Genomic DNA, 57,671 nt, shown 5'->3' with positions numbered 1-57,671 from the left:
ACTGATTTTGTTTTAAAATGCCTTTAGTCAAAAAGATTGATTATGATTATCCCAAATGGCTTTTCAATGGTCATTTGCAGACAATCATCCCCGGCCTTTTCAGAACTAGCTTGGCTTTACCATTTGAAAGAGAAAGAGTTATTACGCCAGATGGAGACTTCTTGGACCTCGATTGGCTCAAAAATGGTTCAAAAAGCCTGACCATTATCAGCCATGGCCTGGAGGGGAACAGCCGAAGGCCATACATGGTCGGGATGGCGAAACATTTCTTCCAAAATGGATTTGATGTACTCAACTGGAATTATAGGGGTTGTAGCGAAGAGCTGAATAAAAAGCCTATTTTTTATCATTCAGGGGCCACCTATGACCTGGATTTCATTATTAACCATGCCGCCCCGAATTATGATTCCTTATATTTAATAGGTTTTAGCCTTGGAGGAAACCTCACTTTAAAATATTTAGGAGAGAAAAGGGAAAGAAATCCCAAAATCCAAAAGGGAGTCGCCATCTCCGTTCCCCTGCATCTGGAGAGTTCTTGCGAGAAAATTTCTACAGGAGAAAATATTCTCTATTCCAAACGCTTTCTTAAAACATTGAAAGAAAAAGTTGTCAGGAAATCCATGCAATTCCCGGAAGAAATCCCTACTGGGATTTTAAGGAAAATAAAAACCTTACAGGATTTTGATGACTATTACACAGGCCCCTTGCATGGTTTCAGGGATGCACATGATTATTACGAACAAAATTCTTCTCTTTATTTCTTGAAAAACATCAACATATCAACCTTAATCCTTAATGCACAGAATGATCCTTTCTTAAGCGATAAGTGCTTCCCTATTTCTTTGGGAAGAAAATTGGATGCTGTATGGATGGATTTTCCCAAATATGGAGGTCATGTAGGTTTTAGTCCCAGAAAGAAAGAGGATATTTATTGGTCTGAGAAAAGGGCATTTGAATTTATCACGGGCAATCAGTAATTTTCCGAAAACAGTAACCCTTATGTGTGGCAGATATTCACTCAGCAAAAGTAAAATTGAATTAGAGGAAAGGTTCCAGGCAGAAATGCTCGGGGATTTCAAGCCAAGATACAATATCGCCCCAACCCAACTTGTTCCTGTAATTACTTCAGACAGCCCCAAAGGTTTTTCGTTTTTCTATTGGGGGATTACCCCTGACTTTGCCAAAAACAAACCAGTTTCACAAAAATTTATCAATGCCAGGGCTGAAAGTGTACATGAAAAGGTTTCTTTCAGGCAATCCTTTCAAAGAAGGCGCTGCCTTGTACCTGCAGATGGTTTTTTTGAATGGAAAAAGCTGGGAAAAAAAACTAAAATACCTTACCATTTCACCCTTGAAAATGGAGAAGCCTTTGCATTTGCAGGTATTTGGGAGGAATTTGAAAATGAATTTGGGGAAAACAACCATACTTTTTTGATCCTCACCACCAATCCCAATCCATTGGTATCAGAAATCCATGACCGGATGCCTGTCATTTTGAAAAGGGAAGATGAGAAAAAATGGATTGACAAATACAGCAATGAGGAAGAATTGAAAAAAATGTTGGGCACCTATTCTACGGATGAAATGCTGAGTTATACGGTATCTCCTTTGGTCAACAGTGTGATGAACGACAGTCCTGCGGTCATCAGAAAAACTTCCCCAATGGATCAGTTTGGTAATTACACCTTATTTGGATGATGGATAAAATCCATGTTATTGATCTAGAGTTTTTGAATACAGAAGAAGCCATTGCCAGCTTTTTGGTAGAAACTTCCATTGGGCCGATTTTAATTGAAACCGGACCTGAAAGCACTTTTGAACATTTAATTAAAGGAATCCAACAGATCGGTTATCAGGCAAAGGATATCCAACATGTTCTTCTGACCCACATCCATTTTGACCATGCAGGAGCTGCCTGGAAATTTGCCGAATTGGGTGCTTCCATATATGTACATCCCGTAGGACTACCCCATCTCGCTTCCCCTGAAAAGCTCTGGAATTCCGCCAAACAAATTTACGGGGAAGAGATGGATCGCCTTTGGGGCAAAATGAGTCCCATACCTGAATCACAGTTAATTGCTGTAGAACATGAACAAAATTTAATTTTTGGAGAAACCCAAATTAAGGCCCTCCATACCCCAGGGCATGCCAGTCACCATATTGCATGGAAATTGGGAAATGAAATATTTACCGGGGATGTTGCCGGGGTGAAAATCGAAAATGGTCCGGTGGTGCCCCCATGTCCACCCCCTGATATTGACATTCAAGCCTGGAAAACATCCTTGGCCATAATTAAGGCTGCAAATCCCCAATCCCTTTACCTTACCCATTTTGGAGTGGTGAATGACATCTCTGAACATTTAGATGCTCTTTCCTATATTTTGGATGATTGGGCCAATTGGATCAAACCATTTTATCAGGAAAATAAAGCCCAAAAAGAGGTAATTCCACTGTTCATGGATTATACCCAAAAACAATTGGCAAGGGAAGGTTGCGGGAAAGAACTTATCCAAATTTATGAATATGCCAATCCAAGTTGGATGTCAGTGGCAGGTCTGTACAGATATTGGAAACTGAAAGATCAGGGACGTCTTTAATCCTTTCAAAGATATTTCGGGCCAATATTTTCCGAAGATAGGACTTATTTGTTTTTGGAATCCAAAAGGAAATTGGATATTTGTATGCATAGCATACTATTACTTAACATACAGGTTAATCCCAATATAACTTTCAACTATATGAAAAAATCCAGAATAATCGGCGTGGGACATTATGTGCCGGATAGAATCATAACCAATGAATATCTTTCAACGATTATGGATACCAATAATGATTGGATTGTTGAAAGAACCGGAATCCATGAAAGGAGATGGTTTACTCCTGGAAAGGACACTGTCACCAGTATGTCAGCAGCGGCTTCGAGGAAAGCTATTGAAAGGGCCGGTCTAAGCCCTATGGATATTGACTTCATTATTTTTGCCACCATCACACCTGATTATTTCCTTCCCGGAAATGGGGTACTTTTACAAAGGGAATTGGGGGTAGGCAACATAGGAGCATTGGATATCAGAAATGCCTGCTCCGGTTTTATATATGCCCTTTCTGTCGCAGACCAGTTTATTAAAACAGGTATGTATAAAAACATCCTGGTGGTAGGTGCTGAAATCCAATCTTCCGCTCTTGACAAAAGTGATGAAGGAAGATCCAGTGCTGTCATTTTTGCAGATGGTGCCGGGGCAGCAGTGGTAAGTGTGGTAGAACCTGACCAACCAGGTATTTTGTCCACGCATTTACATTCGGAAGGCCAATATGCAGAGGAGTTGTATTGTCTGGCCCCAAGCAGTAGCACTGAAGTCAGAATCTCAAAAGAAATGATTGACCGGGGCGATTTTTTGTTGAAAATGAATGGAAATGCCGTGTTTAAACATGCAGTAGTGAGATTTTCAGAAGTAATACAGGAAGCTTTGGATGCAAATGGAAAAGATAAATCAGAAATTGACCTGCTTGTCCCCCATCAGGCCAATCTCAGGATCAGCAACTATATCCAGCATAAACTTGGGCTGCCTGATGAAAAAGTATTTAACAACATCATGTACCTGGGCAACACCACAGCGGGGACTATTCCAATTGCCTTAAGTGAGGCATGGGAACAGGGAAGACTGAAAGAAGGTGATCTGGTTTGTCTGGCAGCTTTTGGAAGTGGATTTGCATGGGCTTCGGCTTTACTCAATTGGTAAGACCTAAACAAATGGATCAAACCGCAAAACTGGATTTTCCATTTTGGGAAAATTCAAAATCTTTTTTTGAACATTTCAATCAACAAACTGAACTTATCCTTCAGCTCTTTACAGAGCTTTGCAATGCATTTCCCCAAACAACGCTTGAGTCATTTTTTGCAAATGCCAAGGGCTGTAAAGTGAGTAAAGGGAATCAATTAGAGGGCATGCCCTACCAAGTTTTGGATATAATTAGGGATTTTGATTTAAATCATGGTTTTAATATCCGGCTTTTAAACTGGTGGGGATATGGCTTATTTATTTTTATTACTTATGGTTCTGATACCGCTAAATCCTTTCAAAGAATAATACCTATCCATTTTGAAGGATATTCCCTTTCCAAATCAAGTACGCCATATGAATATAAAAAGGCAATAATTGAAAGTGAGACATTGGATTCAAAAAATTTAGGAATGGAATTAAGGAAATCCAAACACGTTCAAATCTGGAAAAAACTTCCCGTTTATGAGAACCCAACTGATACTTTGAATGCTTTAAAAGAAATGATCCAGTCGATTTTGGATATTCATACTTAATCTTTCTTTAATTCCATAAATTAAGCTAATTTAGAACCGGAGTTCAGTTATTTCGTATTCTATTTGTAACAATGAAAATTCAATTTATGAAATATATTTTTAGCTTTTTGCTGCTCTTGTCACTTGTTAATCCCATATGCGCACAGGTTACCCCTAATGTAGTTTCAATTTATAACTCAGACTCTACTTTGGTAGGAACAGGCATCCTGAACAACGGTTTAATGGAGGGACTGTGGAAGTTTGAAAACCCACAAACAAGAAGACTTATCCAAACCATCAATTTTGAAAATGGAAGAAGAGAAGGATTTGCTGTGAGCTTTTACTCTAACGGCAACAGGAATGTGGAAGCTGAGTATAGGGAAAACCGTCTCAATGGAATTTACAGACAGTATGACAGTTCTGGTATCCTTAAATTGGATATGGTATTTGCCGACAGTATTCCTGTGGGACCTTATAAAGAGTATTATGGCCGGGTAAACCAACCTGATTTTTTCAATCCAAGACAAGTCAAGGTTGAAGGTCAATATTTGAATGGTAAAAAGCATGGTAAATGGGTGACCTTTTATAATAATGGAGAAATAGCCATGATACAGGTCTTTGAAAATGGAATCCAGGAAGGTGCTTATCAGGAATATGCTATTGATGGAACATTATTGGTAGATGTCAAATATGTAAATGATAAACCTCATGGCCAATTTACAAGATTTTCTTTCGCCAATATGATTCAGGAAAGGGGGATGTATGATAATGGAAGGAAAGTAGGGCAATGGGTATCTTATTTCCCGGGAACTAAGACTTTAGAATCTGAAAAAACCTATGACCAAAATGGAAATAAAACAGGGGAATGGAATTTTTATTATGAAAATAAAAGATTGGCAAGAGTGGAAAAGTATGAAAATGACATTCCTGTCGGTACTTGGGAAGAGTATTTTCCAAACAAAACCCTGTCCAAAAAAATGACTTACGAGCTGGGATTGCCTGTGGGGGATTATATTGAAAACCATTCGAATGGAAAAGTGTCAGTTACAGGCCAATACAAAAACGGGATGAAGGACGGATTGTGGAGAAGCTATTTTCCTGAAGGCAACTTATATTCGATTGGAGAATATAGAAATGATGTGAAAACTGGACTTTGGAAATATTTCAATAAAATTGGAATCCTTATAGCAGAGGGTGAATACACTTTGGGATCGGAAAATGGACAGTGGTTTTACTACTATGACGGTGGTCAGCTGAAATCTGTGGGCAGTTATTTCCTTGGTTTTGAAGATGGGGTCTGGGGATTGTTTTATGACAATAAGCAATTGACGCAGGAAGAATTCTGGAATAATGGCAGGTTGATGAACGTGAGTGATTATAATTCTTTTGATGGAAGCAGCACATTGGAAAAAGGAACACTAAAGGATGGCAACGGTACCCGGATTACTTATTATACCTCCGGAAAAAAAGAATCAGAAGGAAATTACAAAGATGGCAAACCCGAAGGTTTATGGATTTATTATCATGAAAATGGAAATAAAGCCTCTGAAGGTAATATGATCGAAGGGAAAAAAGAAGGTTCATGGAGATACTATAACATCAATGGAAGGCTGGAGCAAATCATCAATTTCAAAAACGATGAAATGGTAACAGAAGATGATGAAATGAGAAGCGAGATTCCTTTCAAATTTGAAAATTGAAAAAACAAGTCTGGCTATAAATTGTTTTATTTAAAAAAATGCTATGCTTGGATTATTCAAAAAGAAAACAGAATCAGAAAAACTGCAGGAAAAATATAAATCACTCTTAGAGAAAGCCCATAAAATTTCCCACAGTAACCGAAGCGAATCAGATAAACTGATGGCCGAAGCCGAGGAAATTGCAAAAAAAATTGAATCACTTTTGAAAAAATAAAAGAAAAGCCTGAAATCAACTCAGGCTTTTTCTTTGCCCCTAAAAATATTTTCAAATAAGAAAATTGGAAATCCTCTGGCATCTGAAGTTTTATTTTTTCAAGTCGATATTTTATAAACCATTCTTTCAAACATGATTATTCTAATTTAACAGGATGATATTTTTTGGTACTTATTAATTATTTAAAGTATTTTTCCCCAATTGATAAAAAATAAAAATTTGCTAAAACGTTTTTTCTAATTTTTTATTCTAAAAATTTATTTTTAATCAAAACTAAATTTCATGAATTGCCGTAATAACTAACAAAAGCACTAAACCGTACTGTTATGAAAAAGGCAACTAAACATCTACTGAGCATCATACTTATGCTGGGCATGGGTATGGCCTCTTCCAATAAGGCACATGCTTCTCCCGCCAATTTTGGAGTTTCATTTCAAGTTTTCTATAATGAATTGAGCCCATACGGAGATTGGGTTATGGACCCGACTTATGGATATGTATGGGTTCCCTATGTTGAGCAGGGCTTTCAGCCCTATGTAACCAATGGATATTGGACAATGACCAACTTTGGAAATACCTGGGTTTCCCATTATGATTGGGGATGGGCCCCCTTCCATTATGGAAGATGGCATTGGAGCAATTACTATGGTTGGGCCTGGATTCCAGGTTATGAGTGGGGACCTGCTTGGGTCAGCTGGAGAACCGGAGGAGGATATTATGGATGGGCTCCATTAGGCCCAGGCATGAATATAGGTATCCATATCAACATCCCTGCCAGACATTGGGTATTTATCCCTCAAAGAAGATTCAGGGCCGGATATTATCACCGTTACATGGTCCCTTATTATAACGTGACTCATGTTTACAACAGAACCACATTCATTAACAATACCTACGTTTATAACAATACTACCTATTATACTGGTCCAAACCGAAGGGAAATTGAAAGGGTAACAAGAACATCAGTTCCTGTCTATCAAGTTAACAATTCCTCAAAACCTGGTAGGGCGATTGTACAAAACAATAGTGTGAATGTGTATAGACCACAAATTTCTAATGCTAGGGGCAATCAGGAAAATGTGAGGCCATCAAGGGCATTTACTGTAGAAGAATATAACCAAAGGTCTGCAGTTCAAAGGAGAAATGCACAACCGCAAGCGGGTAGATCATTTCAGGCAACTCCATCCAGAAATGAACAAGGCAGAAACAATGGACCTGTAGTTCAAAATAGAAATAATACAAGGGTAAATGCAAATCCCAATAATAACAGAAACAATGAAAATATAAACCGAACAGCACCTTCTGTCAATAAAAATAGCCAGGCAACCAGACCAAATAACAGTTCCAATCAAAAGGCAAATGCCGCATTGAGAGGAAGTTCTCAAAACAAGCAGAATTCCAATATGAAAAGTAACACTTCAGTGGGGAGAAGTCCAAATGCCACCCAACAAAAGAAAGATGCTGTTAGAAATTCAACTCCGGCGAGGCAAAACAATAATGCTATGAGGGGAAGTTCACCTACAAAACAGAATAATTCTTCAGTAAGGAGCAGTTCCGCATCAGGGAAAACCAGCCCTGCAGTGAGGTCTTCTTCAGGAACAAGTTCCAGAAATAATTCGGGAACGGTCAGCAGATCAAATTCTTCCTCCAGCTCGAGAGCAACAGCTTCCCAAAGAGGGGGAAGGAACAATTAAAGAAAGGCGGGTCAAAAGACCCGCTTTTTTTTAACCTGTTATTAGAATTCAATTATGGATTTTAAAAAACTTTTTTTAGAATGCCTTTATAAGGCAATAATTGTTGTCAATTTTAATTAAGTTGAATTTCTTCTTAAATTTTTTTGAATAAGCTCTTTTGTAATTCCTTAAAAATTTACGTAATTGAATTTTTAAAACTCCATCGATGAATTTAATCAACCCAAAAAAAGCCCTTGAAAAAATAGAAGGTGTAGTAGAAACGAAAAGCTACATCAATAAGCTCAAACTTATTAAAAATCTTTATACAAAAGGGAACAATACTGCGGGAGAAATGTGTGTTGAAGTGGGTATCAGTTTACCAACAGTCAATTCACTTTTGGGTGATCTAATGACTTCAGGGGAGGTAATAAAGCATGGTAGGGCAGAGTCTCAGGGGGGAAGGAAACCAGACCTATATAAGTTGGCAGATGACTCCTTTTATGTGATCTCGGTTGATATCAATAAGTTTAGGATCAGAACAGCCATTTATAATAGTTCAAATAAGGCTATTACAGAGGCAGAGACTTTGAAATTAACCCTGAACAATGAAAAAGAAACCTTCGAAAAAATCTGTGATTTTATTATTGAACATAAACAAAAGTCAGGATTGCCCGATCATAAAATAATTGCAGTTGGAATTTCAATGCCAGGATTAATTGATTCAGTCCATGGAATTAACCACACCTATTTGAAGTTTGGTAAAAAAAGTTTGGTAGAAAATTTTGAATCAAGACTTGAACGAAAAGTATTTCTTGAGAATGACGCCAGGGCAATGACACTTGCCGAATTTAAATTCGGTCACAATGATCAATATAAGAATGTTTTGGGAATTTTCATTGGTTGGGGGATCGGGCTTGGGATTCTAATTGATGGGAAAATTTATCAGGGGGCATCCGGATTTGCGGGAGAGTTTAGTCACTCTCCGATATTTGAATCCAGGGATATCACCTGTAGTTGTGGAAAAAAAGGGTGCTTGGAATCTGTTTCTTCCGGTACCGCAATCGTCAGGATGGCCAAGGAAGCTATAGAAAATGATCAAGAATCCATTCTTGCCAGATTAGCCAAAGAAAACAATGGAGAGGTAGAACCCTACTTGGTGGTGGATGCCGCACTCGCAGGAGATCAAAGAGCAATCACCATTCTCTCAGAAGCAGGATTGGATTTAGGTAGGGGTATATCCATACTTATACAACTTCTAAATCCAGAACTTATTATTATAGGTGGATCGGTAGCAGAGGCAAAACAATACCTGATCACTCCTATACAGCAGGCTCTGAATATTTACAGTATGGCCAAAGCCAGGGAAAACACAGAATTGGCTTTATATAAACTCGGAAAAGAGGTTGGTTTGTTAGGTGGTGTGGCTGTAGTGAATGAGAAAATTTTCGAAGACGTTCTCCAATAAAAAGGATGAAAGTCCTTGGGATTGAAACACCATTAACTCTATTTTAGAGCTAAATATTTTGTCATGAATCTCAGGTGACTTCAAATTAAAAGATATCAGCAATTATGAAGTAGTAAAAGGTAAAATACCTAGAATACCGAGTTCCAACATAAGTGGACAAAAATGGAAATGAGCTGTTGTATATTTATGTTTGTAATTCCGGAAATGATAACTTCACCTCTATCCCCCAAGTGGAATCCGGATTAAAGTTATTGACCGAAGTGAAATCAATTTTACAAATCCCCTCCCAATCAGGATATTTGCATTTCGCAAATTATCCATTCCGAAATAAAGTCCTAAAAAAATAATAAAAATGAAGTGGTCCAATTTTATATTGAATTCAAAAGTGCTTTCTCAAAAGAGTTGGGGTATTTCAGTCTTGTTTTTACTTTTTGGTAATGTTCTATTTGCCCAAAAGCAAAAACCGGAAACAGATATTTTTATTGACAACCTATTCTTTATCACGGAAGTCATGGTAACTGATGTGGCTTCTCCTCCTGCAGCGGCAAGGTTTTACGCTTACAGCACCCTGGCAGCACAAACAGCATGGATTTTTGCAACTAAAAGTCCAATTGAAGAAAGTTTGATTTCAAAATCAAACCATTTTCTTCCTGAAGTACAAATTGATTCTGAAAATATTGAACCCCATTTTGTATCAATTTATGCCATGTTGGAAGTTGGTAAGCAAATCATGCCTTCAGGAAATGTACTTTCCAGTAAGCAAGAAAAATTAGTGGATCTCTTTGTTAAGTCAAAGTGGATTTCTAAAAAACAAATAGATCAGAACTTGAATTTTGCAAAATATGTGGCAGAGAAGATCCTTAACATTGCAAAAAATGATAACTATAACAGATTAAGTACGCTAACAAGATACTCCCCAAAAAATAAAGAAGGTCATTGGTATCCAACACCCCCTGCTTATATGGCGGCAATTGAACCAGAGTGGAGAACGATTTCGCCTTTTTTTATACAGAATCTTTCCCTCTACAAACCAAAAGCCCCTGCCCCTTTTTCCTTGGAGCCCGGAAGTTCATTCTACAACCAATTGCAGGAAGTGTATCAGGTGACTTCAAATCTTGATGAGGAGTCGAAACTTATAGCCAATTTTTGGGATTGCAATCCATTTATGGTCCAATATTCTGGCCACATGGCAATCGGAATCAAAAAAATTTCTCCCGGAGGACACTGGGTGGGAATAACAGGGATAGCCAGTAAAAAAGCAAACCTGAACTGGAAGGAAACACTATTTATTCATGGACTGTTGTCGATGGGCCTACATGATGCCTTTATTAGTTGCTGGGAAGAAAAATACGATTCAGATAGAATACGACCAGAATCTGCAATCAACAAATATGTAGACCAAGACTGGAGACCATTGCTGCAAACTCCTCCTTTTCCTGAATATACCAGTGGCCATAGTGTGGTGTCTTCAATGAGTGCCACCTTGCTCACAGATTTCTTTGGAGAAAATTTTGATTTCATTGATACTTCCGAAGTGTATTTTGGCCTTCCTGAAAGACATTTTTCTTCATTTTATCAAGCAGCTGAAGAGGCAGCCATCTCAAGATTGTATGGTGGAATCCATTTCAGGGATGCCATCGAGGAAGGAACCAAGCAGGGCAAAATAATAGGACAAGATATTTTAAAAAGAATCAATCCATGAACCGATACCCTTTCAGACAATTTATAAAAACCATGCTTAGTTGATTTTGTGTTAACTATTACTATATGTATTTGGGGTTGGCTCTAAGATCAAAGAAGCAGCTCCATACAAAGCACTTTTCTCTCCAAGTCTTGAAACCTCAATAGGAATATCCACTCCTCTTTGATGTAGATCCCTAATGGTTTTATTCAAAAATAGTCCGGATGAAAGTGAAATATTTCCTCCTATAATCACCTTGTCCATTTGAAATACTGCATATTGATTTTGGATAAATTCAGCCAAGTGGGAGGAGTAAATATCAAAGACTTCATCTATCCTTCCTTTTAAAATTGGATGGGAAATAAACTCCTTAACCCCCTCAATAGCAAGTTCAAATTCATCTTTTGCCCATTTTACAAACCATGGAGTGCCAAGATAATTTTCTGCAATATCATCTTTGAAAGGAACACTCCAAAGTTCGGCATCCTTTACCACAGATCCTGATTTTAAAGCTGAACCAAGACCGGAACCCAATGTAATTCCCAAAATAGAATCGGACCCAACTCCTATTCCATAAGATGACTCTCCCATTAAAAATGCGTGGGCATCATTTATGAATCTAATAGAAGTTTCCGGAATACCCAGCCTTTGGCTCAATTCCTTTTTAACATTCACCCCATAAAGACTTCTATATTTTCCCTGCTCCTTAATCAAACATATACCTTCCATGTAATCGAAAGGTGCAGGTATAGCAAGGGAAACAACAACTGGATCCTTTGGAGTCAAACTTTTTTTAATGAGTGATGCCCAGTGATCCAGTATGGTAGCTTTATCAGCAAAAGAATCAATATTCTCCCTTTCAATTCCTAGCAATTGAAGTCCTGTGGTATCTTCTTCAAAAAGAGCTATTGTGATATGGGAACCTCCAATATCTCCGGCGACAATTCTTCTTCTGGTCATTTTTGGGTCCTAGGTTTTGGAGATAATCACTTTTGAATTCAACTTTAGATCTGTAAAAGCCCTGAAATTGATGCTAAAAGGATTTATCTAAAATAATTATTTTCAAAGTAAATCAATAATTTTCAAAAATTTATTTGATAAATACATTACCTGGAAGATTGCCTTACATGAAGCTCATTAGGTAAAGTGATTTTCTGAAACTTTCTTCCAAGGCTATTTTCATCAAGTTGAAGTAAAATTGATTCCATCAATTTATCAGCTATCGATTCCAAAGGTTGTTCAATAGCCGAAATCTGAGGCTGATAAAGGTTAAAAAAATAATGGTCATCAAAGGATACAACTTTTACATCTTTGGGAATCTGTTTATGGAGACGGGCCAAAGATTGAAGTCCTTCGAAAGCCAGGTAATTGGTAGAAAAAAAGAGTCCATCCAAATCAGCATGATTCTTTAAAAATTCCAGTATTTTTTCTGAGGCTTCCTGTTCTGCAATAGCATGAAATTTAACTTCTAAAATTGAGTGTTTAGTGTTTGATTCCTTCACTGCATGCTGAAATCCTTTCAGGCGATCCACCATTTGTGTTTGGGAGGACTCAACCGTAACGAAACCAACATTATTACATCCTCCTTGAATTAAATGCTTTGTAGCCTCATAAGCACTGATTTCATTCTCCACAACCACATAACTACAGTCGATTCCAGGGATCCATCTATCAAAAAGCACCACAGCCAGGCCTTCATCCAATAATTCCAAAATGGCATTATCCAAGTTCGGGGTAGGTGTAATGATAAACCCGTCCACGTTCCTCATTTTAAAAGTGGTGATTAGCTCTTTAGCCTTTTCCGAATCATTATCTGTACTACAGTAAATTATCTTATAGCCATTTTTATATGCTTTTTCTTCAATAAGCCTGGCAATTGAAGCAAAAAAGCTGTTGGAAATATCTTCCACCATAAAAACAATCACTTTGGATTTGCCCAAACGCAAACTTTGGGCTAGGTGACTTGGCTTATATCCTATTTCCTGAATATAATCCTGCACCTTTCTGGTCAATTCTTCACTGATCCTTTTTTCCCTGGCTTTTCCGTTCAAAATAAATGAAACAGTGGTAATGGAAATTCCCAGCGCTTTAGCAATATCTTTTATGGAGGTTTTCTTTTTGGCCATTTTTTACAATTGCTTCAAACAATAAAAACCAAGATGCCTGTTTTTTTGTTTCTTTAATAGATATTTATCCATGATTATGGATTATTAATCTCATCATGAATAGCATTCAATAAGGTCCGTGAATCTGAATCTTCATGATATTCCCAAAACATCACTCCGCCCATACCTTTATTTTTTATAAACGCTATTTTTTCATGAATTGATGCAGGGCTTTCATAGGTCACAAAAATGGAATCTCTTTCATTCCAAAGATATGATGCATTGGAAAGGGAATCCCATTTTTTGGCATAGTTATCATCTTCCAAAAAAAGCTCAATCTCTCTGTAAGGAAAATTTCTCCATCCGGTTGCAGGTTGAGATAAACCATTATCCTTGGGATTAACTGATTTCCATGCCTTTCCATAAAAAGCTATGCCCATCACCAATTTTTCAACAGGTACTCCAGCAGCTACATGATCAATTACTGCATTTTCGGCAGATCTACCACCCACCTCAGAAGTTGATAAATTGGTATGATGACCGGTCATGGGTTTAAATACCCCTGTAAAATCATAGGTCATGATATTGATGAAATCCAAGTATTTCTGTGCTTCTCCCAAATCATTAACATCAACATACTCTTTAAATCCCCCAGTAGCTATGGTACTTAGATAATAGGTGTTATTCACTTTTCCTAAACTATCCAAGGCTTCTCTGACAGATTTTAGCATCAATACAAAATTTTCCCTGTCCTCCACTCTGTAGGGGTTATCATCACCAGGATATCCTGGATATTCCCAGTCAAAATCCAGTCCGTCCAATTGATGCCGGATCAAATAATCAATTGCCGATTCAGTGAATTTCTTTCTCGACTCTTCTGTCAGCACTGCATCGGAAAAACCTTTGGACCAGGTCCATCCGCCTATGGAAATCAATATTTTCAGATCTGGATTGATAGATTTCAAAGACCTTAATTTAGTAATATTCTCTTTGTCCTGTTCGGCCCTTCCCTCTCCCTCAATGACCACCCCATCGATAACATTGGCAAAGGCATAATTGATATGGGTCAATTTATCCGCTTGAATTCTTTCAGGATCAACTCCTTTCCATCCGGCTATATAACCAATTACTTTATATTCTTTGGAAGCTGGAATAACTGAATCTTTCTTTTCTTTACCACAAGAAAAAAATATGAGAACTATTATCAGGAAAAGGGATATGCTTTGTTTCATTTTATCAGGCTGATTGAGTCATAAATAGAAAAAGGAGGATGTTCAGTATAAAACTGATCAATCCTCCTTTAAATATAACAATTATGGGAAATTAATTTCCTCCGTCCCACCAAACTTTGGTCATGAGCAGGTCACCGCCAATTCTGGCCCGGGCTTGCTCATAGTTATCAGGATTGGCACCAATTTCAGCCTCCCAATATCTCAATCTTCTTGGGATCTCATTAGCTTCAAACCTGTTAGGATCTTGGGTTGGGGTCAATTCAGGATAACCTGTTCTTCTCCAATTGGACCAGGATTCGATGTCATTCAACCAGGTAGCTGCCCAGTATTCTTCTCCAATCAACCTTAATTTATCTTCTGTGGATGCAGCAGCAAAACCCCTTCCGGTAATATAAGCATCAACTTCAGCAGGGCTTCTGGCAAAATCTGCATCAAATTCCACCCAGGCATTGATTGCTCCACGGACCCCGTTTGTAAAGTGAACATTTGCATCAGAGGTAATCCAACCCAAAACGGCTGCTTCAGCTCTCATCAGCTCCACTTCCGAATAAGTAATCAGGTAATAAGGATCTTCCCAATCCAAATACTTCAGGTTAAGCATAGAATACATTCTATTACCGATCACATCAAATTCAGCTAATTCATCAGGGGTAAGGATAGTCCTCAAAGTGGAAGAATTGTATCCGTTAGGCATTCCTCTTTGGGCAGCTGGGTCAGTATTCCAGGTGGAAGGATTCTCCGGGTCACCCAAGCCACCGGATACAATCATCAATCTTGGATCATTGTTGGCTTTCATCCAATCAATAAAGGTCTCACTTATTTTACAATCCCTAGAGTATTTGTAAGTATTCCAGTAGCCATCATTCAAACCGTTACGGTTCACCCCAATTGGTCCAGTGGTAAAGTTGATAATACCATTGTCCAAATTTGATGTAAAGGTTCCGTTATTGCTTGCTTCAACAAATACCTCTCTTGCTTTGGCTGCATCTACTTTACTCATCCTCATGGCTATCCTCATCAGCAAGGCATTGGTGAATTTCCTCCACTGATCAAGATCACCTGCATATAAAAAGTCCTGAGCACCTAATCCCCTTGCAGAAGGAGTGAATTTATCCCTGGCAGCTTTTAACTGATCTACCATATCATAGTAAATATCCCTTTGATTGTCGTATTTGGGAAACCAAAACTCCTCACCTTCAAGACCTCTTCCTGCTTCAAAATACGGGACATCACCATACAAGTCTGTCATTCTATGCAAATCAAATATCCTCAAGACTGTAGCTGCAGCATTAACATTCGCATCTGCAGGATTGTCTTTAGTTTTATCGATCACATGAGAAAATAACCTGATTACTCCGGTATAATGTGTTTCCATATAAGCACCGCTGTATTGGGCGTTATAGAAATATTTATCACCGCTAAAATAACCTGCTAAAGAAGAGGAGTGTTGTATCATCGTTGCAGCATAAAGCATATTTGCTCTTGTATTTTCATACTCACCTGCGATCCTAAGCGTAGCCAAGGAAAACAGGTATTGCATGTCCATATCAGATACTGCATTGGGGTCAGTATTCAGGTCCAAAAGCGCATCTTCATTACAAGAAGTGAATGTAAGAGTTGCTGCTAACAAAAGACCTGTGATTTTATATATCGCTTTCATTTTTCTTTCATTTAATTTTATCAGATCCCTTAGAAGCTCAAATTAATATTGAATCCAAAGTTCCTAGTCACAGGCATAGCAAAGAATTCCAAACCCTGGGCGTTACCGCTGACTGTATAAGCGGATTCGGGATGGATATTTGGAACATTTGACCATAAAAGGGCCAAATTTCTGCCCACCAAGGAAATAGATGCATTTTCAAACGGCGTTTTAGCCAGGAGGCTGTTAGGGAAAGTGTACCCTAAGGAGAACTCCCTTAATTGAACAAATGAAGCATCATACACAATGTTTTCAGTAACATTTGCATACTGTGCAAAATAATTGTCAATCAAGTAACTATTGGGATCCCCAGGGGTTGCAGGAATGTTCCAGGTTCTTGCTTCTCCATTGGTGTCCACACCACTGATGGTCAAGCCATTTTCCCTCGCTGCCACAGTTTCTTTATGGAGACCGTTAGCATAAGCAAAGTAGTTGGTACCGGATACCAGACTTCCACCCATACGCATATCCAGCAAGATCATCAACCTGAAGTTTTTATAAGAAAGGTTGTTGGCAAGACCTCCTGAAATAGGATGTCTACCTTCAGCAATAGTTTCCAATCCATCTGTCCAAACTGGCAGACCATCTGCGTTATATACTTTTTGACCATTGATTTCTTTATGTTTGAAACCTGCAATCATTCCCAAAGGCTGACCTACAATATGCCTGATTCTTTCTCTTCTTAACCTGGACTCATCTAAGTTGATAAAATCAATAGGATCTCCTGCTGCGTTTGTTCCCAAACTCAATACTTTACTCTGGTTATTGGCATAATTCAATGAAAAATCCCACCTGAAGTTTCTGTTTTCAACAGCAACCACATTCAACAAGATTTCTACACCATGGTTTCTCAATTCACCAATATTTATAATGGTAGATCCAAAACCAGAGGTTGCAGAAATTCCAGTAGCCAAAATGTCGTTTGTCGTATTTCTGTTATAGTAGGCTACATCCAATCCCAATTTGTTTTCCAAAAACCTCAAATCTGCACCAAATTCATATTCGGTGGAAAGGTATGGTTTCAGGTTGGCATTTGGAATTGAACCATTATTGATCTGTCCCAAAAATCCTCCCAGGTGGCCATTTCCAACCAATCCATAAGTTAGGTTTAGAACATAAGGATTTGGAGCACCTCCACCTGTTTGACCCCATGAAGCCCTGAACTTAGTAAATGTAATGGCTTTAGGCATTTCAATAACATCACTCAGGACAAAGCTTGTACCAAAGGATGGATAAAACAGTTTACTGTTTTCAGGGGAAAGTGTCGAAAACTGATCTTGCCTAGCACTGACATTTAAGAAAAGGAAATTTTTATATCCAAAATTCGCTGAACCGAAAATAGAATTGATTCCCCACTCATTGAATCCATAGGAAACCTGCGGAGCTGCTACGTTCCTAATACTCATAAAGAATGGCACAACGAGGTCATTTCCTCCTCCACCAACGGACTCAAAGGATCTTCTCATCCTGTTACCACCTATCATTGCATCTACAGAAAAATCTCCAAATTGCTTGTTCATTCCGATAAACAAATCCAGGTTATCTTCTCTGATTGTTCTTTTAGAAACATTGTAATCACCTCTGGGTTTATAGGCAGTTCCATAAGGTTCAGTAGAATCATCTGTTCTTGCCTGGTAATCGGTACCTGCCCTACCCATGATATACAACCAATCAGTGATATCATACCTTAAAGACACTTTTCCCAATACCCTGTCTGTGACATCCTGTCTGAAGAACTGGTAAGCAGCCCAGTATGGGTTGGTTTGAAATACGTTCTGCTGATATCTTAATTCAGTCAAATTTTCCTGAGCTCCAAATTTATCCGGATTTCCTTTGATTACAGAAAAAGGTAAGTTTCCAGGCCTGTTTAAAACAGAGAAATTGGCATTACCTGGGGAATCAGAAAGTCTAGGCCTGTTTTTAGCATTTTGCTTGGAATACTGACCACTGAAATCCAAAGTTAATTTTTTACCTAACTTACTGTTGATGTTCACATTGACTACCTGCCTTTTAAATCCTGCATTAGGCATGATGTCCTTGTTTTCAAGATTCGAATAAGCAAATCGGTAAGTAGCTGATTCATTACCGCCGCTTAATGCGACAGAATTGTTCAAAGTATGACCTGTCCTGTAAAAATCATTGATTCCTTCTCCTGTATGGGAATAGGGTCTTGAAACCCCGTCAAACTGAACTGAATTTGCTCCGGTATATCTTCCACCCCAATGTGACATACCAACTTCTAAAGCTTCACCCGCAGTAGCTGGAATAACTCCATCACGTCCAGGACCAAAAGTTCTTTGGTAATCTGTTAAATCCCAAGCTCTGTCAAAGGTAATATTACTGTTTAGCGCAACACCAATACCTTTCCTTGCTTTGCCGGATTTGGTAGTGATCAAGACTACACCGTTAGCAGCCCTTGCACCATAAAGAGCAGCTGCAGCATTACCTTTAAGAACAGAAATACTTTCGATATCATCAGGGTTAATAGAAGCAAGTCCATCTCCTCCGTCATTACCTCCCCACATACCTGCACTACCCAAATTACCGGTTTCAATCGGCATACCATTTACCACATAAAGCGGTTGGTCATTACCTGTAAGAGAAGACCCGCCACGGATTACTACCCTCGTGGAACCACCAGCACCAGTTGCCGGAGGGCTAACATTCACACCTGCAATTTTTCCAGTGAGAGCATTCCCCAAATTTACTGCTCTTGATTCCGTGAATTTATCACCACCTATCTGAGTTACAGAATAACCCAAAGCCTTCTTATCCTTTTCCATCCCGAAAGAAACCACTACGACTTCTTCAAGATCTGAAAGATCCTCAACTAAGGTGATATCCAATGCGCTTCTGTTACCAACCAAGATTTCCTGGGCAGTAAATCCTATAAAAGAAAATACCAACACTGAGTTGTTGGTTACCGAAATACTGTATCTACCATCAAGATCGGTGGTAGTACCTGTGTTTGCCTGTTTATCCAGAACGTTTACGCCCGGAATAGGCTCTCCTGAAGAATCTACTACTCTACCGGAGAGAATCCGCGACTGTGCCATTACTTCCACCTGGAAAGCAAAAGTCATGACCACCGCGAACATAATTAGTACTAGTTTGTTCATAGGGATTAATTAAAAGGTTTACTTTATTTTTGTTTGTTTGGGGTTCCAAGGAAATAAAAGGTCAATATTATTTCGATTAACCTAATTCTTTATATCAATTACAATTAATAATTCTAAAATCATCCAAAAACTCAAATTTTTATACTACAAAATAGATTTTTTATAATAGGCTTGATATCTGTAAATTTATCAAAAAAAAATTATCTTAAAAATAATTCTTAATATTTTTTTAAAAAAGTATCAGCCCTTTTATTAAATATTTTGGTTATTAAAACGATTTAGTAAATATTTTTTAAAAAAATGCCATACTTTCTTAAACTTATTAATATTTTAATTAAAGTACTGTTATCTTCTTCTCAAAAATCAAAAAAGTCATTCGGATTTCAGCCTCCAATCTATAGAGAAGGTTGCCATTTTTGGTTTTAGCGGGAAAATTTCAAAAATCATTTCATTACTTCCTTGAAAAATTCGGAAATAAAAAACCCAAACTTTAACAGCTTGGGTTTTAATACAGTTAAAATTTAAATTAATTATTTAATAAATAACATTTCCCTATATTTAACCAAAGGCCAAAACTCATCATCAACCAAAAGTTCAAGTTTATCAACAGCATAACGGATTTTATCAAAATAAGCTTCCTTGACGTCTAGGCAATATCCTTTTGCCCTTTTGGCTACATCCTCTTCCTTATTGAGTTTCCTTCTTGCGTCAATCATCGCATTTACACTCAATTTTAAAGATTCAAGATGCTTGCTCACTTCCTTGATGGTTTCTACTGCTGCTGTATTATCTAAATTTAAACCTTTGAGACCATTGGCATTTTCAATCAGTTTGTTCTGATACTGAATTGCAGTTGGAATTACATGATTCAAAGCCAAATCACCCATTACCCTGGATTCAATTTGAACTTTCTTGATATAATTTTCTAACATAATTTCATGTCTGGCATGCAATTCAACAGGAGACAATACATTGTGCTTTCCAAAAATCTCAATTATCTTTTTATCATGGTAAACATCCAAAGCAAAAGGCGTACTCTTTAAATTGGACAAACCTCGCTTTTCAGCCTCTTTTGCCCATTCATCGGAATATCCATCACCTTCAAAACGGATTTTCTTACTGTCCTTGATATACTTTCTCAGCACATTGACAATTGCGATTTTCTTTTCCTTACCCGCAGCAATTTCCTTATCAATTTCTTTGGCAAGGTTTCTTAACACCTCTGCAACAATCACATTCAACACAGTCATTGGGCCGGCTGAGTTTGCACTTGAACCTACCGCTCTAAATTCGAATTTGTTACCAGTAAATGCGAAAGGTGAAGTCCTGTTTCTGTCGGTATTATCTAATATGATCTCCGGGATCTTAGAGATACCCAACTTCATATACATATTGTCCCCCTTCTCAATTTTAACATTACCGTTTTTCTCCAACTCATCCAATACACTGGTAAGGGTAGATCCTAGGAAAACAGACATGATGGCCGGAGGAGCTTCATTGGCACCTAATCTGAAATCATTGCTTGCAGAAGCAATACTTGCCCTGAGAAGATCCGCATAATCATAAACGGCTTTCACGGTGGCCACCACAAATGTTAAAAACTGAAGATTCTCCCTTGCAGAATTACTTGGTTGGAACAGGTTGATGCCTGTATCGGTGATTAATGACCAGTTATTGTGTTTACCACTACCGTTAACTCCTGCAAAAGGCTTTTCATGCAAAAGAACTTTAAGGTTATGTTTCTCCGCAACCTTGTCCATCAGATCCATCAACAATTGATTATGGTCAATCGCCTTGTTGATTTCTTCGAATACCGGTGCAACCTCAAATTGACTTGGGGCAACTTCATTATGCCTTGTGGAAACAGGAATTCCCAATTTGTGGGCCTCCACTTCAAAATCCATCATGAAATCCTTCACCCGGGTAGGAATGGAACCAAAATAATGATCTTCCAATTGTTGGCCTCTGGCAGGGTTGTGACCAAATACAGTTCTACCAGACATCACTAGGTCAGGTCTTGTAGCAAACAAAGCTTTGTCAATGACAAAATATTCTTGCTCTACCCCTAAGGATGGGGTCACTTTCCTAACATTTCTATCAAACAATTGGCAGATGGCCACTGCGGCATCATTAATTGCTTCCATGGATTTAAGAAGCGGTGTTTTATAATCCAATGCCTCTCCTGTATAGGAAACAAATATCGTAGGAATACAAAGCGTTTTATCGAAAATAAAAATCGGAGAAGATGGATCCCAGGCAGTATATCCCCTGGCCTCGAAGGTTGACCTAATCCCCCCATGTGGGAAAGATGATGCATCAGGCTCTTGCTGTACTAAGGCCGAACCTTTGAATTTTTCAATACCTGCATGTGCATCAAAAAATGCATCATGCTTTTCGGCAGTTGAACCTGTCAATGGCTGAAACCAGTGGGTATAATGGGTCACCCCTTTGGACATTGCCCAAACTTTTACAGCCGAAGCTATTTCCTCAGCGGTTGCAGGATCAATTTTAGATCCTCTATCAATCGCTTCCATAACCTTTTTAAATACAGAAGGAGCCAAAGATTCCCTCATTTGCTTCAGGCCGAAAACATAGGTGCCGAAATAATCAGATACCTTGTTTGAAGGTGGAGTTACCGCTACCCGGTTTCTTCCTTGCGCCATTAGAAGTGCTTTTTGTCTTAAAGTTGCCATTTTCTACAATATGTGGTTTAATATTACAGCAACAAAAATATGAAATAATATCAGATTAAAAGAAAATGCCTGATTTTTAAGCCTATTTTCGGAAATATTTACAGTTTTTTTAAAAAATAAGGGTTATTTTTAGCATAAACCTTTAAAAAAAACATAGTTTGGGAATAAAAAATAGAAAATTGAAAACTTAAGGATAATAATTAACTTTGTGGGCTGAAATAAAGGAGCTTCGCGTGAAAAAAGTTGCATTTTATACATTAGGCTGTAAGTTAAACTATTCGGAAACATCTACTATCAGTAGGATGTTTGAGGCGAAAGGTTATGAAAAAGTGGAATTTGAACAGCATCCGGATATTTTTATTATCAATACCTGTTCGGTAACTGATAACGCAGACAAAAAATGTAAAAAAATTGTAAAGGAAGCCAAAAAAATCTCTCCCAATTCTTATGTTACCATTATTGGCTGTTATGCTCAGCTAAAACCTAGGGAAATTGCTGAAATAGAAGGTGTGGATGCTGTGCTGGGGGCAGCCGAAAAATTCAGATTGATTGAATTGTTGGACGGTTTTACGAAAGAACAGGAAACCAAAGTTCTTGCTTCCGAGATCCAACATGCAAATACTTTTAATAATGCCTATTCCATCAATGACCGTACAAGGACTTTTTTGAAAGTTCAGGATGGCTGTAATTATGGCTGCGCTTTTTGCACCATTCCTTTGGCACGGGGAAAAAGCAGGAGTGACAGTATGGAAAACATCGTCCGGTCCGCAAGAGAAATCGCCGAAACTGAAGTAAAAGAAGTGGTATTAACCGGTGTGAATATTGGAGATTATGGCATTCAGGAGGGAAGGAGGAAAGAGAAATTCTCTGACTTGGTGATGGCTTTGGATCAGGTGGAAGGGATTGACAGATTTAGAATCTCCTCCATAGAGCCCAATTTACTTACCAATGAAATCATTGAATTCGTCTCTACTTCAAAAAGATTTGTTCCCCATTTCCACATTCCTCTACAGTCTGGAAGCAATACCATTTTAAGGAGTATGGGAAGAAGGTATCTAAGGGAACTTTATGAAGACAGAGTCAATAAAATAAAAAATCTGATGCCTCATTGCTGTATCGGGGCAGATGTTATTGTTGGATTCCCCGGTGAAACCGATGAACTCTTCCTTGAAACCTATAATTTTCTCAATGAACTGGACATTTCTTATTTACACGTGTTCACTTATTCTGAAAGAGCCAACACCCGTGCAGTTGAAATGGAAGGTGCAGTTCCTATGAAAAAAAGGAATGAAAGATCCAAAATGCTCAGGATTTTATCTGAAAAAAAGAGGAGAAAGTTCTACCAAGAGAATCTTGGCAAAACTTTCACTGTTTTATTTGAAGAGGACATTGAAAATGGACAGATGCATGGTTTCACTGAAAACTATATCAGGGTAGCAGCTAAATACGACCCTCTTTTGATCAATGAACTGAAGACGGTTTCTTTGAGTGAAATAAATGAAAAGGGTGCTGTTGAAGTGGTTGAACCTGAATTTGTTTATGAAAAACATTAATCCAATCTGTTCATGAATCGAATCCCGGGCATTTTAAAAATACCCATTACCACTCTACCTGAGGTTGCCCTTCTTCATCTCTTTGACAGCATAATCCACGGCCCTTGCCGTTAGTGCCATATAGGTAATGGAAGGATTTTGGGATCCTGTCGAGGTCATACAGGCTCCATCAGTCACAAACACATTCGGGCAAAGATGCATTTGGTTCCATCCATTTAGCAAAGAGGTTTTCGGATCTCTTCCCATCCTGATGCCGCCCATTTCGTGAATATCCAGGCCAGGGGCTTGTTTGGTGTCCGTCTTCCTGATGTTGTAACATCCCGCCTTTTCCAACATTTCAGTTCCCTGATCAAAAAAATCCTGAATTACTTTTTCGTCATTTTCATCATAATCAACGTTCACATTCAATAAGGGCATTCCCCATTCATCTGTTTTTTCACTGCTTAATGACACATAATTACTTTCCTTAGGAATGGTCTCACCTTGCATCATCATAAATACATGCCAAGGACCTGGTAGTGAATTTTGCTCTTTGAAGTCTTTTCCAAAAGGCACATTCGGTTTACCTCCCCAACCTCCTCTTCCGGCACTGTAAAAAGTCATATAGCCTCTTAAAAATTCCATTTCCTGTTTTTTAACATTCCTGAAATTGGGCATCATCACTGCACAGGGCCTCCTCCCAAAATAATATTTATCCTCATATCCATCAAAGGAGGCAAAAATATTCCCCCTGTAATTATGAAAGGCTACAAATTTCCCCAGTATACCTGAATCATTCCCTAATCCATTGGGAAAGCGTTTGGATGTACTGTTCAGTAAAATAAGATTTGAATTGAGTGCTGATGCGTTCACAAAAACAACCTTTGCAAAATATTCTGTTGGCTCTTTGGTCACCCTATCTATAACCCTTACCCCTGTAACTTTTCCCTTATCATCATCAAATATGATGGAATGTACAATTGAATCGGGTCGAATGGTCAGGTTGCCGGTAGCTGCAGCTGCTGGCAATGTAGAAGAATTAGAACTGAAATAAGCCCCAAATGGACACCCTCTTTGACATTGGTTCCTTGCCATACACTTGCCTCTTCCCTGTTGTAAATGATGGGGCTGAGGTTCTGTCAAATGGGCGCAGCGACCAATCATGACATACCTGTCTTTATACGACTCCAATATCCTGTCCCTTATCACTTTTTCAACACAATTCATCTCCCAAGGAGGAAGAAATTCACCATCTGGCAAAGTTTCAACTCCATCCTTATTCCCACTAATTCCCACAAATTTTTCAACATAGCTATACCAAGGTGCTATATCTTCATATCTTATTGGCCAATCAACGGCAAAACCGTCTCTTCCAGGTGCTTCAAAATCATACTTGCTCCATCTTTGTGTCTGTCTTGCCCAAAGTAATGACTTTCCCCCAACCTGGTATCCCCTGACCCAATCAAATGGTTTTTTCTGTATATACGGATGTTCGGTATCTTTTACAAAAAAATGTTCTGTATCCTCCTGATAAGCATAACACCTGTTTACAACAGGGTTTTCCAATTTATCTATCAAAGGCATTTTATTTCTATGGGGCATGTCCCAAGGAGCAGAGGACATGGTAGGATAATCCTTGAGATGCTCCACATTTCTCCCTCTTTCTAAGACCAAAGTTTTAAGGCCTTTTTCACAAAATTCCTTGGCTGCCCATCCTCCACTGATTCCTGAACCTATTACAATTGCATCAAAACTATGATCTGCCATTTCCTTATTCGTAACGTAGTGATTCAATCGGATCCAGTTTACTGGCCTTGTATGCAGGAAAATAACCTGAAGCCAATCCGACTATCACGCATATTATAAATGCCACTAATATCCATAACCAGGGAATCAGAAACCCGCCGGGACCTATAGCATTAGCTACAATATTACCGATTCCAATACCTAAAAAGACACCTAAAATACCTCCTAAAATACAAATTACAATCGCCTCAATCAGAAATTGTTGCCTAATTCTAAGAGGTGTGGCCCCTAATGCTTTACGGATTCCGATTTCTCTGGTCCTTTCGGTTACCGACACCATCATGATGTTCATAAGCCCAATAGCTGCCCCCAATAGGGTAATGAAACCAATGGTAAAACCACCAATTCTAAGGTATCCTGCAACTTGCTCCAAACTTTCGCCAATAGACCTACTTTTCGCAATTTCAAAAGAATCTTCTTCACCTATCCTGTCCTTACGGATCTTTCTCATGACACCGGTGGCCTGGCCCATTTCATACTCCAATTTCAAGGGATCTGTTCCACTTGCTGTTATCGTATACCTAAAAGTCCCATTGCTATCCAATCTGCTTGCATTTTCTACCGGGATAAAAATTGCCCTATCAGGCCCTGAATCTCCACCTACACTTCCTTGTTTTTCCAGAATTCCAACAATGGTGTACCTCTTCCCATAAAAGGAAATATAGTCATTGAGCGGGTTTTCATCCTTCCCAAATAATGTTTCTACCACATCAATACCTACAATGCAGACATTATTTCCATAAGTCACTTCGGTATTGGAGAAATTCCTTCCCTTTTCGATTTTAATCCCCTTTATATTAAAATAAAAGTCATCAACACCTGTAACCCTAACATTTGGATTTGTCTTTTTTGATCCCCTCTTCACTTCCACAGCCCCGGAAACAGTTGAAAATACAGTTGAAACTCCGGAGTTCCTGAACTCACTTTGAAAAGCAAGGGCTTCTTTATATTTGACAAGGGGAAATATTTTTTCAGATTTACCCTCTTGTACCATCGTCCCTCCAACCTTTGACTTGATGTCAAAATTATTGGCACCAAGACCGGAAAAGCTTTCCTCAATCTGAGATTTAATCCCATCTATGGCGGTGAGCATACCAACCAAAGAAGTGATTCCAATGGCTATAATTGTTCCTGTCAAAATAGTCCTAAGTAAATTAACTTTGACAGAATTAAGTGCTTCTTTGATATTTTCGAGCAGATTCATAAATCGTCCGTATTGGAACAGTTGTTGGTTTAATTTCTATTTCTATACCTTAATATTAATTATTCTTGTGGATAAAAACGGAAATAATAGAATATTTCTGATTCAAAAGAATTTTAGTATTGGCTCAATGCATCCTATCTCCCCTAAGATCCAGATTTTTTAAAACTTCGGCTTCATAGTCCAACCATTCCTTCCATCTTAAGTTGACTTTTTCCTTATCGTAAATCTCTCTTGCCAACTCAATGAAATTGACATAATGCCCAGCTTCTGAAATCATAAGTTCATAATAGAACTTTTTGAGTTCTTCATCATTTATATGCTTTGACAACAGTTTAAACCTTTCACAACTTCTTGCTTCAATCAGGGCATTCATCAATAAATATTCGGTCAACTGCTGTTCACGGCTTCCTCCTTTTCGGACAAACTCAGTTAGTTTTATGACGTATTCATCTTTTCTGGGTTTCCCAAATGCATAACCTCTTCGGTTGAGATGCTCCATTACCCTTTCAAAGTGCGCCCATTCTTCTGCCACTACCGGAGTAAGAACGTCCACTACTTTTTTGAAATCATAAAAATTTACAATCAGAGAAATACATGATGAAGCTGCTTTTTGCTCGCAATAAGCATGGTCAACCAAAATATCCTCAATATTCATTTCTGCAATATTGACCCATCTTGGATCGGTCGGCAACTTCAAGTGAAGCATTTTTTGTTTGGTGCTTTCTTCCCAGCTCATTTTTAATCGAATAATGGCCAACTTACCCCTAAATCTAATACGCGTTTCAGCCCAGTATAATATGGAGTTACGAAATAGCCTGGTTCACTCATGGAATTAATGTTTAAATGATTGAATCTTAGTAATATCCTTGTCCTTTTGATCCTGGCATTCAAAAAAAGATCAAATACCGGATAAGCATAAACATTGAAATCATTTTGTATAAAATACTGCTGCATTGCAGGGTTATAATTGTACGCAAAATTATCACTTCGGAACCTTCCCTCAATACCTATTTGTATATAGAGGTTTTCCCTAAACATGGGGCTGTCATAATATATCCTTGAATTGGCCACCAGTTCCGGAATTCTGAAATTATCTGCACCTTCTCCTGTGATGGTGGTATAGAAAAACTCGCCTTCCCAAAAGAATTTTTTTCTGATATGAAATGAAAAATTTATGCCCGGAATGACCATAAAAGCCTCCCCTGAGGCTTGGGTAGCCTGTTGGTTTTCATTAAAAAACACATAATTGTTTACCCTATTTGCGGTTAGATTGGGCCTAAAACTCCAACTGGGAAAATCTACTTTCAGGACACCTTTGATCTGATCTACTCCTATATTACTGAAATCATTCTCCCATTGGTGATGGTTTCCAAAATACATCATCTGTATCGAAGTGGGCTTATAAAGTGCTTTGGTATAGGAAGCCTCTAGCCAAGGAGAGGTAAACAGCCCATTAACCCGGAATGCCTCTGGCAACAAATACTCCCCCTCTGCCTCAAAACTCCACTTTTCACTGATCTCTCCTCTTAATGCACCCCCTATAAATAATTCATTGAAATTATTGTCGGATGGAAAATAAGGGCTTTTCATCTTTCCAGATCTGAATTTTACAAAGGCATTATAATATAAAGGACCAATGTCACCCTTAAAACCAACCTCATTTCTCCATTCAGTAAAACGGTTATAATTATTTGTAGTGTCCTGATTATTGAATCTTTCAGGATTATATAGGTTGAAAAAAGTGGAATCCTCTGAGTTAAGGTTTACAAAAAAGGACATTCCCTGTTTTCTTCTATCAAGTACATGGTAGACTTGCCATCCTTTTGCCAATTCATATTGATGATATAAATGGTACTCCTGCCTCAAATCAGTAGCCTTGGAATTTCTTAGCCAGACTTTGGCATCTTCATATGCAAATAAGATGGAATTTTCATCGATCTCGGGTGGAATGATTCCCCCTTGTTCATTCACCACATGGTTCATTCTTGAAAAATTACCAAGCAATAGGTATTTCCCGTTTTCTGAACTGTAATTCGTATGCATGGAATAAGAATTCTGAACAGTCAAATTATCATCCCTTGCACTTGGATTCAAGGTTTTTCTTGCCCTGATAGTACTAAAGTTAAATCCTATATTCCACCTCGGATTTACATTCCTTGCAAAGGCAAGGTCAAGCATATTTCTATTACCTCCGCCAAAAAATGCATTCATCTGGGTGTATGGGGACTTGGTATCATAATATTTCATGCTGTCCGGAGAATTGTAATACAGATCGTAAACATGAAATCCTGAAGTGGTCCCTATCATTTTTGGAACATCATAAAAAATCGGTTTGGCTGCACTTCCTATATTACCCAGATCCTGATACATCCAGCCAGACTTGGCAACAGGTTCATAATAATGGAAATTAATCAATGAAGTATCTATTTCCACTTTCCTTTCCCGGTTCCGTTTAATATCCCTTTCTAAAAAGTATAAGGTGGTTTTAGGCCCAAAAACCATTTTTGTGGAATCATCAATCAATTTCTTACGCCCTCCGGATTCTTCCTGTCCTTCCTGATCCTGATCAAATACCTGTCTTTCCCCGCCAGCCGGAGGAAATTGCCCCTGTCCCTGAGGCGGACGGGTAGGTTTTTGAATTTGAGCATTGGCCTCAAAAATCAGCAACAAAAAAAGAAATAAACCTAAATTAAACCTCACCGAAATACGCTTTTTCCTTGATTACACTTTTTATTCTTTGTTTCAAATGGTGGCTGTCTTCTTTATCCATGTGGATTTTTATAGGCAACGCAAAAATGGGAATTTCTGACAAATATAAACGGAATGCTTTATTTTTAAGTTTGACTGAATCTTTTTCGGTCGTCAATACCATACAGTCCTGATGCTTCTTTACACTTTCGCTTATTTTTTCTATATCCTTTACTGTATAATTATGATGATCTCCAAAACTGAATATTTCCAAAACCTGAAAATAACGTTGGGCTTCTTCAATAAATAACTTGTCATTTGCAATTCCGGATACCAAAACAACTTTTGAGAAGGAGTGCACTTGGTTTGGATTGATAGGATATGGCTCTCCATACCTTATTCCTGCAAAAATCACCTTTGTGTCTGTAATTTTTTTGATGCTGTTCCGAAATTCCTTTTTGATCTCCTCTCCAGCATTCACGGGAGTCTTGGTCACAATTATTACATCTGCCCTTATCGCCCCTTTCGCATTCTCTCTTAAGGTGCCTAGAGGTAATACCTTATCCGTAAAAAAAGGTTTCTGAAAGGTGGTTAATAAGATGTAAAAATCTCCTTTAACATACCTGTGCTGAAAAGCATCATCCAGAATAATTAGATCAGTTTTAGGTTTCTCCAAAAGTATCTTTGGAATTGCCAAAACCCTCTTCTCCCCAACTGCAACCGTGACTTTATTTCCAAATTTGAAATAAATCTGGTAAGGTTCATCCCCCATTTCACTTGGACCCAATTCTGGTTTGGCAAGTAGAAACCCCTTAGTCTTCCTACCATAACCCCTGCTTAAAGTTGCTACATCATGCTCATCCTGAAACATGTCTATTAAAAACTCCACCATCGGTGTCTTTCCCGAGCCCCCTAAATTCAGGTTACCAACTACAATTGTTGGAACAGTAAAGGAAACGCTTTTCTTTTGGCCTGTATCAAATTTTTTGTTACGGATTTTGGTAACCTCATCATAAATTAGTGCAAATGGATAAAGCAAAGGATCATACCAAGGCATTGGCTTATTTTATTTAATTTTGAACAAATTAATATAAAAATTATGGTTTATTCGATTAGGGATGTTGTTTCTTATTTGGACAGAATCGCCCCTCCGGCCTACCAAGAGTCTTATGATAATGCACAACTCATCACTGGCAATCCTAAGGAAAATGTCAGGGGAGTGTTATGTGCATTGGATGTCACGGAAGCGGTAATAGATGAAGCCATTTCTTTGGGATGTAATTTGATTGTAGCCCACCATCCTATTGTATTCAAAGGGTTAAAAAGCCTTACTGGAAAAAATTATGTGGAAAGAACGGTGATAAAAGCCATCAAGAATGATATCGCCATCTATGCCATCCATACCAATTTAGATCATGTATCCAATGGGGTCAACAAAAAAATTTGCGACAGGTTGGGATTGGTCAATACTTCAATTCTCCAACCTAAGAAGGAAATTTTATCCAAGTTGGTCACTTTTACCCCAAAGGAAGCTACTGAAAAAGTATTAAAAGCCTTATTTGATGCTGGAGCAGGAGAAATAGGTGAATATTCTGGGTGCAGCTTTATGACTGAAGGAACGGGTACTTATACCCCATCAGATCAATCAAATCCTTTTAAAGGAAAAAAAGGTAGACCACACCGGGAACCAGAAACCAGGATAGAAGTTCTTGTCCCTTCATTTTTGGAAAAAAGAATTCTAAATGCCTTGAAATCTGCACACCCCTATGAGGAGGTGGCATATTTCATACAAAAACTGGAAAATGAAAACCAATATGTAGGATCGGGAATGCTTGGACATTTGGATTATCCCATGAACGAAACTGAGTTTCTTCACCATTTAAAAAAAACCATGGACCTTCAAGTGATCAAACATACAGGCTTATTAAATAAGCCAATTCAAAAAATTGCTGTCTGTGGAGGAGCAGGAATTTTCCTCTTAAACCAGGCAAAGAATTCAGGAGCTCAAATATTCATTACCTCAGACGTCAAATACCATGAATTCTTTGATGCTGAAAATCAAATAGTTATTTGTGATATAGGACATTACGAGAGTGAAATTTATACAAAAGAATTATTGGTAGAGTTATTGTCGCAAAATTTTACTAATATTGCACTCTATTTGACAAAAGTAGTTACGAATCCCATAACTTATCTATAGTACATGGAAAGTACAGTTGCACAAAAACTTGAAGCACTTCTAAACCTTCAGAAAATAGATTCCAGACTCGATGCGATTTTTAAAATAAGAGGAGCCCTTCCGGAAGAAGTACAAGACCTTGAAGATGAAATAGCAGGATACGAGACCAGATTGGAAAAATTCAATCAGGACATTGTTTCACTTGAAGAAGACATTAAAAAATTCAAGGAAAACATTAAGGAATCCGAAAAGCTGATCAAAAAATACCAAGAACAGCAGATGAACGTCAGAAACAACAGGGAGTACGACGCGATCACAAAAGAACTCGAACTGCAGGATTTAGAGATACAGGTATCCAAAAAGAAAATCGGTGAAGCCCAAGCTAAAATCGAAAGCAAAAATAAGGATGTCGAGGAACTTAGAGACTACTTGAAAGAACGTCAAAAAGACCTTTCCAACAAGCAAGACGAACTTACCACGATTGTTTCAGAAAGTGAAAATGAGGAATCTAAATTAAAGGCAGACAGGGAAAAAGCTGTAAAGAAAATTGAGGACCGTCTTTATAAATCCTATGCTAAAATACGTTCTAACGCAAAGAATGGCTTAGCTGTAGTGATGGTAAAAAGAGGTGCTTGCGGTGGCTGTTTCAATGTTGTACCTCCTCAAAGACAAGCCGATATCAGAGAGAAGAAAAAACTCATTGTATGTGAGCATTGCGGAAGAATCTTCGCTGGCGTTGAAGACGAAATTGAAGAAGAAGCAACCAAAAAGAAAAGAAGCAGAGTTTAAAATACTTAAAAAAAGCCCGATAAATTCGGGCTTTTTTGTTTTTATTATATAATATTTTGATTTTTAAACAATATTTTGCGTTATGTGTTACTTTTTTATACATTAACGTTGTGAAAAATTTTATAACTACTTTCCTTCTGTTTTTAATCTCAATTTTAGTTTTTGCAAAAGAAACTGAAGAGAAAACCTTTTTGGTTCTTTTTGACAGAGCAGAACTGAAAGAATATAAAACAAGTCCCAACTACATTGAATTAAGTCTTACAAATATTTTCAAAACCAAATCTTATTCTGGAAATTCGGACGCGGCAATTATCGTAAAAGTCCCTTACAGTAATATAGATGAGTGCCAATTAGGCTACATTTTTGTAAGGGTTAATAATAAGACAATACTACCTTTACAGGATATCGCACTGAAGATCATTGATTTGGATTATTCCAAAACCACCTATGATCAACTTTTAACCTCTTTTGAGGATAAGGCACAGAAAAACAAAAAAAATAATAAGACTGTCAAAACAATTCCAAGTCTTTAAGGTGCTCCCCGGCATTATTTTTTTCTACACTGAACAAACCCAGGCTATTTTGACTCAAAATATATAATCCGAGATTTTGATGTTTAAATACATCCATAAACCTTAGGTCATATCCCAACAAAAGACTCAAGAGGATCCTCATTGCCCTTCCATGCATGCAGATAAGAATAGTTTCCCCCGGTTGGGAAAGGATATGGCCGATTCCTCTTCTCAATCGCTCTGCCACTAGGACAGGACTTTCCCCTCCCTCAATTGCATAATCCAGATCTCCAGAAGACCATCTTTCCAACATATGTTCATAGTATTTATTTTCCTCAGGGGTCATGGGCACTCCCTCATATCTTCCCCAGGAAATTTCATTTAAGTCTGGCACTGCCTCATGAGGAAGACCCAAATTCAAAAATTCCTGTACGGATTGTTTGGTCCTTTTGAGCCCTGTATAATAGACTTTGTCGAATGGAACATTTTTGTAGTATTCGAAAAATGCCTTTGCCTGCAATTGCCCATTTCTGTTCAAAGGGGCATCTATGCCACTCCCCTGGACCACACCTCTTAAATTATAATCGGTTTGTCCATGACGGACAATGTAGATTTTTTTAGTAAACAAGTTTCTTTATTTTTGTTTCAGGTATCAAAGAAAAAACTTTTATTCCAAATTACATGATATTTCCTCCAAACCTTAGCCTTGAAGAAATCAACAGCTGGGGAAAAAACACCATGACTGATTTTTTGGAAATCCGATTTACCCATATTGGAGATGACTATTTGGAGGCAACCATGCCAGTAAGTCCCAAAACCAAACAGCCCCTTGGCCTGTTACATGGAGGAGCAAATATTGTATTGGCTGAAACCCTGGGAAGTGTAGCTGCTACTTTGACTGTAAACCAGAAAAATCAATTCTGTGTGGGACTGGAAATCAATGCCAATCACCTCAAATCGGTCAAGGAAGGTTTGGTAAGGGGTATAACAAAACCTATACATCTGGGAAAAAAAACGCAGGTATGGGAAATTAAAATTTATACTGAAAATGGAGACCTTAGCTGCATTAGCAGGATCACCATGGCAATAATGGATAAAAAACAACATGCATAAAGCACTGGATCTAAAAATAGAAAGTTTAGAGCATTACTTAGGTTGCTTATTGTCCTGGCACCTAAAAGAAGGTCACCATGTAGCAGTTTGGAGACTGCCTAAATCAAATTTTTTACAGGTATTGATTGATAAAAGTGGCAAAACGAAGCGGGTTGATCCAATTTTGGAGGAATTGCCTTCAGGATTTATTGTTCACCCTTTTGAGGATCAACAAGATCAAAAGGCATTTTTCCTTGAGGCAGATAGCTATTTCAAAATTGATTTGAACATTCCTCTTGCAGAACAAGCTGATCAAATTGATTCCATTAAGGAAATAAAATCTTTGGAAGAAAATGCCGGGATTTTAAGAAAATCATTTGTTAATCCAAAAGAACAACATACTCTAGGTTATTACAAAGCCTGCACAAAAAAGGATTTTGTAAGCTTAGTTCAAAAAGGAATTGAAGCCATCAAATCAGGCCAGCTCAATAAAATCGTTCCAGCAAGATTGAAGAAAAAAACCTTAAGTGAAGAGTTTGATCTTGTTCAATCTATTAAGAGTCTTGTCTATACCTATCCGAATGCCTTCATCAATTTTTTCCATATTCCTGGTGTAGGAACATGGTTGGGCGCCTCACCTGAAATTTTGATACAAACAAGGGGTGATGCCTTTTATACCATGTCCCTGGCGGGAACCCAAAAAGCAAGAGGGGACAACCCCCTGAAAAATGCAGCTTGGACACAAAAAGAAATCGAAGAACAGGCATTGGTAAGCCGTTATATCGTGGACTGCTTTAAAAAAATCAGACTCCGGGAATATGATGAACAAGGGCCAAAAACAGTGCTCGCAGGTAATTTACTGCACTTACGGTCTGACTTTAAGGTTGATATGAAGGCCACAAATTTCCCTCAATTAGGCTCGGTAATGTTGAAACTTCTGCATCCAACTTCAGCAGTCTGCGGCATGCCGAGAAACAAGGCTTTTGAATTTCTCAGGGAATTTGAAAAACTTAACAGGTCCCTTTTTGCAGGATATATAGGACCAGCCAATGTAGAGGGGGAGACCTCCATTTTTGTAAATCTGCGTACTGCTATGTTGACTGAAAAAGAAGCATTCCTTTTTGCGGGTGCTGGGGTAACTGAGGATTCCAATCCGGAAAAAGAATGGGAAGAAACAGAAATGAAGTGTGAAATCATAGGAAAACATCTAAAATAGACCCCATTGATCATCCAGCCTATCATCGATCTTGTTTCTCTTTGTGCCCAAAAAGGCATTAAAAATGCCATATTATCACCGGGTTCAAGATGTGCCCCGATTTCATTGGCATTTGCCAGGCACCCTGATATTCATGCACGGACTATACCGGACGAAAGGTCAGCTGCCTTTATCGCAATGGGAATGGCCCAACAAATAGAAAAACCTGTTGTATTGGTTTGCACCTCAGGATCAGCGGCTTACAATTATGCCCCCGCTATCGCAGAGGCTTTTTTCCAACAAATTCCTTTAGTAGTGATCACTGCTGATAGACCTCCCGAGTGGATTGACCAATGGGATGGTCAGACCATCAGGCAAACAGAAATCTTCGGAAAACACGTTAAGGGTTCTTTCACTTTCCCCGATAGTTTTGATCATCGGGATAAAGTTTGGCATGCCAATAGGATAACCAATGAAGCTATTAATTTGGCCTCGCAATTCCCAGCAGGTCCTGTTCATCTCAATATTCCTTTAAGAGAACCCTTTTATCCAGAGAAAGAGGAAATATTTGACTTTAACAGGGAAGTTAGGTCAATGGAACCCCTAAAGGGTACATTGCAACTTTTGGAAGATGTCAAGCAAAAACTCTCTTCGATCATTTCAAGCTATAGAAGAATACTCATAGTTCCTGGTCAACAGCGACCAAATTCAAAAATCCTGCAAATCCTAAATGAAATCTCATGTGAAGGAATTGCGGTAGTAGTTGCCGATTCTATTTCAAATTTACAATCTGAGTACACCATAAATTACCATGATCATTTTATTGGAAATGATCAATGGGTTGAAAATTTAAAACCGGATTTAATCCTTTCCTTTGGTAAATCTATCATTTCAAAAAATCTGAAACTTTTTCTAAGGAAATCCAAGACTGAACACTGGCATATTCAACCCGGAGGTTATACTCCTGATACTTTTCAGTCTTTAGAGAAAAACATAGAATGTCATCCTCTTTCTTTTCTCCAATTTTTGAAAGAAAATGCAAAAAGCAACTTTGCCTATGTACAAAAATGGATGGAATTGGAAAGCCGTGTGAAAAGCAGAATCACCCAAATATTAGAGGAAGCAGCATTTGGAGAATATAAAGCACTTCACAATTGTTTCGCCAAAATCCCTATCCAATCCAAAGTCCATGTAGCAAACAGTATGGCAGTCCGCTATGTCAATTTTCTAGGAGAAAGACCCCAGGAAATAATCTGCAATAGAGGCACCAGTGGCATTGACGGAAGTAACAGTACTGCTGTAGGATGCAACTTTACAACCAAGGATCCTGTCACATTGATTACAGGGGACATGGCGTTTTTTTATGACAGGAATGCATTTTGGCACAATTACCCGATGAATAATTTACGGATAATTCTGTTAAACAACCATGCAGGTGGAATTTTCCGGTTGATCGAGGGGCCAGCCAAACAGCCTGAATTGGAAGAGTTTTTTGAAACCCGACAAAGGTTGAGTGCAGGTTATCTTGCCATGGATTTTGGTTTTGAATACCATTTGGCTAATGACGAAAGAAGTCTGGAAATGGGCCTGAAAGATTTTTATAACAAATCCATACATCCTAAAATCCTTGAAATCGAAACTGTCAGTAAAAACAATGCTCAGGTGCTACAATGGGTTAAACAGAAAATATCAGAAGTATTGAATTCATAATTTGGTCTGAATCGTTTGGCAATTGGCCACTTAAAATTGCTCAGGCTACCCCAAAACATTTCATCTAATGCCCATCCCTAATATCCATCCTATTTTTTTATCAAAATGCCCTCGAGTTCTTCCAAAGATTTATTTTTAGTTTCAGGCACCACAAACCAAACAAAGAACAGGCCTACAGCTGCAAAAAGCCCATAAATAAGAAAAGTATTGCTACTGCCCAGCGTATCCAACTGCCATGGAAAAAATTGCTGTACTAGATAACTTATCAATGAATTAATAAAGCCTACAAATGAAATGGCAGCACCTTTGATTTTGATAGGGAAAAGCTCTGAGAACAGTACCCACATTACAGGGCCTATGGAAATGGCAAAAGATGCCACAAAGCCTAAAATCCCAACTAAAATAAGTGTTGGGTTCATCTTGATTGCAGAAGTGATCAATTCAGACTCATAAGTAATTGCTTTCTTTTCACCTAAATTATCCCTTATTGCCTGCTTGAATCTGACATCATTTTCATACAGCACATCCATCATGGGAGCTATTTCGCTTTGGCTGATTTCTGAAGGAAGATCGAGATTTGATGCCCTTGATAATTGATAAGTTGCCTGTCCAAAACCATAGGCCAGAAGTCCCATACACAGGGCAATGCCGGCCAAGCCTCCAAGTAACAATGGTTTTCTCCCCAACTTATCAATAAACAAGATGGCAAAAACTGTAAAAACCAAATTGGTCAGACCCACCAAAATAGCTTGTATAAATGAAGCATCTGTCCCAATCCCTGACTGTTCAAAAATCATGGGTGCATAGAAAAAAACAGAATTTATTCCTGTAATTTGTTGCAGAATGGCAATAATAACCCCAATTACCAATACGAGCCGGTAGGCAGGTTTGAAGAACTCTGTAAGTTTAGCTTTTTCTTTTCCCTGTTCTTCATGGATACTTTTGATGGCGTCATTGATTTGCTTTTTGGCATCCTCCACATCCGTAAACTGCTTCATTATAAACAAAGCTTGATCGGTTTGACCCTTCATCACCAACCACCTGGGACTTTTAGGCACGAAAAACAGACCCACATAAAATAAAACTGCAGGAAATAATTCAATTCCCAGCATCCATCTCCAATTCCATTTATCAAACCCTAAAGTATTGGCCCAATTTGAATCTAATGCACCAAGTTTCAAAATCAGGTAATTCGTAAAAAAAGCTATAGATATACCAATGACAATATTGAGCTGATTAAAGGAAACCAATCTTCCCCTCATAGCAGGTGGTGCAATTTCTGCTATATACATGGGAGCAAGAATCAAAGCCGCACCCACCCCAAATCCACCTACCATCCTGGCAATTACCAAAGATAGAAAATTAGGGGCAATGGCAGAACCCAGGGCGCTTACTGCAAACAAAATGGCTGCTACCTGTAGAATTTTCCTTCTTCCATACCGATCACTTAAAGGTCCGGAAACCATCATTGCAAGGGTCGCTGTCAGAGTGAGAGATGCAACAGACCAGCCCAGTTCCAATTTGGTCAAATTGAACTCACTTTCGATAAATTTGACTACTCCTGAAATAACAGATGCATCAAAACCCATCAAAAAACCGCCCAATGCCACGATGAGAGAAATTCTGATGGTGTAAGATTGATTTTTTGTCAACTTATTATGAGTTAGATATCATTAATTTTTTTGAAAAACCCTCACATAATCCACTGCCATTTGTTGAGGAAATTCGGTAGTTCCGTCGGGACTTCCAGGCCAATTACCCCCCACCGCAACATTGAATAGAAAGAAAAAGGATTCCCTAAATTCATTTAAATCTTGAGGAGTGGTGTCTATTTCATGAAAAGCCACATTATCTAATAGCCATACAATCTTTCCTTCATCCCAAACAATGGAAAACACATGGAATTTATCGTTTAAAATACCCTGATCCAAGCGCTTACTACCTCCATAATTAGCCCAATTTCCGTTGCTTGCCCAATGAACGGTTCCATGGACCGTATTGTCTTTTCCATCCTGACTTCCACCAACCATTTCCATGATATCAATTTCTCCACAGAAAGGCCAACCAACTTCTGTTATATTATCTCCTAGCATCCACAAAGCAGGCCATAGCCCTTGTCCTTTTGGTAATGCAGCACGGATATCAATCCTACCATACTTAAATGACTTTTTACCTTGAGTTTTGATTCTTGAAGAAGTAAAATTTTTACCTCCAAAATTTTCCTGGAGAGCTTTAATGATGAGATAACCGTCTCTTACCTCAGTATTTTCCCTCCTATAATACTGGAGTTCGTTATTCCCCCATCCACATAATGCCGGACAGCCATCACCGATTTCAAAAACCCAATCCTCAGATAAGGTGTTTCCTTCAAACTCGTCATTCCATACCATTTGATAGCCCTCATATTCCAAAGGGCTTTCAAAACCACTCTGTGGAAATTCAAATCCCAAGTCGGAATTGGACATGGTTATGATAGAGAATGCAGTGATAAATTTAGATTCGGAAGAATGAGCCTGTACGGCAATATTATACCTTCCAGGATCTGTATAGGAATAGGTCACCTCATTTCCATTGACCCTAATCCAATCACTGTTTGGAATTCCAAAATTCACCATAAAATAATTCGTATTGGCTGCTTGCAAAGTAAGCCTTACCAATCCGTTTGCTTCTTTGCTTATTAAAACCTCTAAACCAGAAGGAAGTGGTTCTACAACAGTATCTTCTCCCTCACCACAGGAATAAAAAAAGAAAGAGAAAATTATTAAATAGTGTAAAAACTTAATTTTGTTCATATTTAAATTTAATGAATTTCTATTCTAAAAATACAAGAATTCTCAAAAGAAAACCCCTTATACAAACTAAAAAAGTTTTAGAAAGGGCTTCTAAACCACAGTTTTTCGAAATTTATTATAAAGATTGCCCTTGTGAAATAAATGAAATGGAATTGTCCGAAGTCCTTTTCCTATATTCTTGATGCAGTAAAAAAATCAAAGCCCCTTCAAACAATGTCAGGAAAAAAAGACCAGGAACAGCAAATACTACAGTCATGAAACTGATTCCTGTAACTATCCCTAGTGCACCAACTATGATATAGGTTGTGCCTTTTGTATTGGACAGATGAATAAAACCGGTAGCAAATAACACATAAAGAATTCCGGAAATCAAAGATCTCAATAGTATTCCGGAATATATTTCTGTTCCCATCCAATAAGTCAGGACATCTTCCAAAATAAATGCACCGGTCAAAATCATGAGAAAGATGGAAGTCACTTTCAAAAGTAGGTTGGAAAATTCTTCTCCCAACCGATAAAAAGCGCTGGTAAATAGCAGAAAAGAAAAAAGCACTGCCGTTTTTAATAAAGTATACAAATATCCAAATCCATGGGTATAGCTCGACTTTTCGACAAATATCTGTAAATCCAAAATTGACTCAACCATGGCCAAAATCAAATAGATGATCCCAGCTATAAATGAAAATTTAAGCCAAGTTGCCAAGTTATTTGTTTGGGTATTCTTTGCATCCTCTATATTGAAATGCTTGATTTCTGAGGGGTTTACCTCTAAAACTTCCAAAATTGCCTTGACGGTATATGACCTTGGGGTCACCTCCCCTGCCTCAATGCGTTGGATCGTGCGTACATTGATATTGCATCGCTCTACCAGTTCTTCCTGGGTCAATCCTTTGGCCTTTCTCCATTCCTGGATCTTCTGCCCTAACAGTGGTTGTTTCATGTTGTGAATGTTTTGTTTGACCATGGCAAGTTGGAAGGATTCTTACAAATATAACCCGAAAAAAGGGAGGATTTCACCCGACATTTGGACGACATTTGAGGGAGAAGCGAGAAATTAAAGGTGAGAGTAAGATACAAGAAACAAGACTACTTTTAGAAATTAATAGGGATTGGTATATACTTTGCGATATAATGGTAGATATTTGCCTACTTCGACAAGCTCAGCACAAGTTCGGCTATATTTTGATGGCGTTTTGAGATGAAGATTATCCTTATAAAAGGATAAATGAAAATAATGACTTTCCAAAATCAGGAAAGCTCTGGTTTGAACAACCGATCATATCCGATGACTTTCCTGAGTTTTTTGTCCAAAGTCCAAAGCTTCAACTCATTTTTGTTTACCGCATGAAAAATAACAGCATCAATCAACCCCACTCCTTGTTTCACCAAGTTTTCTCTTTGCGACAAAAATCCTGCTTCAATGATATGATAAGGCTCATCCAAACTTGGAATGATATTGACCAACTGTATAATCGTCTCCACCTCTCTTTTCCCTTTGGCTCCTTGAAGTAATTCCGCAAAGATCAACTCCATGCCATAAACTCTATTGTCTTCCAAGAGTTCTTGGCATACTAAAAAGACATCTGGATTACCTCTCAGGTATTCAATCCAAATAGAGGTATCAAAAAAGACACCTCTCACCGGCGATTCAAATCTCTTAATTCTTGAGCAGAATACTTAAATTCTAAAGGCTCACTGACAATAGTAGCTCCGATTTGTTTGATTTTTTGAGATCGGATATAAGAAACCAAGGCTACCTTCAATGCCTCCGTGATCGTATCAGCCTTAGAAAGCTCCATCGCCTCATCTATTAATTCCTTGGAAATAATTGCTGTAACTTTCATTATTTCAGTTTTTTACAAAAATACGATAACATATCGTATAAGTAGAAAAATAGAAAGATTTTTTAAGAAAAGTTTACTTAACCTAAATCAACCCTAACACTTTAGCAAGACAAACCTTGACTTCTGCCAATTCAGATTCTGTAAGTAGTCCTATTTTCTTAACAATTCTTTTCTCCTACAGACTTTTGACTTGAAAACAATCTGCAAAAGAAACTTTTGTTAATCCATTTAATTGATTAGGTGAAAAGCTAACCGTCCAAACCTTTCGTTCTTTGAACCCATATGTAAGCAGAACAACAATTTTTAAAGGCAATATTTCAATATCCATCCATATCGCAACGTTAATATCTATTAATATCACCTTTAATTTATATCAACCCTAGTACCTTACCCAAAGCCGGATTCCTATTTCCCTTTTTCCAAACAACATACAGCTCCGTTTTTTGCTTGATCTTGTCCAGCTCAATAAACTTCACCTTCAAATCGTAACCTTGGCGAAGTGATGTCGGAACAATGGCCACACCCAAACCTGCCTCCACCAATTTGAAAATAGTCAGGGCATGGACAGACTTATGGGTGATGCGGGGAGAAAAACCCCTATCCTCACAGATAGACATGATCTTATCATAGTAAATGGAGGAATAATCATGGGAAAAAAGGATAAAGTTTTCTTCCTTCAATTGGCCTACATGCTTGAAATCACTCTCAGCCAGAGGATGGTTCAAAGGCAAAACCACCGAGAAAGTATCCTGATGCACCATTTTCATCTGAAGCACTTCAGGAACCCGTGCCAACCGCACAAAACCCAAATCCAATTTGTCCTTTTCCAGCATTTCTACCTGCAAAGTATTGCTGAGTTCCTCCATGGTCGTTTGGATGCCGGGGAATTGTTGCGAGATTTTTACCAGAAGTTCGGGCAGGACAGTATGGGCCGCTGAACCTAAGAAGCCAATCCTCAGTTCACCAATATTTCCCAAGGAAATTTCCTTGAGTTGGGTTTTCGTGAGTTCAAGGTGATTGAAGATATAGTCTACTTCAGATTTGAGATAATGCCCCGCAGCCGTCAGTTCCACCCGCCGCTTGGTCCGTTCAAACAACTGCACCTCCAGGATTTCTTCCATCTGCTTGATCTGACGGCTGAGACCCGGCTGAGAAATAAATAATCGCTCCGCTGCCCGCCCAAAGTTCAGTTCTTCGGCGACTGCGCGGAAATATTCGAGGTGGCGAAGTTCTATGTTCATATTTGTGTACCCATATATCTGTGAAGGATATTAGGTTTGAAATGATATTGATAGATATTTACACCTAATTAGACTAAGATTTCTTAAAACCGATTGCATTGCGTTCTGTAAAGGTTGGCCTTACCAACTCTTCAATAATCTGGTAAATATTTCTGATATGCTCATTATGTTCACTTTGGTTTTGACTGAGCTCATCAATTTTTTTGATCAAGTCTTGATAATTAGCTGCCCATTCACGCATTTTTACAAAAACCCTCATAATGGAGATATTTACCTGAATGGCAGTTTTACTTTTGAGTACAGAAGATAGCATAGCTACTCCTTGCTCAGTGAATACATACGGAAGGTATTTTCTGTGTCTTCCACGTTCATTCTTTAAGGTCACAATTTGTGACCTTAAAGAATGAACCTCATTTTGTTCTTCTATCCTTACTTGTAAATCCCCCCACTCTTGATAGGAAAGCTGAAACATAAAGTCCTCCGGAAATCTGTCCACATTCCTTTTAACTGCCTGATTGAGTATCTTAGTTTCCACTCCGTACATTTCAGCTAAATCGCTGTCCATCATTACTTTTTGATTTCTAACTAAATAAATGGATCTAGTGATACGCTCTTGTATGATTAAATCTGATGGATTTTGCATATTATCTCTGTTAAAAAACTAACCCCTATTCTATTATAAAAATCAAATCCAATTTAAACATAGTATAGCGGATAATCAAATTCAAGTAGTAAAATAAACGTTTAATTTTTATAACTGTAAGTAATTAATAATTGCCCAATTTGATATTTATAATTATCAGATATCATGACTAATTTTGAAAAAGCAAAAATATGATGTTCTACCGTTGCGATCGTTGCGTTTAAAATCATTGCGTCCGTTTCGAGAACTTTCTTTTTGTTTCACGCAAAGGACGTAAATAAGGTCCGCAACAAGCACATTGTATGTGTTTAAATAAATTCATCAACAGGAACAAAATCTTATGATCAAGAAATTTGAATATGGACAAAATCACCTTACCACATCCATTGCACTCGGCATCGCCCGAGGTGAAATAAAAGGAATCCTTACTCATGAAACCAGAGAAAAAGTGAGCGTTAGCGCTAAAGCTGTAGAGCAAATCGTCTCCAAAGGACAGCCTGTATATGGCATCAATACCGGATTTGGGCCGCTTTGTACCACTCTGATATCTCCCGACCAGACACGCAAACTTCAAGAGAACTTGCTCAAAAGTCACGCAGTAGGTGTAGGTGAACCCATTCCAACTGAAATATCCAAATTGATGCTTATCCTTAAGCTTCATGCACTTGCAAAGGGCTATTCTGGTATTCAGGAAAAGACCTTGGACAGGATCCTGTGGCATATAGAAAATGACGTAATACCAGTAGTGCCTAAGCAAGGTTCGGTCGGTGCCTCAGGCGACCTTGCTCCCCTCTCGCATCTTTTCCTACCATTGATTGGTTTGGGAAAAGTGCATTATCAGGGCACGATTCTTCCCGCAATCGAAGCTCTCAAAAAACAAAACATAGAACCCATCCACCTAGGTCCTAAAGAAGGCTTAGGCCTCATTAATGGCACCCAATTTATTGCAGCCTTTGGCCTCAAAGTAGTGGAAAGATTCTACAATATCCTCGCCCATGCAGACATCGCTGGGGCCATGATGCTGGAAGGTTTGCTGGGTTCGATCAAACCCTTTTCCGCAGAACTCCATCAACTACGCCCCTATGCAGGCAACCAACATGTAGCAATGACCATCCTCAACCTCTTAAACGAATCCGAAATCGTGCATTCCCATGCCACCTGTGCAAGGGTTCAGGATCCTTATTCCCTACGTTGCATGCCTCAGGTGCATGGCGCTTCCAGAAATGCCTGGCTACACCTGAAAAAAAGTCTTGAAACAGAAATCAATTCGGTCACAGACAATCCTGTTGTCTTTGATGAAAACCATACCGTTAGCGGAGGAAATTTCCACGGGCAACCTATTGCCCTTCCTTTGGATTATGCCTGTCTGGCCGCTTCTGAAATTGGCAATATCTCTGACCGTAGGATCTATCTTTCATTAGAAGGAGATACCCCTGGAGTTCCTAAACTTCTCCTCAAAGAAACAGGATTGAATTCAGGATTTATGATTCCCCAATACACTACAGCGGCCTTGGCAAGTGAAAATAAAGGGCTTTGCTTCCCTTCCTCGGCTGACAGCATCCCTACTTCTTTAGGGCAGGAGGACCATGTCAGCATGGGTTCCATCGGGGCTAGAAAAGCATTTCAAGTCATCGAAAACGTTGAAAAAATACTTGGCGTGGAACTATTCTGCGCAGCCCAAGCTGTAGATTTCCATGCACCCTTAAAGTCAGGAAAAATTATGACGGCTTTATATGAACATGTACGCGCAAAAATAAATCATGTCACGGAAGACCAAATCATGTATGAGGACATGGAAACGGCCATTGCAATTATCCAAAGCGGGGAATTGCTTAAATTGGCAAGAGAAGTTGCTGAAAAAGAAGGATTGCAGTTTGAGACCCCTTGGTCTAAGGAGTTTGATAGGTACTAATAACCTTTGAGTGCGCCACGGCGTACTCGAAGGTTTTAGCCCGATTTAAAAAATAGAAATTAGTATTTGTAAATCAGATCTTAGAGGTAATTTACTTAAAAGATAAATAGACTAAAAACCATAAAGACCTTCGAGTACGCTGCGGCGTACTCGAAGGTCAAACCAAAAGCCCATGTCAACCATCAAACATACCCTTATTGGCCCATTTCGTCAAGTAGTTACCATGGCAAGGTTGCCTTTAAAAGGAGCATTGAATGACGAGCAGTTGGAAATTATTTCTGAGGCTGGTATTCTGATTAAAAATGACAGAATTCACCAAATAGGTAACTATTGGGATTTGTACCCAGAGGCACAATCTATCGGGGCGGAAATTGTGAATTTAAAAGGAGACTTTGTGGCCCTTCCCGGCTTGATCGATTGCCACACCCATATCTGTTTTGCTGGCTCACGTGCCAAGGACTATGCCATGCGCAATGCAGGGAAACCATATTTAGAGATTGCGAAGGCTGGAGGAGGTATTTGGGATACCGTTACCCAAACCAGAAAAGCCGAAATGGAAAAACTGGTTCAATTGACTGTCAAGCGGTCCAACAGACACCTCAAAGACGGAATCACCACGATTGAGGTAAAAAGCGGTTATGGACTCTCCGTAGAGGAGGAACTAAAAATGCTCCGTGCCATAAAAGTGGCCAATGAAAGCACCTTTGCAGATCTCATCCCAACTTGCCTGGCTGCCCATATTCCCCCCAAAGACTTTCAAGGAACCCAACGGGACTATCTGAAAGCCATTGTTGAAGATGTTTTCCCCATACTACAAGCAGAACGTCTAGCCAATCGTATCGATGCCTTTATCGAGGACACAGCCTTTACTCCTGAAGATATCCAATCCTATTTCCTGCAAGCCAAGGAAATGGGTTTCGACATCACCGTACATGCTGATCAGTTTCACACGGGCGGTTCGCAGGTAGCCGTTAACTTCGGGGCCATCTCTGCGGACCACCTGGAAGCCAGCACTGATAAAGAAATCGAGTTACTTGCCCAATCTGGCACTATTGCCGTGGCCTTGCCAGGGGCATCTATGGGTTTGGGTGTAGCTTATACCCCTGCCAGAAAACTACTTGATAAAGGCGCTTCTTTAGCTATTGGCTCTGACTGGAATCCCGGTTCAGCCCCTATGGGTGATCTTTTGATGCAGGCATCGGTCTTAGGCACTTTTGAAAAACTCAGCAATGCTGAAGTATTGGCTGGTATTACTTTAAGGGCAGCCGCCGCCCTTGGACTGAATGACCGAGGCCAACTCGCACCCGGTCTTTTGGCTGACATAGCACTTTTCCCAACAGATGATTATCGGGAAATCACCTATCAACAGGGGAGGTTAAAACCTTTGAAAGTCTTAAAAAATGGGGTTGAGGTCTAAAAAATTTGATATTGATGGATATTGGATGTTGATAGATATTGAATTTCATCTACAGATTTAAAATTCAGTTAAATAAAAGTAGCATAGAATATCTACAGAATAATATCAATTAATATCATCCAATATCCAAAAATATCCCAAAGCTAATATCAATCAATGTCTTTGATCAAAAGATTATCTTTCCATGGAATCAAAAAAACATAATAGATAAATAATGACCTTCCAAGACCAAATCCTTCAAGGAATCCCCTCAACCCTACCCCCTAAAAAGCTACCAAATCCTGATTTTTCACATGCGCCTAAGCGCAAGGATATTCTGAACACGGAAGAGAAAAAGTTGGCGGTGAGGAATGCGTTGCGCTATTTCCCTAAAGACTGGCATGCGGAACTGGCGAAGGAGTTCTATTCCGAATTACAGGAATATGGCAGGATTTACATGTACCGCTTCAGGCCGGATTATGCAATGTATGCCAGACCGATTTCAGAATACCCAGCAAAAAGCAAACAGGCAGCAGCCATCATGTTGATGATCCAAAACAACTTAGACCCGGCAGTGGCACAACACCCTCAGGAATTGATTACCTATGGAGGAAATGGAGCGGTTTTCCAAAACTGGGCGCAGTACCTTTTGACCATGCAATACCTGGCAGAAATGACCAACGAACAAACCCTCCACATGTACTCTGGCCATCCAATGGGTATTTTCCCTTCCTCGAAGGATGCGCCCAGGGTCGTGGTCACCAATGGCATGATGATCCCCAACTATTCCAAACCGGATGATTGGGAAAAATACAATGCACTCGGAGTTACACAATATGGCCAAATGACTGCCGGTTCTTATATGTATATTGGCTCTCAGGGCATCGTCCATGGCACCACCATCACAGTCATGAATGCTTTTAGGAAAAAACTTGGAGCGGACATTAATCCAAAGGGAAAAGTTTTCCTGACCGCAGGTTTAGGGGGAATGTCAGGCGCTCAACCAAAGGCCGGGAACATCGCAGGCTGTATCACTATCTGTGCCGAAGTCAACCCCAAGGCTGCTTACAAAAGGCATCAACAGGGTTGGGTAGATGAACTGCTGGATGATTTGGATGGATTGGTGAACCGGATAAGGATCGCCCAAAAAAATCAAGAAGTAGTATCTATAGCTTATTTGGGCAATGTGGTGGATGTTTGGGAGAAGTTTGACGAAGAAAATATCCCCGTGGAACTCGGTTCGGATCAGACATCTCTGCACAATCCTTGGGCTGGTGGTTATTATCCCGTGGGATTGAATTTCGAGGAGGCTAATGACTTGATGGCCAATGATCCTGAAACCTTCAAAACCAAGGTCCAGGAATCCCTGCGCCGACATGCCGCTGCAGTCAACCGCCATGCGGCCAAAGGCATGTATTTCTTTGATTATGGTAACGCTTTTTTGTTGGAAGCTTCCCGTGCTGGAGCTGAAGTGATGGCTGAAAATGGTATTGACTTCAGGTATCCTTCCTATGTGCAGGACATTTTGGGACCTATGTGTTTTGATTATGGTTTTGGCCCATTCCGCTGGGTATGTACTTCAGGAAAGGTGGAGGACTTGGAGAAAACAGACCAAATCGCTTTGGAAGTAATGCAAAGCATCAAAGCAACTGCTCCCTCAGAAATCCAACAGCAAATGCAGGACAATATCAAATGGATTGAGGAAGCTGGAAAAAACAAATTGGTAGTAGGCTCTCAGGCAAGAATACTCTATGCCGATGCGGAAGGCAGGATCAAAATTGCACAAGCTTTCAATAAAGCCATAGCGTCTGGAGAAATATCCGCTCCTATAGTCTTGGGCAGGGACCATCATGATGTAAGTGGAACGGACTCCCCTTTCCGGGAAACAAGCAATATATATGACGGCAGCAAATTCACAGCTGACATGGCAATTCATAATGTAATTGGGGACTCCTTCAGGGGAGCTACTTGGGTATCCATCCACAACGGAGGCGGGGTAGGCTGGGGAGAAGTTATTAATGGAGGCTTTGGAATGTTGCTTGACGGCTCAGAAGAAGCAGAAAGAAGGTTACAATTGATGCTTTTCTATGATGTCAACAATGGCATTTCCCGCCGTGCCTGGGCCAGAAATGAAGAAGCATTATTTGCCATCAAGAGAGAAATGGAAAGAACACCAGGATTGAAAGTGACAATTCCGGAGATGGTGGATGAGCATTTGTTGAATTTTAAATAAAAATTAAGGGGTTTTATTGTAAATCCATCCCATAGCCAGGTTATATCCCAGTGAGAGTATGATTGCACCGGTAAATAACCCTATAAAACCTGAGAAAATAAAACCTCCTATGGCCCCAATGAAAACGACCGCCATGGGTGCAGGAGCACCTTTGCCCAACATGATGGGTTTTAAGAAATTATCCATCAATCCAACCAATATCATCCAGATGGTAAATAGCAATGCTGTTCCTGTTTCGGCAGTTCCCCATATATAAATAATCGAGCCTAAGGAAACTGGTAAAATACCAATCTGCACTATAGCCAAAATCAAACAGATCAATATCCAGATCCCGGCGAATGGAATACCTGCCATTACCAATCCAATTCCAGCAAAAATCGATTGGATCAAGGCTACCCCCAAAATTCCTTTCGCTACATTCCTCACTGTTTTTTCGGCATTTTCAGCCATTTTCTCTCCTTGTTTCCCGACTATTCTTACAAAAAAGTTTTTCGCAAATTCTCCTTCTTCTTTTGCAAAAGACAGCATAATACCACTGATAACTATAGAAAAAGTAAACAATAACAGTCCTGAGGCTGAGCTTTTAAGAAGGTTTAAAAATTTAAATAAGATGGGTTTTATTTCTTCCTGATGTTTGATGACTGTTTCGGAAAGATTTTCTGAAGCACTTGACCACAAACCGTAGAATTCTTTACCAATTATTGGCCAGTCTGCAACTTTTTCAGGTGGCGGTGGAACATGCAGGTCATTTGTTTTGTATGCAGTCATTAACTCCTTAAACTCATCTACAGTAACAAAAAGTAAAGCAACTCCAGGACCAATAATCAGCAAAATCAAAAGAACTGTTATAATAGTGGCAGATAATGCTTGTTTTTTTACCAAGGAGGACAATTTCTCATGTAGAGGATAAAGCGCAGTTGCCAATACCGCAGCCCAGACCAAAGGGGTAATAAAAGGTTCTAAAATAAAAAAACACCAAACCAATAGAAGACCCAATGCCAGTAATTGTACCGCATAATAGATTACTGCACTTTCTTTTGGAACCTGACCAGGTTCCTTATCCTGCTTTTCCATACTATTTGAATTCAAATCATGAAGTGAATTTATCAATTTAATCAACAATCCATTAGATATTTTCGTCTAAAAAATTTTATACCATATTATTCAAAAGTTAAGAGTATTTATTTTCAATTTAAAATTTTCCCCAAACTTTATTTCAGTTTAATCATCCAAACAATCGAATTACATTGGGGAATATTCCTGAAGAAATACTGGACAAAATCAAAGATTTGGCTTTTGAGTATCAGACAATCAGGAGAAAAGGGCGGGGAAATCTCAATAGCCAACCAGGAATGGCTGGTAGAATTCAAACAGATGCTCCATGATTTGAAAGAGGAGGGTATTGATGCAATTATCTAAGAAAATACCCTTTTACCAAAATAACTAAACTTAAGATTGATAATCAAATAATTGATACAGATAGCTTTTGGCCATTTCCAAATGTTTATTCTTTGAAATTGGATCTATATCAGATTGGGCATTTAGAAAATATACTTTGGCCCGCACATTGGCGCGAAGGGCTTTAAAATATTTGAACAATTCCATATCTTCATTTTCTTCAAAACAATTCAAAGACTTGCTGTAAAAGCTTAAAAATTCCTCCGATAAATCCGCCCTTCCAAAATTCTCCAAGTCCATACAGAGGAACCCTATTTCATAGAGAAGATCAATCTGCCTGAAACTGTCATTAAATTCAATACAATCAAAAATTATAGGGTCTTTGTAAAGAAAAATATTCCCACTATGTAAATCCCCATGAAGATCCCTCGCCCATCCATCAGCAGCTCTTTTCTCAAATCTTTGCAGGTGTTTTTCCAGAAAATCATTACTCCAGACAATACTTGAATCTATTTTCTGAGCAGTTTGAACACCACATTCTTCCTGGACGAATTTTCTTACGCTCTCTAGGTCGTTAAAGGTATTTTTGGCCTGACCAAGATCAAATGGTTTCCTTACTTTTTCTGCCTTTTTATGGAAATTTGCCAGAACAGTTGCCAAATTCCGGATATCAGAATATTGAACCAGATCCTTTTTAAGCATTTCATCCATTTTCTTGGAATTACGGAGTTTCTTCATGCAGACTGCATAATCCTTAATTTTTCCTTGTCCTTCTCCAATTACCCAACTGTTTTCAAAATATCTAATGGGTAAAACTTCAAGGTAAATGGAAGAATACCTACTGTTCAAAACCAGCTCTCTTTCGCAGTTCTGCTTTCTTTTTTGAAGGTCTGAATAATCCAAAAATGAAAGTTTGACCGGTCTCTTTATCTTGAAGGCAAATAACTTACTTAAAATCACCCAGGAAATATTGGTTTCCACGACCCCCCCATCAATTGGGTTCCCCTGGAATAATCCCGTTTTTGCCAGCTCATTTACTTCAATTCTTTCCATGTCGGCTCTTCAGATGATGCAGCGTTTTTTCGAGAATCTCTTCAATATTTTCATTGGTGGAAACTAAAGTAAGGTAAGGTCCTTCGAGTGGTTCAAATGCTTCTTTGATTTGCCTGTAAACCTGAAAGTCAGCTTCTGAATCCTTTCTTGGCTTGGACAATCTTTCTCCGATTATTTTTTCCTCAGCTTCAACGAGGATAGGAACTACATCCACCCTGTACTTTTCTCCCAATTCCTCCACCAACTTCCTGGTATTTTTCAAAAAGAAAGTAGCATCCAAAACCACATTTCTTTGATTTAAGATCTCCTTTTCAGCTTTATTGATCATAGCCTGATAAACCTGTTGTTTAGACTTCAAATCATAATGCCCCATCAGACCCATTTTTTTCCTGAGCTCATCACTGCCTGTATATTTTGCATGAATAGCATGGGCCAGCTTTTTTGCAAAGTAGCTTTTTCCTGAACCCGGTAATCCCATCACCATTAATATCTGGCTCATAATCGATTGAATTTAGATAATATGTAAAAAGAGACTGCCCAATATAACCCTCATTACCAAAGAAATTTCGGGCATGTTTTTGAAAAAACAAATGATTTTGGACAGGCTTATGAAAAAACCATCTTATATTAATAATTAATAATTTATCTAAAGAGCATGAGATTCTATCCATTCATTCTATTAGCCCTGCTTTTCATCTGTTGTGACAAAATGGAGGAAAATAAAGAAATTGAAAAGACATTTATAAAGGGAGTTTATGGAAACCCTGCTACCCTGCTTAAAGCAGGTTATAGATTTGATTCATTGGGGATGAATGCAGTTTTTGTCCGAAGCATTTCTCTTAATCCTGAATTTTACAATACGGCCAAAGAACAGGGCATGCAGGTTTTTGTGGAATTCCCAACCCTAAATGGCAAAGAATACCTAAAGGACAATGAAGATGCCTGGCCTATTGATGAAAAAGGTGAACCTTCTCCCCCTGCAGATTGGTTTATGGGCATCTGCCCAACCCATCAAGGTTTTAAGGAATACCGATCCGATCAATTGAAAGACATATTGGAAGTTTATAAAGTGGATGGCATCTTCCTAGACTATGTTCATTGGCATGCCCAATTTGAAACTACAGAACCGATTCTTCCTGAAACATGCTTTTGCGACAGATGCACCGGTCTTTTCAGTGAAAAAATCAATAAAAAAATACCTGGCAACAACATTCCTCAGAAAGCTTCCTGGATTTTGGAAAATGAAGAAAAAGCATGGAGAAACTGGCGTGCAGGAATTTTAAATTCCTGGGTTGAAGAAATGGGCAAAATTTTAAAAGAACGCCAACCAGAGTCCAAACTAGGTATATTTTATTGCTCCTGGTTTCCTACAGATTATGATTCTGCTCTTTACCGTAATCTAGGAATTGACCCAGTTGCTTTGGCGGAAAGGGCTGATGTTCTTTCTCCTATGCTCTTCCATCATATGAAAGGAAGGCCAACATCCTGGGTCGGGGAATATGTGACCTGGTTGGGAGAATTATTGGGTAAAGATTTCGAAAAAACTGTAGATGCAAAGGTTAATAGACCCAAGTCGGAAGACTTGGACCATTACAATAGAAATATTTCCTCCACGCTAATTTGGCCCATCGTACAGGCCCATAACAATCCTGGAACCGTCAGTCCAAAGGAATTCCGTCAGGTAATGCTGGAGGGTTCAAAATCACCTTCTTCCGGAATCATGATGTTTTCGGATCAATCCCTAGTGGAAGAACCTGAAAAAATAAAAATCATGAAGGAATTATACCTTAAAAGCCTAAAATAGTTTAAAATTGTGTCACATGATAATTATGAAAGACCTGAAATACCTACTTGCCTACTCCATACCCCTTTCTGCAGTACTGGCACTGCAATGGCAGGGATGGTGGTCTTGGGCCACAGTAGTGCTGGCATTCGGAGTATTTCCTTTACTGGATGCTATGATTCCAGCCTCTACAGCCAATTATACTGAAAGTGAAGAAAAAAGCAGGTTGTTCAACCGCTTTTTCGACATCCTCCTTTACTTATGTGCACCAATTTGCTTTATCTTGGTTTATTTCTATTTTCAGACCATTTTGAAAGGCGGATTGGCCAAACATGAATGGCTTGGCCTGACTTTTAGTACTGGTGTGGTTTTGGGGGCCTTGGGAATCAATGTGGCTCACGAATTAGGACACCGTACCAACAAATGGGAGCAGTTTCTGGCCAAGGCAGGATTACTTCCGGTACTTTACCAACATTTTTTTATTGAACACAATAGGGGGCACCACAAACATGTATCTACTGACCAGGACCCTGCTACAGCCAAAAAAAATGAATGGGTTTATTCCTTTTTCTTCAGGTCCATCATTGGACAATATATCAGTGCCTGGAATCTGGAAAATAAAAGACTTACAAAAAATAGCCTGCCAATTTTTTCTTGGGATAATGAAATGATCCGCTTTTCAGTTTATCAGACCTTATATTTAGCAGCTATAATTGTTTTTTTTGGTTGGACTTTAGTCCCCTATGCTTTGGCCATTGCTCTAATTGGTGTGTTGTTGTTAGAAACAATCAACTATATTGAACATTATGGATTGAGAAGGAAAATACTGCCAAGTGGAAGACCTGAAAGGGTACTGCCCAAACATTCCTGGAACTCTGACCATGAGATGGGAAGGATTGTGCTTTTTGAGCTGACCAGGCATTCAGATCATCACTATTTGGCTTCAAGAAAATACCAAATCCTTAGACATATGGATGAAAGCCCACAATTACCAACCGGGTATCCTGGAAGTATGTTAATGGCTTTGGTACCACCTCTTTGGTTTTATGTCATGAACAAAAGGCTGGAGGATCAATCCCTTCAATTGGAAATTGCATAATTCAAAATTCTAAGAGGTTGAAAAGTAATAAAATGGACCTAAGATCAGTAAAGTGATTAAGAAGGCCCACAAAAATCATCATCCCCTGAAAACGACATCGAATGAGTAGATCAGGGGAGGAATGACGACGGACCGGGCCTGGATGGTCACGGCAGACAGACCGGCTCCGGCCTTGCGGGCTGATAGGATTCCGTCGTCTTGATCTTTTTGGTTACTTTTTGTATCAAAGCCTGTACCGCAGAATTGTGGGGACAAAAAGAAACAAAGAAAAAATGTTAAAAATCTACCAACCAAGGTTGAATTGGAATTTAAGTTTATATACCAATTAAGGTTAAATTAGATTGAGATTAAAATTAAAACTTCCTCTCGTCAGCACACAATCCAAACCCTGATGAATTATATGGATTAAATTTACCAGAAATGACAAAAAGATTGTTCTGTTTTCTACTCCTGACCTTTCTGAATCAATTCAGCTATGGCCAAGTAAAAAGTTTCAATTATGGCACCAACAATGCCGAGGCTTTGCAGTATTATGAACAAGGTTGGGAGTACATTTTAGACAAAGGAGAATGGCAAAAAGCCGAAGAGGCTTTCAGATTGGCAGTGGCCAAAGATCCGGGATTTCACCTTGGTTGGAGCCAAGTAGGCCGCATCAGTCATGATCCGGAAGAAAGGACTGCAATTTTTGCAAAACTTAACAAACAAAAAGAAAAATTAAATGGCTGGGAGAAAGGTTTACTGGAGGTTTATCTCGCCAGTTTAGAAATCATAGATGCAAAGGACAGGGGCATTCCAATTACTCAAGACAAAGTCAAGGAATTTTACCAAACTTCAGAAAAGAATTTCTCCGGATTTCTGAAGAATTTTCCTAATGAAAGATATGTGCATGCAGAATATATTGAGGTGATTCAGGGAATTTATGGGGCAAAAGCAGCTTTGGACAGTTTGGAAAAACAACAAAGAGAAGATCGGGAATTGATCCCCTTTCTAATCAGTTACAAAGCCCAGTTATTGGCGGAAACCAAGCAATTTGAAGAGGCCTACCAAGCTACTGAAGCACTGGAAAAGGAACTGAACAATCCCGATTTGCCCATCATCCATTTCACTTACACCTACATTGCCTTTGAAAAGGGGGATTTTAAGGAAGCAGGTAATTTGATTGATAAAACCCTAAGCCTGGACCCTGACCATGTTATCGCCCAGCGCCTCCAACAAAAGATTCAGGATCAATTAAAGCCAGCTGCTAAATAATATCAATCCATATTTCAGGATCTATAAATATCCAATCATGCACATTTAGACAGCTTTTTATAAAGCAAATATTTAATTTGCTCTTTCCTTCCACACCCCTTTCCTTTTGAATACAAATCTGAAAACATACTTCAAAAACACCCAAAAAGCTGATAGTTCAGGTTTTGGCCCTCTTCTTTCTCCTATCCGCTCCAATTGCTCCCTGTACCATACGGTTTCCATTACACTCATCCGGTCAATGGGGTCAAAGCCAGTTCTGATTTTTTGAATCATATGATCAGGATCCTTACCCTCCAAAAGCTTATTGGCTGCATCTGGTTCAACGGCAAGTAAGCGGGCCAACCCCACCATATCCACATCACCACTGCTAATGGCATCTGCCATACCCATAAAGGTTTTGAAGCCACCTGTCAAAACCAAAGGAACAGTTACGGATTTACGGACCTTGACCGCAAAATCCATAAAATATGCTTCCCTTTCCAGGGTGCTTTGCCTGACCTTGCTCCCTACCATGGCGGGAGCTTCATAAGTACCTCCAGAAATCTCAATCAGGTCAATCCCTAAATCAGTTAAGGTTTGGATGGTTTCTAAGGATTCTTCTTCCGTAAAGCCACCCTTTTGAAAGTCCGCAGAATTTAATTTGATACCGACAGGAAAATCTTTACCTACTGCATTTCTGATAGACTGATACACCTCTATCACAAACTTCCTGCGTTTTTCAGGGGTACCACCCCAGGCATCTGTTCTTTGATTATGTTTGGGGGACAAAAACTGACTGACAAGATATCCGTGCGCCCCATGAATCTGAACTCCGGAAAATCCTGCTTTTTTGACAACTTCTGCAGCTTTGCCAAACCTCTGGACAATTTCCCAAATCTCTTCTTCTTTCAGCTCCCTGGGTGTTTCAAAGAAAGCCTGCATGTCTTTTCTAAAAGGAATAGCAGAGGGTGAAACATTTTCTTTATTCAGTCCTTTAGGAGCTTGTTTACCGGGGTGATTCAATTGTACCCAACAATGTGTGCCGTTGACCATAGCTTCGTCTGCCCAATGCTTCAGGGCCTCTAAATGACCTTCATCCTCGATGACCACATTTCCCGGTTCTCCTAAGGCTCGTTGGTCCACCATTACATTACCGGTGACACAAAGGCCTATTCCTCCCTCAGCCCAGGTCCGGTACAATATGGACAAGGATGGTTTTGGAGAGCCTCCTTTTTCACCTAGACCTTCACTCATTGCTGATTTAAAAATCCTGTTCTTAATGACCGCTCCACAGGGAAGAGACAGGGGTTGATTCAAAGGGGAAATTGACATTTTTATGATTGAAGGTTTAATATTCTTTTACTTTGGGTTACCCAAGCAATTTATCCATTCCTGTATCTTATCTCTCATAGAAACCAACTCTTCCAATTCAACCTCCATATCACCCATGTTTTCCATGAGTTTTTCAGGCACTAAAGCTGCAGCCTTTTTTAATTCCCTCCCTTGCCGGGTTAAATAAATCATTACCTTTCTTTCATCGTCATTAGCCTTTTCCCTCTTGATCAAACCCATACTTTCCATCCTCTTTAACATAGGTGTAACCGTATTGGTATTCAGGATCAACTTATCCGTGATATATTGGACTGAAACCCGGTCTTTTTCCCAAAGCACCAACAAAGTAAGGTATTGGGGATAGGTGACCCCCAACTTGTCCAAATAAGGTTGATAGGCCCTGATGATCAGCCTGGAAATAGCGTAAAAGGGAAAACAAACCTGATTTTCTAATTTTAAATGTTCCATAGTGCCATTAGGAGAAAACTGACGCTCAACCTAATTTCTTGCTTAAATAAGCATCGATTACCTCAGGTTTGGTGATGGGGGAAAACCGCTTCACTGGTCTTCCGTTTTCATCTACCAAAAACTTGGTGAAATTCCATTTGATTTTTGAACCCAATATTCCTCCAAGTTTACTTTTTAGGTATTTGAAAAGCGGGTGGGCAGTATCCCCATTTACATCTATCTTGGAAAACATAGGGAAAGTCACCCCGTAGTTGAGGACGCATCCTTCTGAAATTGATTTCTCATCTCCGGGCTCCTGGTTGCCAAATTGATTGCAAGGAAAACCCAAAATGACCAAACCTTTGTCCTTGTATTTTTCATAAAGCTTTTCCAAACCTTCAAATTGGGGTGTCAGACCGCATTGACTTGCTGTATTGACCACCAAAACAGTTTTTCCCTTGAACTCATCCATTGAAACCTCTTTACCTTGCAAGGTCTTGGCTTTAAACTCATAAAATGTTGAACCCATAATCAGATCAAATTGATTTTAACATCCACGTTTCCTTTGATAGCCCTGGAGTAAGGGCAACTTTCATGAGCAAGATCAACTAATCTTTTTGCCTCGGCCTCTTCCAAACCATTGATTTCAACATCCAAGGTCACATCCAAATCCCAAGCTGTAGGTGTTC

At 39.0% G+C, this 57,671-nt stretch carries 50 protein-coding genes (1 of these 50 only partly in view); 24 read left to right on the top strand and 26 right to left on the bottom strand.

From position 1 onward, the window contains the following. The first annotated feature begins 17 nt into the window (after positions 1-17). The 10 genes from ACFSKV_RS13240 to ACFSKV_RS13195 all read left to right on the top strand — a co-directional run bounded on the left by ACFSKV_RS13240 (position 18) and on the right by ACFSKV_RS13195 (position 11,045). Positions 18-977 (top strand): YheT family hydrolase, encoded by a 960-nt coding sequence (locus tag ACFSKV_RS13240; RefSeq protein WP_380803564.1) that lies wholly within the window; start codon positions 18-20, stop codon positions 975-977. A 22-nt stretch (positions 978-999) separates the two neighbouring features. Next, the gene (locus ACFSKV_RS13235; RefSeq protein ID WP_380803561.1) at positions 1,000-1,698 is read left to right on the top strand and encodes an SOS response-associated peptidase; all 699 of its coding nucleotides are present in this window, start codon (positions 1,000-1,002) and stop codon (positions 1,696-1,698) included. After that, positions 1,695-2,597 carry an MBL fold metallo-hydrolase gene (locus ACFSKV_RS13230; protein WP_380803558.1) on the top strand — a complete coding sequence of 301 codons (903 nt, stop codon included), beginning with the start codon at positions 1,695-1,697 and terminating at the stop codon, positions 2,595-2,597. Before ACFSKV_RS13235 ends, ACFSKV_RS13230 begins: the two co-directional genes overlap by 4 nt. A 141-nt stretch (positions 2,598-2,738) precedes the next feature. Continuing rightward, on the top strand, positions 2,739-3,737 hold the full coding sequence (locus tag ACFSKV_RS13225; protein WP_380803555.1) for a 3-oxoacyl-ACP synthase III family protein: 999 nt from the start codon (positions 2,739-2,741) through the stop codon (positions 3,735-3,737). An 11-nt stretch (positions 3,738-3,748) separates the two neighbouring features. After that, on the top strand, positions 3,749-4,312 hold the full coding sequence (locus ACFSKV_RS13220; protein ID WP_380803554.1) for a hypothetical protein: 564 nt from the start codon (positions 3,749-3,751) through the stop codon (positions 4,310-4,312). Between the two features lie 86 nt (positions 4,313-4,398). Further along, positions 4,399-5,991, top strand: coding sequence for a toxin-antitoxin system YwqK family antitoxin (locus ACFSKV_RS13215; protein ID WP_380803551.1), 1,593 nt, complete (start codon positions 4,399-4,401; stop codon positions 5,989-5,991). A 43-nt stretch (positions 5,992-6,034) separates the two neighbouring features. After that, on the top strand, positions 6,035-6,205 hold the full coding sequence (locus tag ACFSKV_RS13210) for a Lacal_2735 family protein (RefSeq protein WP_380803549.1): 171 nt from the start codon (positions 6,035-6,037) through the stop codon (positions 6,203-6,205). Between the two features lie 326 nt (positions 6,206-6,531). Further along, entirely contained in the window at positions 6,532-7,899 is a 1,368-nt protein-coding gene (locus ACFSKV_RS13205; protein WP_380803546.1) for a DUF6600 domain-containing protein, read from the top strand. Between the two features lie 205 nt (positions 7,900-8,104). Then, entirely contained in the window at positions 8,105-9,343 is a 1,239-nt protein-coding gene (locus tag ACFSKV_RS13200) for an ROK family protein (protein WP_380803545.1), read from the top strand. A 352-nt stretch (positions 9,344-9,695) separates the two neighbouring features. Next, complete coding sequence (locus ACFSKV_RS13195; RefSeq protein WP_380803543.1) at positions 9,696-11,045, top strand: vanadium-dependent haloperoxidase; 1,350 nt, start codon at positions 9,696-9,698, stop codon at positions 11,043-11,045. A gap of 51 nt (positions 11,046-11,096) precedes the next feature. Here ACFSKV_RS13195 and ACFSKV_RS13190 read toward each other — a convergent pair whose 3' ends face one another. The 6 genes from ACFSKV_RS13190 to ACFSKV_RS13165 all read right to left on the bottom strand — a co-directional run bounded on the left by ACFSKV_RS13190 (position 11,097) and on the right by ACFSKV_RS13165 (position 21,872). Further along, positions 11,097-11,984, bottom strand: a complete 888-nt coding sequence (locus ACFSKV_RS13190) for an ROK family protein (RefSeq protein ID WP_380803542.1) — start codon at positions 11,982-11,984, stop codon at positions 11,097-11,099. Between the two features lie 146 nt (positions 11,985-12,130). Then, positions 12,131-13,150: a LacI family DNA-binding transcriptional regulator gene (locus tag ACFSKV_RS13185; RefSeq protein WP_380803539.1), complete on the bottom strand. Its 1,020-nt coding sequence runs from the start codon at positions 13,148-13,150 to the stop codon at positions 12,131-12,133. 74 nt (positions 13,151-13,224) lie between these two features. Then, positions 13,225-14,361, bottom strand: a complete 1,137-nt coding sequence (locus tag ACFSKV_RS13180; protein WP_380803536.1) for a glycoside hydrolase family 18 protein — start codon at positions 14,359-14,361, stop codon at positions 13,225-13,227. Between the two features lie 91 nt (positions 14,362-14,452). Beyond that, entirely contained in the window at positions 14,453-16,021 is a 1,569-nt protein-coding gene (locus ACFSKV_RS13175) for a SusD/RagB family nutrient-binding outer membrane lipoprotein (RefSeq protein WP_380803534.1), read from the bottom strand. A gap of 29 nt (positions 16,022-16,050) precedes the next feature. After that, positions 16,051-19,179, bottom strand: a complete 3,129-nt coding sequence (locus ACFSKV_RS13170) for a SusC/RagA family TonB-linked outer membrane protein (RefSeq protein ID WP_380803531.1) — start codon at positions 19,177-19,179, stop codon at positions 16,051-16,053. A gap of 530 nt (positions 19,180-19,709) precedes the next feature. Beyond that, entirely contained in the window at positions 19,710-21,872 is a 2,163-nt protein-coding gene (locus tag ACFSKV_RS13165; RefSeq protein ID WP_380803528.1) for a glutamine synthetase III family protein, read from the bottom strand. Positions 21,873-22,105: 233 nt separating this feature from the next. Here ACFSKV_RS13165 and mtaB point away from each other — a divergent pair, with 233 nt between their 5' ends. Beyond that, positions 22,106-23,425 (top strand): tRNA (N(6)-L-threonylcarbamoyladenosine(37)-C(2))-methylthiotransferase MtaB, encoded by a 1,320-nt coding sequence (gene mtaB / locus ACFSKV_RS13160; protein ID WP_380803525.1) that lies wholly within the window; start codon positions 22,106-22,108, stop codon positions 23,423-23,425. A gap of 54 nt (positions 23,426-23,479) precedes the next feature. Here the strand turns inward: mtaB and ACFSKV_RS13155 are convergent, their stop codons facing one another. From ACFSKV_RS13155 to lpxK, 5 genes are all read right to left on the bottom strand, one after another. Next, positions 23,480-25,171: a GMC oxidoreductase gene (locus ACFSKV_RS13155; protein WP_380804015.1), complete on the bottom strand. Its 1,692-nt coding sequence runs from the start codon at positions 25,169-25,171 to the stop codon at positions 23,480-23,482. 4 nt (positions 25,172-25,175) lie between these two features. Further along, positions 25,176-26,414 carry an ABC transporter permease gene (locus ACFSKV_RS13150; protein ID WP_380803523.1) on the bottom strand — a complete coding sequence of 413 codons (1,239 nt, stop codon included), beginning with the start codon at positions 26,412-26,414 and terminating at the stop codon, positions 25,176-25,178. A gap of 124 nt (positions 26,415-26,538) precedes the next feature. After that, a complete protein-coding gene (locus ACFSKV_RS13145; RefSeq protein WP_380803521.1) occupies positions 26,539-27,150 on the bottom strand; it encodes a MiaE family protein in 612 nt (203 codons plus the stop codon). Positions 27,151-27,152: 2 nt separating this feature from the next. After that, positions 27,153-29,114 carry a putative porin gene (locus ACFSKV_RS13140; RefSeq protein ID WP_380803519.1) on the bottom strand — a complete coding sequence of 654 codons (1,962 nt, stop codon included), beginning with the start codon at positions 29,112-29,114 and terminating at the stop codon, positions 27,153-27,155. After that, positions 29,104-30,159, bottom strand: a complete 1,056-nt coding sequence (gene lpxK / locus ACFSKV_RS13135; RefSeq protein WP_380803517.1) for a tetraacyldisaccharide 4'-kinase — start codon at positions 30,157-30,159, stop codon at positions 29,104-29,106. The genes ACFSKV_RS13140 and lpxK overlap by 11 nt, the downstream gene beginning before the upstream one ends. 42 nt (positions 30,160-30,201) lie before the next feature. Between lpxK and ACFSKV_RS13130 the strand changes: the two genes are divergently transcribed. The 3 genes from ACFSKV_RS13130 (at position 30,202) to ACFSKV_RS13120 (ending at position 32,603) form a co-directional block, all read left to right on the top strand. Then, positions 30,202-31,302, top strand: a complete 1,101-nt coding sequence (locus ACFSKV_RS13130) for a Nif3-like dinuclear metal center hexameric protein (RefSeq protein ID WP_380803515.1) — start codon at positions 30,202-30,204, stop codon at positions 31,300-31,302. 3 nt (positions 31,303-31,305) lie between these two features. Continuing rightward, positions 31,306-32,070 (top strand): zinc ribbon domain-containing protein, encoded by a 765-nt coding sequence (locus ACFSKV_RS13125; protein WP_380803514.1) that lies wholly within the window; start codon positions 31,306-31,308, stop codon positions 32,068-32,070. Between the two features lie 110 nt (positions 32,071-32,180). Continuing rightward, complete coding sequence (locus tag ACFSKV_RS13120) at positions 32,181-32,603, top strand: hypothetical protein (protein WP_380803512.1); 423 nt, start codon at positions 32,181-32,183, stop codon at positions 32,601-32,603. Here ACFSKV_RS13120 and ACFSKV_RS13115 read toward each other — a convergent pair. Beyond that, positions 32,581-33,210, bottom strand: coding sequence for a histidine phosphatase family protein (locus ACFSKV_RS13115; RefSeq protein ID WP_380803509.1), 630 nt, complete (start codon positions 33,208-33,210; stop codon positions 32,581-32,583). The two genes, ACFSKV_RS13120 and ACFSKV_RS13115, sit on opposite strands and share 23 nt — an antisense overlap. A 53-nt stretch (positions 33,211-33,263) precedes the next feature. Here ACFSKV_RS13115 and ACFSKV_RS13110 point away from each other — a divergent pair, with 53 nt between their 5' ends. The 3 genes from ACFSKV_RS13110 to menD are packed head-to-tail and all read left to right on the top strand — an operon-like array spanning position 33,264 to position 36,579. Beyond that, positions 33,264-33,695 carry a hotdog fold thioesterase gene (locus tag ACFSKV_RS13110; protein ID WP_380803507.1) on the top strand — a complete coding sequence of 144 codons (432 nt, stop codon included), beginning with the start codon at positions 33,264-33,266 and terminating at the stop codon, positions 33,693-33,695. Further along, positions 33,688-34,890 carry a chorismate-binding protein gene (locus ACFSKV_RS13105; protein ID WP_380803503.1) on the top strand — a complete coding sequence of 401 codons (1,203 nt, stop codon included), beginning with the start codon at positions 33,688-33,690 and terminating at the stop codon, positions 34,888-34,890. Before ACFSKV_RS13110 ends, ACFSKV_RS13105 begins: the two co-directional genes overlap by 8 nt. A gap of 6 nt (positions 34,891-34,896) precedes the next feature. After that, positions 34,897-36,579 carry a 2-succinyl-5-enolpyruvyl-6-hydroxy-3-cyclohexene-1-carboxylic-acid synthase gene (gene menD / locus ACFSKV_RS13100; protein WP_380803500.1) on the top strand — a complete coding sequence of 561 codons (1,683 nt, stop codon included), beginning with the start codon at positions 34,897-34,899 and terminating at the stop codon, positions 36,577-36,579. Between the two features lie 89 nt (positions 36,580-36,668). On the opposite strand, the gene ACFSKV_RS13095 is transcribed toward menD, so the two are convergent. The 7 genes from ACFSKV_RS13095 to ACFSKV_RS13065 all read right to left on the bottom strand — a co-directional run bounded on the left by ACFSKV_RS13095 (position 36,669) and on the right by ACFSKV_RS13065 (position 43,099). Continuing rightward, a complete protein-coding gene (locus tag ACFSKV_RS13095) occupies positions 36,669-38,231 on the bottom strand; it encodes a sugar porter family MFS transporter (protein WP_380803498.1) in 1,563 nt (520 codons plus the stop codon). Between the two features lie 21 nt (positions 38,232-38,252). After that, positions 38,253-39,371: a glycoside hydrolase family 16 protein gene (locus ACFSKV_RS13090; protein WP_380803495.1), complete on the bottom strand. Its 1,119-nt coding sequence runs from the start codon at positions 39,369-39,371 to the stop codon at positions 38,253-38,255. Positions 39,372-39,486: 115 nt separating this feature from the next. Continuing rightward, on the bottom strand, positions 39,487-40,311 hold the full coding sequence (locus ACFSKV_RS13085) for a helix-turn-helix domain-containing protein (protein WP_380803492.1): 825 nt from the start codon (positions 40,309-40,311) through the stop codon (positions 39,487-39,489). 308 nt (positions 40,312-40,619) lie between these two features. After that, entirely contained in the window at positions 40,620-41,012 is a 393-nt protein-coding gene (locus tag ACFSKV_RS13080) for a PIN domain-containing protein (RefSeq protein WP_380803488.1), read from the bottom strand. After that, positions 41,009-41,215: a type II toxin-antitoxin system VapB family antitoxin gene (locus ACFSKV_RS13075; protein WP_380803485.1), complete on the bottom strand. Its 207-nt coding sequence runs from the start codon at positions 41,213-41,215 to the stop codon at positions 41,009-41,011. Before ACFSKV_RS13075 ends, ACFSKV_RS13080 begins: the two co-directional genes overlap by 4 nt. Positions 41,216-41,583: 368 nt before the next feature. Continuing rightward, a complete protein-coding gene (locus tag ACFSKV_RS13070) occupies positions 41,584-42,456 on the bottom strand; it encodes a LysR family transcriptional regulator (RefSeq protein ID WP_380803483.1) in 873 nt (290 codons plus the stop codon). Between the two features lie 73 nt (positions 42,457-42,529). Then, positions 42,530-43,099: an ORF6N domain-containing protein gene (locus ACFSKV_RS13065; protein ID WP_380803481.1), complete on the bottom strand. Its 570-nt coding sequence runs from the start codon at positions 43,097-43,099 to the stop codon at positions 42,530-42,532. Positions 43,100-43,439: 340 nt separating this feature from the next. On the opposite strand from ACFSKV_RS13065, the gene hutH reads away from it, so the two are divergent. From hutH to ACFSKV_RS13050, 3 genes are all read left to right on the top strand, one after another. After that, entirely contained in the window at positions 43,440-45,011 is a 1,572-nt protein-coding gene (gene hutH, locus ACFSKV_RS13060) for a histidine ammonia-lyase (protein ID WP_380803478.1), read from the top strand. A 172-nt stretch (positions 45,012-45,183) separates the two neighbouring features. Next, positions 45,184-46,428: an imidazolonepropionase gene (hutI, locus tag ACFSKV_RS13055; RefSeq protein ID WP_380803474.1), complete on the top strand. Its 1,245-nt coding sequence runs from the start codon at positions 45,184-45,186 to the stop codon at positions 46,426-46,428. Positions 46,429-46,642: 214 nt separating this feature from the next. Next, on the top strand, positions 46,643-48,640 hold the full coding sequence (locus ACFSKV_RS13050) for a urocanate hydratase (protein ID WP_380803471.1): 1,998 nt from the start codon (positions 46,643-46,645) through the stop codon (positions 48,638-48,640). Between the two features lie 3 nt (positions 48,641-48,643). On the opposite strand, the gene ACFSKV_RS13045 is transcribed toward ACFSKV_RS13050, so the two are convergent. After that, complete coding sequence (locus ACFSKV_RS13045) at positions 48,644-49,714, bottom strand: AI-2E family transporter (RefSeq protein ID WP_380803470.1); 1,071 nt, start codon at positions 49,712-49,714, stop codon at positions 48,644-48,646. Positions 49,715-49,936: 222 nt separating this feature from the next. On the opposite strand from ACFSKV_RS13045, the gene ACFSKV_RS13040 reads away from it, so the two are divergent. After that, positions 49,937-50,059 carry a hypothetical protein gene (locus tag ACFSKV_RS13040; RefSeq protein WP_380803468.1) on the top strand — a complete coding sequence of 41 codons (123 nt, stop codon included), beginning with the start codon at positions 49,937-49,939 and terminating at the stop codon, positions 50,057-50,059. Between the two features lie 30 nt (positions 50,060-50,089). Here ACFSKV_RS13040 and ACFSKV_RS13035 read toward each other — a convergent pair whose 3' ends face one another. Further along, entirely contained in the window at positions 50,090-51,091 is a 1,002-nt protein-coding gene (locus tag ACFSKV_RS13035) for a hypothetical protein (protein ID WP_380803466.1), read from the bottom strand. Beyond that, positions 51,078-51,590, bottom strand: coding sequence for a P-loop nucleotide/nucleoside kinase family protein (locus tag ACFSKV_RS13030; protein WP_380803463.1), 513 nt, complete (start codon positions 51,588-51,590; stop codon positions 51,078-51,080). Before ACFSKV_RS13030 ends, ACFSKV_RS13035 begins: the two co-directional genes overlap by 14 nt. Positions 51,591-51,746: 156 nt before the next feature. On the opposite strand from ACFSKV_RS13030, the gene ACFSKV_RS13025 reads away from it, so the two are divergent. From ACFSKV_RS13025 to ACFSKV_RS13015, 3 genes are all read left to right on the top strand, one after another. Further along, positions 51,747-52,895, top strand: coding sequence for a glycoside hydrolase family protein (locus tag ACFSKV_RS13025; RefSeq protein ID WP_380803461.1), 1,149 nt, complete (start codon positions 51,747-51,749; stop codon positions 52,893-52,895). 16 nt (positions 52,896-52,911) lie between these two features. Next, a complete protein-coding gene (locus ACFSKV_RS13020) occupies positions 52,912-53,973 on the top strand; it encodes an alkane 1-monooxygenase (RefSeq protein ID WP_380803458.1) in 1,062 nt (353 codons plus the stop codon). 420 nt (positions 53,974-54,393) lie between these two features. Next, the gene (locus tag ACFSKV_RS13015; RefSeq protein ID WP_380803456.1) at positions 54,394-55,224 is read left to right on the top strand and encodes a type IV pilus biogenesis/stability protein PilW; all 831 of its coding nucleotides are present in this window, start codon (positions 54,394-54,396) and stop codon (positions 55,222-55,224) included. A gap of 72 nt (positions 55,225-55,296) precedes the next feature. Here the strand turns inward: ACFSKV_RS13015 and ACFSKV_RS13010 are convergent, their stop codons facing one another. The 4 genes in view from ACFSKV_RS13010 to ACFSKV_RS12995 are tightly spaced (at most 27 nt apart) and all read right to left on the bottom strand, a layout consistent with a single transcriptional unit that may run on beyond the window. Then, entirely contained in the window at positions 55,297-56,535 is a 1,239-nt protein-coding gene (locus ACFSKV_RS13010) for an NADH:flavin oxidoreductase/NADH oxidase family protein (RefSeq protein WP_380803454.1), read from the bottom strand. Between the two features lie 27 nt (positions 56,536-56,562). Then, positions 56,563-57,003, bottom strand: coding sequence for a MarR family winged helix-turn-helix transcriptional regulator (locus tag ACFSKV_RS13005; RefSeq protein ID WP_380803452.1), 441 nt, complete (start codon positions 57,001-57,003; stop codon positions 56,563-56,565). 25 nt (positions 57,004-57,028) lie between these two features. After that, positions 57,029-57,511: a glutathione peroxidase gene (locus tag ACFSKV_RS13000; RefSeq protein ID WP_380803450.1), complete on the bottom strand. Its 483-nt coding sequence runs from the start codon at positions 57,509-57,511 to the stop codon at positions 57,029-57,031. Between the two features lie 2 nt (positions 57,512-57,513). Next, positions 57,514-57,671: the 3' portion of an organic hydroperoxide resistance protein gene (locus tag ACFSKV_RS12995; RefSeq protein WP_380803448.1), read on the bottom strand. The gene runs 256 nt beyond the window's last position; 158 of the gene's 414 nt are visible here — the last part of the coding sequence; the start codon falls outside the window, past its right edge; the stop codon is at positions 57,514-57,516.

Origin of the sequence: Shivajiella indica (assembly GCF_042683085.1) — a bacterium.
In the GTDB taxonomy this organism is placed as follows: domain Bacteria; phylum Bacteroidota; class Bacteroidia; order Cytophagales; family Cyclobacteriaceae; genus Shivajiella; species Shivajiella indica.
The sequence above is the reverse complement of the archived record's forward strand: the minus strand, read 5'-3'. Positions and strand labels throughout refer to the sequence as shown.

What these genes read in the sequence shown, in the direction of transcription:
- ACFSKV_RS13195 (WP_380803543.1), top strand. Translation starts at nt 9,696, where the DNA reads ATGAAGTGGTCCAATTTTATATTGAATTCAAAAGTGCTTTCTCAAAAG.
- ACFSKV_RS13150 (WP_380803523.1), bottom strand. Translation starts at nt 26,414, where the DNA reads ATGAATCTGCTCGAAAATATCAAAGAAGCACTTAATTCTGTCAAAGTT.
- ACFSKV_RS13240 (WP_380803564.1), top strand. Translation starts at nt 18, where the DNA reads ATGCCTTTAGTCAAAAAGATTGATTATGATTATCCCAAATGGCTTTTC.
- ACFSKV_RS13205 (WP_380803546.1), top strand. Translation starts at nt 6,532, where the DNA reads ATGAAAAAGGCAACTAAACATCTACTGAGCATCATACTTATGCTGGGC.
- ACFSKV_RS13070 (WP_380803483.1), bottom strand. Translation starts at nt 42,456, where the DNA reads ATGAACATAGAACTTCGCCACCTCGAATATTTCCGCGCAGTCGCCGAA.
- ACFSKV_RS13225 (WP_380803555.1), top strand. Translation starts at nt 2,739, where the DNA reads ATGAAAAAATCCAGAATAATCGGCGTGGGACATTATGTGCCGGATAGA.
- hutH (WP_380803478.1), top strand. Translation starts at nt 43,440, where the DNA reads ATGATCAAGAAATTTGAATATGGACAAAATCACCTTACCACATCCATT.
- ACFSKV_RS13215 (WP_380803551.1), top strand. Translation starts at nt 4,399, where the DNA reads ATGAAATATATTTTTAGCTTTTTGCTGCTCTTGTCACTTGTTAATCCC.
- ACFSKV_RS13175 (WP_380803534.1), bottom strand. Translation starts at nt 16,021, where the DNA reads ATGAAAGCGATATATAAAATCACAGGTCTTTTGTTAGCAGCAACTCTT.
- lpxK (WP_380803517.1), bottom strand. Translation starts at nt 30,159, where the DNA reads ATGCCTTGGTATGATCCTTTGCTTTATCCATTTGCACTAATTTATGAT.
- ACFSKV_RS13105 (WP_380803503.1), top strand. Translation starts at nt 33,688, where the DNA reads ATGCATAAAGCACTGGATCTAAAAATAGAAAGTTTAGAGCATTACTTA.
- ACFSKV_RS13020 (WP_380803458.1), top strand. Translation starts at nt 52,912, where the DNA reads ATGATAATTATGAAAGACCTGAAATACCTACTTGCCTACTCCATACCC.
- ACFSKV_RS13065 (WP_380803481.1), bottom strand. Translation starts at nt 43,099, where the DNA reads ATGCAAAATCCATCAGATTTAATCATACAAGAGCGTATCACTAGATCC.
- ACFSKV_RS13165 (WP_380803528.1), bottom strand. Translation starts at nt 21,872, where the DNA reads ATGGCAACTTTAAGACAAAAAGCACTTCTAATGGCGCAAGGAAGAAAC.
- ACFSKV_RS13015 (WP_380803456.1), top strand. Translation starts at nt 54,394, where the DNA reads ATGACAAAAAGATTGTTCTGTTTTCTACTCCTGACCTTTCTGAATCAA.
- ACFSKV_RS13185 (WP_380803539.1), bottom strand. Translation starts at nt 13,150, where the DNA reads ATGGCCAAAAAGAAAACCTCCATAAAAGATATTGCTAAAGCGCTGGGA.
- ACFSKV_RS13045 (WP_380803470.1), bottom strand. Translation starts at nt 49,714, where the DNA reads ATGGAAAAGCAGGATAAGGAACCTGGTCAGGTTCCAAAAGAAAGTGCA.
- ACFSKV_RS13200 (WP_380803545.1), top strand. Translation starts at nt 8,105, where the DNA reads ATGAATTTAATCAACCCAAAAAAAGCCCTTGAAAAAATAGAAGGTGTA.
- ACFSKV_RS13075 (WP_380803485.1), bottom strand. Translation starts at nt 41,215, where the DNA reads ATGAAAGTTACAGCAATTATTTCCAAGGAATTAATAGATGAGGCGATG.
- ACFSKV_RS13155 (WP_380804015.1), bottom strand. Translation starts at nt 25,171, where the DNA reads ATGGCAGATCATAGTTTTGATGCAATTGTAATAGGTTCAGGAATCAGT.
- ACFSKV_RS13220 (WP_380803554.1), top strand. Translation starts at nt 3,749, where the DNA reads ATGGATCAAACCGCAAAACTGGATTTTCCATTTTGGGAAAATTCAAAA.
- ACFSKV_RS13025 (WP_380803461.1), top strand. Translation starts at nt 51,747, where the DNA reads ATGAGATTCTATCCATTCATTCTATTAGCCCTGCTTTTCATCTGTTGT.
- ACFSKV_RS13110 (WP_380803507.1), top strand. Translation starts at nt 33,264, where the DNA reads ATGATATTTCCTCCAAACCTTAGCCTTGAAGAAATCAACAGCTGGGGA.
- ACFSKV_RS13210 (WP_380803549.1), top strand. Translation starts at nt 6,035, where the DNA reads ATGCTTGGATTATTCAAAAAGAAAACAGAATCAGAAAAACTGCAGGAA.
- ACFSKV_RS13010 (WP_380803454.1), bottom strand. Translation starts at nt 56,535, where the DNA reads ATGTCAATTTCCCCTTTGAATCAACCCCTGTCTCTTCCCTGTGGAGCG.
- ACFSKV_RS13130 (WP_380803515.1), top strand. Translation starts at nt 30,202, where the DNA reads ATGGTTTATTCGATTAGGGATGTTGTTTCTTATTTGGACAGAATCGCC.
- ACFSKV_RS13085 (WP_380803492.1), bottom strand. Translation starts at nt 40,311, where the DNA reads ATGAAACAACCACTGTTAGGGCAGAAGATCCAGGAATGGAGAAAGGCC.
- ACFSKV_RS13090 (WP_380803495.1), bottom strand. Translation starts at nt 39,371, where the DNA reads ATGAACAAAATTAAGTTTTTACACTATTTAATAATTTTCTCTTTCTTT.
- hutI (WP_380803474.1), top strand. Translation starts at nt 45,184, where the DNA reads ATGTCAACCATCAAACATACCCTTATTGGCCCATTTCGTCAAGTAGTT.
- ACFSKV_RS13005 (WP_380803452.1), bottom strand. Translation starts at nt 57,003, where the DNA reads ATGGAACATTTAAAATTAGAAAATCAGGTTTGTTTTCCCTTTTACGCT.
- ACFSKV_RS13125 (WP_380803514.1), top strand. Translation starts at nt 31,306, where the DNA reads ATGGAAAGTACAGTTGCACAAAAACTTGAAGCACTTCTAAACCTTCAG.
- ACFSKV_RS13145 (WP_380803521.1), bottom strand. Translation starts at nt 27,150, where the DNA reads ATGAGCTGGGAAGAAAGCACCAAACAAAAAATGCTTCACTTGAAGTTG.
- ACFSKV_RS13235 (WP_380803561.1), top strand. Translation starts at nt 1,000, where the DNA reads ATGTGTGGCAGATATTCACTCAGCAAAAGTAAAATTGAATTAGAGGAA.
- ACFSKV_RS13030 (WP_380803463.1), bottom strand. Translation starts at nt 51,590, where the DNA reads ATGAGCCAGATATTAATGGTGATGGGATTACCGGGTTCAGGAAAAAGC.
- ACFSKV_RS13180 (WP_380803536.1), bottom strand. Translation starts at nt 14,361, where the DNA reads ATGAAACAAAGCATATCCCTTTTCCTGATAATAGTTCTCATATTTTTT.
- ACFSKV_RS13000 (WP_380803450.1), bottom strand. Translation starts at nt 57,511, where the DNA reads ATGGGTTCAACATTTTATGAGTTTAAAGCCAAGACCTTGCAAGGTAAA.
- ACFSKV_RS13050 (WP_380803471.1), top strand. Translation starts at nt 46,643, where the DNA reads ATGACCTTCCAAGACCAAATCCTTCAAGGAATCCCCTCAACCCTACCC.
- ACFSKV_RS13170 (WP_380803531.1), bottom strand. Translation starts at nt 19,179, where the DNA reads ATGAACAAACTAGTACTAATTATGTTCGCGGTGGTCATGACTTTTGCT.
- ACFSKV_RS13230 (WP_380803558.1), top strand. Translation starts at nt 1,695, where the DNA reads ATGATGGATAAAATCCATGTTATTGATCTAGAGTTTTTGAATACAGAA.
- ACFSKV_RS13190 (WP_380803542.1), bottom strand. Translation starts at nt 11,984, where the DNA reads ATGACCAGAAGAAGAATTGTCGCCGGAGATATTGGAGGTTCCCATATC.
- ACFSKV_RS13035 (WP_380803466.1), bottom strand. Translation starts at nt 51,091, where the DNA reads ATGGAAAGAATTGAAGTAAATGAGCTGGCAAAAACGGGATTATTCCAG.